Source organism: Clostridium sp. MT-14 (genome assembly GCF_042436595.1).
Classification (GTDB): domain Bacteria; phylum Bacillota; class Clostridia; order Clostridiales; family Clostridiaceae; genus Clostridium_B; species Clostridium_B aromativorans.
Window position 1 is genome coordinate 1 of sequence record NZ_JBHMIY010000020.1, and the last position, 57,671, is coordinate 57,671.

Below are 57,671 nucleotides of genomic sequence, written 5' to 3' on the forward strand. Positions count from 1 at the left end.
AAATTCAGGTCCTCCGCTGGCACATTTGGTAAAATACAGCCCTGTAAGGACAGAGGCGATCCATCAAACATGAGCGACGTAAAGCCCGTCCTCAATGCACCCACCACAACATCATAATCAACTCCATGATCCAAGTGGCAGACAACTGGTACGCTTGATCTTTTTGCCAATGATCCAACAATTGAAAAAATACCGTTCATACCAGCATATTTTATTGCTCCTTGACTCATCTGAATTATAACCGGTGCCTTTTCTGCCTCGGCTGCCATAACAATAGCTTGTGCCACTTCCATATTATTTGCATTAAATGCACCAACTGCGTAGTGATTTTTAAGTGCATGAATTAACAACGCTTTACTACTAACTAATGGCAATTTCATCAATCCTTTCCGTAATCAACGTTTTAAATAAAATAATCTCTTATAGTATTGAATTCTTCATAGGTAATACCAGCTTCTCCTATACACCTTGGGTTTTTTACATTTTTCTTCCCGTCATCATGATAATCCGAACCACCTGTAAAAAATTTTACCCTGTCTCCATAATGTTCTTTTATATAGTTTTCTATTTCCTTATTACTAAAGCTGCCCTTATAGCTGGTTTTGGAATAGGTATAACAAGCTTCAATTCCGTCAAGCCCATGTTCTATCAATTGATTTATGTAATTCTCTCTTGTAAGAGTTTTCCCATCAGGATATTTAACTACATCATCAATTAAAAATGGATGGGCTAATACAACCGTCCCCCCGCAATTTTTAATAAGATCAATTGCGTCAAAAGGATTTATTTTTTTTCTTCTCACATTTAATTTGGGATTATCACGTACCATTATTTTTGCATCTTTCCAGCTAGGTGCATATCCCGTTTTAGCAATGAACTCAAATATATGTTTTCTCTGCACATCCTCCGGTTTTCTGTATCTTACATTATCCTCTTCATCCGTATACCGCAATATGGAATTTTCATAATCCACATGAATTCCATTTTCAGTTAACACATCACATAATTTTCTATAAGCATCCACCTTGCTCTCTCTTTCCCTTCTAACCTCATCTTCTACCAATTTATTACTCCAATCAAGCTTATAGCCTAAAATATGCACATCATCCACATAAGTATCACAGGAAAATTCATATCCCAAAACCAATTCAATGCCCTTATCAAATGCATATTTTTTAATTGGTATTTCCTCATTTCCCACTTTAACTACAGATGGAGGCTGTATATCATGATCGGTTATTGCAATAACTTTCATACCAATTTTAGCTGCATTATCTATCAGTTCCCTGGGAGTGTCATTTCCATCAGATCTAACTGTATGACAATGTAAATCGCAATCATATCTTGACATATTCCAACCTTCCTTTTTACTAAATAATTGATTTTAACATAACCTCTAGACAGATTTACGGCATCTACTATCTATGTCGTTTATCTTTTTAACTTTGGGTATGGAGCGCCCACCCTGAAATTCAGATTCAAGCCAGACATCAACTAGTTTTTTAGCCAACTCCGGCCCAATCACCACAGCACCCATGGTCATTATCTGTGCATTATTGCTCTTCCTGGACCTTTCTGCTGAATAAATATCATGGCACTGGGCTGCCCTCACTCCAGGCACCTTATTTGCTGCAATAGCCATTCCTATACCTGTACCACATATCAAAATTCCCCTTTCAAATTCATTATTTGCTATTCTCTTAGCAACGGCCAGCGCCACATCAGGATAGTCTACCGGCTTTTTATCATATACTCCTACATCAACTACTTCTATACCTTTTGACTCAATATGTGTCTTTACAATTTCTTTTAGATCATATCCAAGATTATCTGCTCCGATTATAATTTTCATGATATCAAACACCCCTTTTCATATAAATAAATTATCTATGATTTTCAATAAACGACCTGATACCAGATGCAATTCCATCTGTATCTAACATAAATTTCTTTTTAAGCATTTCATCGGTTCCAGCAGTTCCAAAGCTGTCTTTTACACCAAGCCTTAAAAGTGTTGTATCTCTGGTGTTTTCTGAGAGCAGCTCTGCAACAGCACTTCCCAGTCCACCTACAATATTGTGATCTTCCACTGTAACAACTGTCTTTATTTTTGATACAAAATTCAGAATGAGTTCATCATCCAATGGCCTTATAGACGCCATATCAATCAATGCAGCATTAATACCATTTTGCCGCAATAAATCCACGGCTTTTAAGGAATCGTATACTGCACCGCCGGATGAGATTACAACTGCATCTTTACCTTTTCGCAATACATTTCCTCTCCCAATTTGAAAGTCCTGAATTCTATCATAGACTAAGTTCTCTTTCTTTCTGCCCCTTAAACGTAAATACACCGGCCCCTTGTATTCAAACGCGGCCCTTGTTGCGGCAAATGCCTCATTATAGTCCGCAGGATCTATTATCACAACATTTGGAATTGATCTTATGGAAGCCACATCCTCCAATGCCATATGTGTATAGCCAAGCCATTCTGAAGAAAAACCTGTATCCGTGCCAACAATTTTGACATTCAAATTTTGTCCAGCAATATCCACTCTAATTTGCTCACAAGCTCTAAAGGTTAGAAAGTTTGCATAGGAAGTAACTACAGGAATTTTACCAGCCAATGCCAGCCCAGCAGCTATACCTATCATTGACTGTTCAGCTATACCCACATTAAAGCTTCTTTCCCTGTACAAATTTACGAAGCTTCCATATCGAGATTGTGAATCTGCAGCTACAGTTACTATTTTTCTATTACCTTCTCCTACACTCAGGAGTCCATCTATAAAAGCATCTCTTGTGGATTTTTTATTTTCAGTCATCATTCAAGTGCCTCCAATCCCAAATTATCTTTTAGGCTCTCATATTGTTCTCTTGTCAGAACTTTGTGATGCCATTCTATTTTATTCTCTGCAATTTCCAGTCCTTTTCCCTTAATTGTATGAGCTATTACAGCAGTAGGTCTTCCAGTCTCATAAGGTGCACTATTTAATGAAGTCAGTAATTCCCCTATATTGTGGCCATTTACATTTTTAGTAGACCATCCAAAAGCTCTCCACTTATCCTCTAATGGCTCTAGTTGACTTATATTTTCAGTAAAATCCCCCAGTTGCAAACTATTTCTGTCCACTATAACAACCAAATTATCCAGTTTATGTTTTGCAGCAATCATTGCAGCTTCCCAGTTAGTTCCCTCTTCAAGCTCTCCATCACCTGTTAAAACAAATACCCTGCACTTTCTATCATCCATTTTTGCCGCCAATGCCATACCGATGGCCAATGGAATGCCATGACCTAATGATCCCGTATTGGCTTCAACCCCCGGTAATTTTATCTCAGGATGCCCAGGCAACATGGTATCGCATTTGCTGGCAAAATCTCTTAATAGATCACGTTTATAATATCCTACCTGAGATAATATTGAATATAATGCTAAACAGCCATGCCCTTTGCTTAAAATAAAACTATCTCTATCAGGCCACTGAGGATTATCAGGTCTGTAGTTCATAATACCTTTGTATAAAGTCGCTATAATATCCGCACTAGAAAGCGCTGGCGCTAGATGTCCAAAATTTGCTCTAGTGCTCATACAAATACAATCCTTTCTGATTTGTTCTGCTGTTTTCCTAATTTCATCTCTATTAATATCCACCAATTTAAATACACCCTCCAAACTTTCCTATATAACAGAAGCACCTTTACTTGAATTTTTTATTATAGAAACAAAAGATTCCAGATCATCTACTGCACTTGAAAATTGCTTATAAGTTGTAAAAGTAGGCTCTATATTTTTAAATTCATCTGGGGCAATTGTTTCTTCACCGTATCCTCTGCTAAAATAAGGTATTTTCAGCAGTTCCTCTATAATCTCTTCTGGTACCTGCTCCTCTACACCGCTTTTCAACGGTCTATCAATATACAGAAGCATTAAATTCTGTATCAAATTTGGGTTCATTGTAAATATCATGTTTTCACCAGCTAATTTTTCTATATGCCATATCTGTTTAACTCCGTCAATCTCAGGACCTACTCTCATAGAGCAAATCAACAATTTACTTGGATACTTATTCTCAGTTAAAATTCTGCAGGCCTTTTTAGCTATTGCAATACCAGCCCACCTCTTCATTTTTTCAGTAAGTTTAACCCCTCTTTCTGAAGCCTCATCCTCAAAAGTATGTGCATCCTCAAATCTCCCTATCATCAATGTTATTACTGAACGCCAATTTGAATAGTCAGTTCCAAATTTTTCGCCCAATTCCCTGCCTGATTTAACTGCCTTTGCAACTGCCATAATTTGCGGCAGCGTAAAGGACAAAGTTGCATTTGTAGGAATGCCAAGAAGTGTCAATATAAATATTGTCAAGACGCCCTCCTCAGTTGCTGGAACTTTTACCATAATGTTAGCCTGCAATTGTTTTAATCCAAGTCCCTCCTTGACCATTTTAAACGGATTAATATAATCTTGAGGATTTACTTGAGCTGACACAAAACCATATTTATGTGAAGATTGCTCATATAAATTCAAATAACGTGCGGCACCTCTTTTGCAAGCTTCCATATAAACTTTCCAGGTAATTTCATTCATATTAAGTTTAGGATTATAGTGTATGATGTTCCTAATAATCGGAGCCCATTTATCACCTAATAGATCAAATACCGCCTTTGTAAGGGAAGGATTTGTGGTAACGCCTTTGAATACCCATTTTTCAGAATCCGTATTACTATCCCACAGCTTCTTTAATTGTGATTTCACAATATCCCTTAAATTATCCGGAGTGGATTTTAAAAATTTCTCACACCATGTTTCATAGATAAGAGGATTTGAATCCCACCAAAGCTCCATATCTTGGCTCGTCAAATTCAATCGTTCCATAGCACTGCTCTTATAAATATTTTGGTTCATATACCATCGCTCCCATAAGATATTTTTACATCCTTAAGCTTACGCAAAATTTATGCCAAATAAAAAAAAGACCTATAAATGCCTTTAGGTCATAATTTTAAATTTCAAATATTATATTAATCAATGTAAATTTACATTAAGCAATGCATGGCTACATTAAAAATTCATTTTGCTGCGGACTCATATTTTTTTATTTTTCTTACAATCGTAGACTGATCTACATCCAACACTTTAGCTGCTTTATAGGTGCTTCCGTTCTCATCAATAGCCCTTTTTATAAGCTGGTACTCCACTAATGCAGAAGCTTTCCTAAGAGGCATAAGTTTCGAAATATGTATTTCATCTGATAGGTTACTATCTTCATTCGTAGTCGTCAGTTCCCCAGGCAGATCACTGCATCTAATCTGGTTATCTTCTGAAATTATTACAGTACGCTCAATTACATTTTCCAGCTCTCTCACATTTCCCGGCCATCTATATTTCATAAAAACTTCTATAACCTCATTTGTAAGCTGTTTTGAATAGCCATATTTTTTATTATATACATCCAAAAAATGATATGCAAGTACGGATATGTCTTCTACTCTATCTCTCAAAGGAGGTATCGTTATTGGAATTACATTTAGCCTGTAATATAAATCCTGCCTGAACTTCCCGTCTTCAACCAATTTTTTTAGATCTCTATTGGTAGCCGCTATTATTCTCACATCAACTTTTCTAGGTTTAATACCACCCACTCTGATAAATTCCTTCTCCTGCAGCACTCTCAGAAGCTTTACTTGTAGGATAAAAGGTATTTCACCAATTTCATCGAGAAACAGAGTTCCCTTGTCGGCAATCTCAAAAAGCCCCGGCTTTCCTTCAGAACGTGCCCCAGTAAAAGCACCCTTTTCATACCCAAATAACTCAGTTTCCAGTAAGTTCTCTGGAATCGCCCCGCAATTTAATTTAACAAAAGGTCTCCCATTTCTGTTACTGATATTATGAACATATTTGCATATTACTTCCTTGCCAACTCCGGTTTCTCCATATATAATAAGGGTGGAATCCACTACTGCGACTTTTTTTATCACTTCTATAACTTTTTCCATTTCCTTGCTTCTATATATAATGTTGTGATCTTGAGTCTGTTCAATTCTCAAAGCTGCCAGTTCCTGCTCATACCTCTGTAAAAGATCTTTAGTCTTATACAGATCACTTTTTAGCATCTCTTCATTCGTTATGTCCTTTGATATGCTGACAACACGTTTAACATTATTATCTTTATCAAAAACAGGTGTAGCTACTACAAGAAGCTTTTTTCCTGATTTCGTTCTTTGTGTTAAGGTTATAGGCTTTTTCTCCTCTATAGCCATTCTTGTAGCAGATGGCAAATATATACGTTTTTTCTCTAATTCCCTTACATTCTTTCCAATAAGTTCTTTAGGTTTTACACCATAGATTTTCTCACAAGAAGAGCTTATTCTGACCTTAATACCGGATCCGTCAGTAATACAAACCAGATCATCCGAGCAAGTCATAAAAGCATTCAAATCCGTTTTTACACGGGTATAGTCTTCTAAAAGTATTTTATATTTATTTTCTATAAAATTTAGCAATTCACGATTGGTAATAATCCCGACCACATTATATTTATCATCTTTAACAATAATTACATCTTTAACATTCTGATTTACCTCTATTAAATCTTTATAATATAAATAACCAATAGTGTCAAATGGTACCCTATGCTTTTCACCTAGATAACAAAATATCTTTTTTACTTCATCTCTATTATCGTTTACAATCACATAATCATATGTTTCTTTATTTTGACTTAAGTTTTTTAATTTACCTTCTAATTTTATCAATAAAATACTAGTATTCATTATTCTAGAGACATTTATTTTCATCCACCCAGTGCCCCCTTTTAATATAAAATGAAATCAACTCAACCGATCAAAACTCTCTAATTTCCATTTACGAATATAAAAAATATAACTAAAAACTAAAATTTTCAGTTACATAAAATAAATCATAATTTATTTTATACAATCTACGTAAATTACCTATATTCCCATATTTCTAATCTTCTTTATGAGAAATAAGATTTTTTATCTCCTCCATAAAAGTATTTATATCTTTAAATTGTCTATATACAGATGCAAATCTCACGTAGGATACTTCATCAACTTTCTTTAAACTCTCCATTATCATTTCCCCTATTTCAGAAGAGCTTATCTCTGTAAGCATTTTATTATTTATCCCTTTCTCCACTTCGTCTGCTATACCTTCAATTTGTTTCCTTGAAACAGGTCGTTTTTGACATGCTTTTATAAGCCCATTCAATATTTTATTTCTGTCAAAATACTCCCTGCTCATATCCTTCTTTATGACTAATAGAGGCACATTTTCAATCTTTTCATAGGTGGTATATCTTTTACCACAATTTGAACATTCTCTTCTTCTTCTTATGGCCATATCATCATCTGTAGATCTAGAGTCCACTACTTTACTTTCCCCATATCCACAATAAGGGCATTTCAATTTAATTCACGTCCTTTATATAACTATACTATAACAATAATTATACACTTTTTTTCTAAATATTCTACAATTTCTTTTTAATTATTATATCACGATGATATTTTACCTAAATAATGAAGAATTTTTAAACCTTATCTGACAATTTTCCCCCATCTATTAAAATCACATCCACCCCTATTTTTTTTATATCTTTCCATGGAACTTCTATATCTTCATTTTTGCTGAACAACGACATCTTAGAAGTCTGAGAAGGTAAAATAATTGACATTATCCTGTGCTCATCACAGTTTATTTTCAAATCCTTTATAAAACCCAGTTTTGTACCAGTATTTGCATCTATAATTTCCATATCTTTCAAATTAACTAAGGAAAATAGATCTCCTTCCATATCCATATATGTACACCCCTCCATCCATTTTTTGCAAAACCATTGCATTTTAAATCTCATATATAATTTCTCATGTGTCTCAATGCAGTTTTTTCCAATCTAGATACTTGAGCCTGGGATATTCCTATTTCATCTGCCACCTCCATTTGAGTTCTTCCATCAAAAAATCTTAAATTGAGAATCAATTTTTCCCTGTCATTAAGCTTTTTCATAGCTTCTTTTATAGCTATGTTTTCAAGCCAATTTTCATCTACATTTTTTGTATCACTTATTTGATCCATTACATAAATGGCATCCCCACCATCATGGTATATGGGTTCAAACAGTGAAACTGGATCTTGAATTGCATCCAGTGCAAATACCACTTCTTCTCTAGGTATTTGCAATTCTTTAGCTATTTGGGATATAGTTGGCTCCTTGTTGTTCTCTCTTATCAACCTATCTCTAACCTGAAGTGCCCTGTATGCAATATCCCTAAGTGATCTGCTCACCCTTATGGAATTGTTATCCCTCAAGTATCTTCGTATCTCACCTATAATCATAGGAACTGCATAGGTTGAGAATTTAACATTTTGACTTAAATCAAAGTTATCAATAGCCTTCATAAGTCCTATACATCCTACCTGAAATAAATCATCCACGTTTTCTCCCCTATTGTTAAATCTCTGTATTACACTTAACACCAATCTCAAATTGCCTTTTATAAATTTTTCTCTAGCCTTATCGTCCCCCTGCTGCATTTTTATCAAAAGTTCTTTCATTTCCTTTCCCTTTAGAACCGGCAATTTTGATGTATTCACGCCGCAAATTTCAACTTTATTAATCATCATGTAATCAGCCCCTTTAGAATATATAGCATTTTAAGTATTTACTAAGAGGCTCAATTTTATACTAAAGACAACCCTATAACATTTTATTTATTTCTTTTTTCAATCTCTTTATAATTCTCTTTTCAAGCCTAGAAATATAGGACTGGGATATTCCAAGCAAATCCGCCACTTCTCTTTGAGTTCTTTCTTTTTTACCATTTAATCCAAATCTTAAATTTACTATTTCTTTCTCCCGATCACTTAATTTTTTCATGGCAATAACTAAAAGCTGTTTATCCACTTCATCTTCTATAAAATTATAGACCACATCATTGTCAGTCCCTAAAATATCAGAGAGCAGCAGTTCATTTCCATCCCAATCTACATTTAAGGGTTCATAAAAAGAAATCTCTGCTTTTACCTTACTATTTCTTCTCAAGTACATGAGTATTTCATTTTCTATACACCGTGAAGCATAAGTAGCTAATTTTATTTTTTTTTCAGGATTAAAGGTATTTACTGCTTTTATAAGTCCTATGGCTCCAACAGACACTAAATCCTCCACATTAACCCCTGTATTTTCAAATTTCCTAGCTATGTAGACTACCAGTCTCAAATTTCTTTCTATAAGGGTGGACTTTACCTTTTCATTTCCAGATACCAACTTTGAAACCAATTCCTCTTCTTCTTTCTTACTCAGAGGCGGAGGTAATACATCATTGCCACCTATATAATATATATCTTTTATTATAAATTTGAATTTTATAAGTATTCTGTTCAATAACATTTTTAACTTAAGCATAATTATCCTCCACTATCAATTGTTTTTTAACTATTTATACAAGCGTGATCACTTTATATTACTCCCCTGGATAAAAGAGCATGATAATCACCAAGTTCACTTAATTTTTGCTGACAAATAGCAATTACAGCTTCTCTGTATTTAATTTCCCCTCCCAAATTTATTCTCACCGCATCTGCTTTAAATCCTTGGAGTTTTCCAATTTCACCATTTATGACCCTGTAAGGTATATAAAATTTAGAATCCTCTTCTAAGTTTATGTTCTTAAATACAGAACTTTCAACTATTATCACCGGTAAATTAGTTACGGGCTCTCTAAGCTCATTTCCAGTGTCAAGAAAAGCCCTGACAGTTTTACATTTATTTTTAAATACAATATCCACACTGTAAATCAATGTAGACAATCTATTCCTATCTTTGACATAGACTAATAATCTGTCAATAACCATATATAATATCATAAGCGAAGTAAAAAGCCATTGATATGAAAAATTAATTATAACAGGACCATCTACATAGGAATATTTGTTATATTGAATAAATATACATAACCCTGCCAACAGCATTGAATAGAGAATAAATACTGACACTATTTTTAAATTGGTAATAAACCCCTTATTTCCAAAGGAAATATAAATCAATGCAATTGAAACTATAATTTTAAAATAAAAGGCGGAGAAAAACTCCAAATTAGGATATATTAGTGTAATTGTATAGATGCTGCCTATAGATGCTGCTAAAAACATAAATTTAAATTTTATCTTTAATTTGAGAGTCCTACCCGTAATATACAACAGGAAAAAATCTACTATTAAATTTATTAAAATTAGCAAGTCTATGTATACGATCAAATAGACAATCACCTCCACCTTTGCTTCCTTTTATTTACTTTTATTATATACCTATGTATTTCAAAATTTTGTCATTTCTTAATCATTTCCAATATTTTTATCTTCTATAATATGTCATAAATTTTTCTTTTATTCCTCCAATGTTTTTTAATCTTAATTTTCATCTAAAAAAATCACAGCTGGCAATTAATTGCCAGCTGTGATTTTCTCATCTTTTCTGCCTTCTTAAAAAAGCAGGTATCTCCAAATTATCTTCATTGAACTTTTCATACTCTACAGAAGCAGCAGCTTCATTCTTACTGTCCCTTACACCTGTATCAGCTTTTAAAGAATTTTTATCTTTAACTTCGCCGCTCTTATCTGATTCAAATCCTGTTGCTATTACAGTAATTCTTATTTCATCCTTTATTTCTTCATCTATAACAGCCCCAAAAATTATGTTTGCATCAGGATCTGCAGCCTCTTGAACTATTTCAGCAGCCTCGTTTATCTCCAGTAGCCCAAGATCCTGGCCACCGGTTATATTTAGAAGTACTCCTGTAGCCCCCACTATTGAAGTTTCAAGGAGAGGACTCGATATGGCCTGTTTTGCAGCATCTTGAGCTCTGCTATCACCATTTCCCTTTCCTACACCCATATGGGCAAGACCTTTATCTATCATAATTGTCCTAACATCTGCAAAATCCAAATTTACAAGTCCAGGTATAGTGATCAAATCGGATATACCCTGTACACCTTGTCTTAAAACGTCATCTGCAAATTTAAAAGATTCCATCAAAGTGGTTTTTTTATCTACTATGGAAAGAAGTCTTTCATTTGGGATAGTAACCAGTGTATCCACTTTCTCCTTTAGGTTTTTTATTCCCATCTCTGCATGGAGCATTCTCTTTCTGCCTTCAAAGGGAAAAGGCTTAGTGACTACCCCTACCGTAAGTATTCCCATAGATTTAGCTAATTCTGCAATTATAGGCGCCGCTCCAGTGCCAGTTCCTCCACCCATGCCAGCTGTAATAAATACCATATCTGCTCCTTTTATAGCCTGGGATATTTCATCTTTATTTTCTTCCGCAGCCTTTTGCCCTATCTCTGGATTAGCTCCTGCTCCAAGTCCCTTAGTGAGTTTATCACCTATTTGTATTTTCTGTGATGCTTGTGAAAGCATCAACGCCTGTTTATCTGTATTTATAGCAATAAATTCAACATTTTTTAACCCTTCTTTTATCATTCTATTTACAGCATTGTTTCCTCCGCCGCCGCATCCTATTACTTTGATTTGAGCAAACTGCTGAACATCAACATCAAAATCTAACACAATACCTCTGCCTCCTTTTTTAAAAAAAATCTGTAAAAAAATCCTTTATCTTAGATATAAACCCATTGGTTCTATTTCCATTTTCCGTTTCTTCTTCATCTTCAATTATCTTTTTATAATCGGGTAAATTATCATTTTTAGATGAATCCACATCTACGGTATTTTTCAACTTCATAGAATTTGAAACGTCTTTTACTATTCCAACCGCCGTAGCATACAGTGGACTTGCTGCCCCTATGTATCTAGGTATCCCAATTCTTACAAGCTTTCCCAGAATATTTCTGCCAAATTCCTCTATGCCATTTATCAGCGCCATACCGCCACCTACTATAACTATTCCAGAAAGTTCATTGTAATATTCAGACGTACTTATTTCTTTATTTATTAATGAAAACAACTCCTCAACCCTAGCTTCTATAACTTGATTTAAAACATTACAGTCCACTTTTACTTTGTTATTATAATTGGCATTTACCTCTATTTTAAAATTATCCCTAAGAGAATCTGCTGCTACACTTCCATATTTTATTTTAAGTTTTTCTGCTTCTGAAACAGGGATTTTCAAGCAAACTGCAATATCATTGGTTATAATACTTCCACCTAAAGGTAAAGTACTTATACTTCTTAAATTTCCTCCTTTATAAATATAAATATTTATAGAATCTGAACCCGTATCTACAAGAGCTATACCCCTCTGAATTTCCTCTTCTTTCAAAACCACACTGGATATAGCTATAGGCTCAAATACCACTCCAAGTACCTTTATTCCAGCTTTGTTCACGCTTTTAAAAATATTATTTACTACAGTTGACTGGGCAAGTATTATTTGCGAATCCACTTCTAATCTTAATCCACACATGCCTATAGGATCTTTTATTTTATCATAACCATCAATTATATATTGTTGAGGTATTACCCCTATTATTTCTTTATCGTTGGGAATATTAATTATTTTAGATGCTTTTAACACTCTTTTCACATCATTTCTCTTTATTTCACGATCTTCCGAGGATACTGCAACTACTCCTTTATTCCAAACAAGCTCACTTATCCCCCCTGACAAGGATATATAAGCCCCAGTTACTTTTGTATCTACCATTCTTTCCAGTGAGCTTATACATTTCTTTATGGATTCCGATGTATTATCTATATCTACAACTATTCCTCTTTTTACACCACTACAATTTGAGGAAGTTATACCCATTATCTGTACTTCGGAATGTTTATCTATTTTTCCAGCAGCAGCACAGATATTGTAAGAGCCTATATCTATGCCCACTATATATTCGTTCATTAAAATATTTCCCTCCTTTGCATAAAGAGAACCATTAAAAATATATATTCAACAAAAAGTCTAATTTTCCTCTTATATTTTATCACATTTAAATAAAATCTCAAATGCAATTAAAGAATATTTATCTATTCTTTCTATAACATAAAATAAAAGGAAAAGACTTACAATCCTTTCCTTATCAAAATTTTTCCCTGTTTAATTAGCTTTTTCTAAATCTTTTATCTTTACACTCCGACTATGGACAGTGTGATTCCATTCCTTATTATTCTTGCCTATTATACCTAACAGTGAAATTGGGAACCAGGTAATTGCATATACCGGATAAAATATGTAGTATACAAATGTTTTAAAATTTAATTTTTTCTCCAAAATCAATATAAAAGGAGTGTAAATAAATTGTAACACCAAAAGTAATATCATCGCTACGGTCAACAAATTAAAATTAATAGAATATACAACTGTATTAAAACCAGATATCAAATCAAGTGCTTTCATAATCTGTTGAATTCCACCACTTATAGCTGAAAATCCTATGAGTACAGCTATTATAGGTTGAATACTGTAAAGAGCACAGTCCATCAACAAAAAGTTGCAGTTTCTTATTGATTTCTTTACAAGCTTAAAAAAATATCTACTTGATACATCCGTAAATCCCTGCATCCATCTTTTTCTTTGATTCCATGACTGCCAAAGTGTAAGAGGCTTTTCATCATACACTATAGCATCATGAGCCCATCCCACTTTATATCCATGTAATATTAATTTGCAGGTAAATTCTAAATCCTCCGTCAGGCATGTAGCTCCCCAGCCCAATTTCTTCAAAATATCAGTATCTACCACAAAACCCGTCCCGCCTAATTGGGCTGATAATCCCAAATTACTTCTGGCTAATTGAAACATCCTATTATTGGCCCAAAACGCTATGGAATAGCTTCCTGTAATCCACGTATCGCCAGGATTTTTACTGTCTAAATAGCCTTGAACAACTTTATATCCCTTACAGAGCTGTTTGTTCATTTCTTTCAAGAAGTTTTTGTGTACAATATTATCTGCATCAAATATAGCTATATCATCATATTTTTTTTCCATATTAAATATCTTATCAAACATCCATTCAAGTGCATAACCCTTGCCGCGCTTTCCTGTACTACTTCTCTCATACACAAAGGCACCTTTTTTTCTAGCTTTCAATGCAGTTTTATCCGTACAATTATCCGCAATCACAAAAATATCATACAATTTTTTAGGGTAATCCAACTCCTTTAAGCTTTCTATAATATCACCAATTACAATTTCTTCATTGTGGGCTGCTATAATCAGTGCAAAACTCCTTTTTGGTTTTATCTGTTCAGTGTCTCTTTTCCTCAGCAAGCCAAAAAACGATATGCACAAATAGTATATAGATACTATATAGACTGTGTAAGTTAAAATGCGAGAGGCATAATTAATTATTTCTTTAAAAATGCTCATCTTAATCCCCCTAATTTAAGGTTATTTTAGCACAACTAAAATTTAATTACTATAGTAATTTACAATAAACTCTAAAATAATATACAGTAAAAGAGATAGAATTTTCACTCTATCCCTTTTCATATCCTTCTATAAAGAAATTATTCTGGCAAGCATATTATTGTCAATAGCATAACCCATAGCAGAATCATAGGATATATATCCTTTTCTGTAGAGTTCTGCAAGTGACATATCCATAGTTCTCATTCCATATTTTACTCCCGTCTGCATTGAAGATTCTATCTGATTAGTTTTTCCTTCTCTTATCATGTTTTTAATAGCCGTGGTAGCAATCATGATTTCAATTGCCGCTATTCTATCTTTACCATCCAGCTTAGGTATAAGCTGTTGGCATATTATACCCTTCAGTACAGCTGCCAGCTGTATCTTTACCTGCTGCTGCTGATAAGGTGGAAATACATCCACAATTCTGTCTATAGTCTTAGCAGTGCCTATGGTATGTAAAGTTGAAAATACTAAATGTCCAGTTTCAGCTGCAGCGAGAGTAGTAGATATGGTTTCAAGATCTCTCATCTCCCCCACTAAAATCACATCTGGATCTTCCCTAAGCACTGATTTTAATGCATTGGCATAACTTAGGGAATCTTTACCTATTTCTCTTTGACTTATTATGGACTTGTTATGCTTATGTAAATATTCTATTGGATCTTCAAGAGTGATTATATGTGCAGCTCTATTGGAATTGATCTCATTTATCATAGCTGCCAATGTAGTGCTTTTTCCGGACCCTGTAGATCCCGTCACTAAAATTAACCCCTTCTTGCAATCTAAAAGTTTTTTTACCTCAGGTGGAAATTTAAGTTCATTCAAAGTAGGTATTTTTAAACCTATGACTCTTATTGCAATGGCACAACTACCTCTCTGCTTAAACAGATTTACTCTAAATCTTCCAAGACCCGATATGGAAAAAGATATATCAATCTCACCAGTCTTATTGTATCTCTCATAGTCTTCACCTAATATTTCCTTGGAAAACCTTTCAGTGTCCGCCGGCTGTAGTTTTTCCTTTCCCAATTTCTTAAGTTCGCCATTCACCCTTACTACAGGAGGTGCCCCAACTGTCAGATGCAAATCTGATGCATTTTTTTCAATAGTTTGTTTTAATAGTTCTTTTAGGACTACCATTTTAAGTTCCCCTTTCTAAAGCATTTATCCCGAGAACGTTACTACTTTTTTAAATAATATTTACCATTTAAATTAATTAAAAAATTATTATCAATTTAAAGCGAGAATAAATATTTTATGCAAATCCTTCCCTACCTATATTCGTCATCTATTATTTAACTTTTATATATATTTTTATTTTAATAAAAATTATTTACTGAATTTACAGGCTGAATCATATATTTAAAATTAAAATAATCTAAAAATGCCATAAATTCCATGTGCATACTATTACATATTTATTAAATTTCTTATAGTTCAAAATACAACGATAACATATACCATGGAATTTATTAAAAATTTACAAGTTCAATATAAAAATCATTTTGTCCAATAATTTAATTCCTTGTATAATTTTTTTAACGCTTTTTTTTCGATTCTAGATACATAAGATCTGGATATGCCAAGTATTTTTGCTATTTCTCTTTGAGTTCTGGGCTTCCCCTCTAAAAGCCCATATCTCATTTCCACAACACTCTTTTCTCTTTGAGACAAACATGTATTTATCTTAGAATATAATTTTTTCACCTGTATTTTCTGTTCTACAATTTCAATTATAGAATTTTCATCGCTGCTAAGCACATCCATCAAAGATATTTCATTTCCCTCTTTATCCACACCTATTGGATCTTGTAAATACACTTCATTTCTAATTTTCTTATTATTTCTTATAAGCATCAATATTTCGTTTTCTATACATTTTGCCGCATATGTTGCTAACCTAGTCCCCTTGGATGCATCAAAAGAATCTATCGCCTTGATCAATCCTACAGTTCCAATAGAGATTAAGTCATCTACTTCTTTTCCCGGATAAGAATACTTCTTTACAATATGTGCTACCAACCTCAAATTTCTCTCCACTAAAATGCTTTTAGCAAGTAGATCCCCTTCTTTTAACTTTCTTAAATAATATGCTTCTTCATCATCACTTAGAGGTTGTGGAAATGAATTATTATTTGTAACATAAGCCGTCATAAATACTACATTCCCAATAATATCTAATAAGTAATTTGTTATAAACACCAGCTGCTCCTCCTAATAGTGCTTATTAATATACTATGAGCAGCTTTTTCAAAAAGTGCATATATAAATAAAATTTAATTTAGATATTGCTGTATGTTTGAAACTATATCCCTAAATATTGGGGCAGCAGTATTCCCACCGCTTTCATTATTTTTATCTATATCCTTTACAAAAACAACCATAGAATAGTACTTGTCATTATACTTAAAAAATCCTACAAACCATCCATCTGAATGTTCCTCTGCTGTCTTATTTTTACCTGTCAGCTCTATTCGCTGGGTGCTTCCCGTTTTTCCTCCAACTTCCATGCCATCTACATATGCAGATTTTCCTGTACCATTTTTCACTACATTTATCATCTGTTCTTTCATTTCCTCAGCTGTTGATTTCTTTATAACGGAACTACTTGTGGTATTCAATTTTTCTATATTACTATTTTTATCATCCACATAGGCATCTAATATATACGGCTTTACATACACTCCATCATTTACCACTGTATTTGGTATGCTGATAGCTTCTATCGGAGTTATCCTAATATTTTGCCCTATAGATGCAAGGGATAAGCTTCCGTCGGCATAACTTGGATTTTTTACCTCAAACAGTCCTGATTTCTCACCATCTAAATTTAAAACTGTTTGAAATAATCCCTGACTTTTTGCATTGTCATAAAAATTATTAAATCCCACCTTTTCCCCTATCTGGGCAAACACATCATTGCAGGATACAGTCAGTGCTTCTCCTGGAGTCAGTGTGCCATGATTTGCCTCATCTTCTACCTCATACAGTCCTTTGCAGGTAAATTTGTCATTTACATTTATGATATTTTTATCAAGTCCTGCCTCTTCTACTATAACTTTAAATATGGAGCCGGGAAAAAATCCATGATTAGTGGCAGCACCTATATTTACATTTGGTTTACTGTCATCTTTCTGTACAAGTGCCTTTATTTTTCCCGTATCCGCCTCCATCAAAACCACACCTATCTGACTAAATTCTTTATTTTTTCCCTCATTTAATATTTCTTTTATCTTGTCCTGTATACTTTTATCTATAGTCAATCTCACATTTACATTGTTTTCAGGATAATTCACTTTTTTATTTATTATCTTTCCATCTACATCCCTTTCAAATACGACCTCAGGTTTATCATTGTCTTTTGTCTTCTCATATATCTGCATTTCTAAGGAATTTTTATTTTTAATTTGGTTATTCTCAGTTCTCTTAGGATTTAGAAGTAAATTTCCTATACTCCATATACCAGCTTTATTTAAAGGAGAATAAACATACGTATAGACTCCATTTATTCCAGTTATATTTTTTAACTTATTGTAGGTGTTTACATCCACCTCATAATATAATTTCTCACTTTTATTCAATACTCCAGCTTTAGATATATCGTAATCACTGTCATAATTTCTAAGAGTATAAATTAAAGTGAGCATCTTCTCTGAATCCACATTTTCATTATCTTTCAAAAATACTTCTGGCGATATAACCACATAATATTTTTTATCATAACTCATAAATTGTTTCCCATGGCAATCATATAACATATAATTTACATCGGTTAAATCCTCTTTATAGGAATATTGTGAATCTGCCATTACACTCAATTTACTACTTCCAAAATACTGAAGTTTTATTATTTTAAAATACAGCAGGGAAAACGCTAAAATAATTATGAAAAATAAAATATATTGTCTTTTTTGTATTATATGCCTGTTTATCTTTAACATAAAAAAACACCTCATCTAGACTAATTTCTATCCAAAATAAGGTATTTTATTCACCTGGATATAATTTTACCAGGTTGTAACTTATAGTTTAGCTTTTATAAGCATATCTCCCTTTTCCAATATTCTATCCACTACTGCAGTAAATATCATCTGGGCAACAGGAGCTGATTCTATTTTCTCCCCATTTTCATCTCTCATATCTTTTAGATATACTTTAAAACTGTCTCCTATAGGCCTTAATACTTCCACCATATCTCCACTGTATACTTTATTTCTCTGTTCTATAACCACGGTATTATTGTGCTTATCATAATCTTTAACTAAGCCAACTATATCATAATTTCTTATATAAGATGAATTTTCGAAAATTTGGCTGTCTTTATCTCCAAAATAGAATCCTGTAAAATATTTTCTATGACTGGCTTTCATCAAATCCTCCAGCCATTTCTCCTCAAATACATATGTATCAGGGTTTTCAAAATAGGAATCCATAGCCCTTCTATAGGCTTTAACTACAGTAGCTACATAATATGCACTTTTCATTCTTCCCTCTATCTTAAATGAATTTATGCCCGCTTCTACTAATTCTGGAATATGTTCTATCATACAGAGATCTTTAGAATTTAAAATATAGTTCCCTCTGTTATCTTCAAATACAGGAAAGTATTCTCCCGGCCTCTTCTCTTCCATAAGATAGTATTTATATCTGCAAGGCTGGGCACACTGCCCCCTATTGGAATCTCTTCCTGTCATATAATTTGAAAGCATGCATCTTCCCGAATAGGCCATACACATGGCTCCATGAACAAAAGCCTCTATTTCACAATCTTCTGGTAAATGCTGCCTTATCTCTTTTATTTCTTCAAGCGAAAGTTCCCTGGCAAGAACTATTCTCTTTATACCCTGTCTATACCAAAATATAGCAGACATCCAATTCACATTATTACTCTGAGTACTTAGATGCAGCTCCAGATTCGGCACGATTTTCCTGGCAGCCATTATTATCCCTGGATCTGACACAATTATCCCGTCTACATCCAATTTATACAATTTCTTTAGGTAACCTTCCAATCCCTCTAGATCAGCATTATGTGGAAATACATTGACAGTTATAAATGCCTTCTTTCCCCTTTCATGAACATATTTCATACCTTCTATAAGTTCTTCATCCGTAAAATTGTCTGCAAATGCTCTAAGATTAAGCTTATTTCCTCCTAAATAGACTGCATCCGCCCCAAAATCCACGGCAGTTTTCAGCTTTTCCAAATTGCCCGCAGGTGCCAATAACTCCGGCTTTTTATTCATCTCAATTCCTCCTCATAGTAACAGCAATACCATCTCCCATAGGTATAATTGAAGTTATAAATTTATTGTCATCAGATACAATTTTTAAGTATTCTCTCATTCTCTTGACTATGGTTATTTTTCTTCTCTTTACTAATTCATCAGAAGCCACCATTCCCCTGAACAATACATTATCTGCCACTATTACGCCTTCTTCGTCTAAAAGTTTTAAACAGTAGGGTAAAAAATGATTGTAATGTGCCTTTCCGGCATCAATGAATATAAGATCAAATTTTTCTCTAATATTCTTAAGTATTTCCATACAATCTCCCTCAATAACATCTATATATTGTTCAAAATTATATCTTTTTATATTTTTTCTAGCAATTTCAACCATATTTTTGTCCCTTTCAATAGTGGTTATATGATTTTTTTTATGGGAACTGAGACTCATTAAAATGGCAGAATATCCAACAGCAGTTCCAAGTTCAAGAACCCTAGATGGTCTTTTCATATTTATCATAAGCTCTAAAAATCTTGCCATCTCTCTATGCACTATCGGTATGGAATTTTCAGATGCATACTCCTCTATTTCCTTTAATATTCCACTATGACTTCCTATTAAGGACGTTATATATTCTTTTATATATTCATGTTCAACTTCACTCATATCTTCCTCCAAAAGGTCGGTCATTCACCCTGAGTAGTTTTTTTGACCTCCAAAAACTTTTCATTACTATCTGTAAAAAAATGAGTTCCATTATTTTCAGAAACAAAATAAAGATAATTTGTCTTTTCAGGATTTATAGCCGCTATTATACAGCCCTTTCCTGGATTGGATATAGGCCCCTCAGGAAGTCCATTTACTTTATAAGTGTTATACGGGGAGTCTACTTGTAAATCTTTATAATACACCTTATCCTTGTGCACATTCAGTGCATACAATACTGTAGCACAGGACTGAAGCTTCATATTCCTTTTTAATCTATTGTAAAATACAGAAGCTGCCTTTCCCCTCTCCTCGGGTTTTTTCACTTCTCTTTCAACTATAGAAGCCATGGTTATGATTTTATCCATTTCTTGAATGTTTAAATGTTTTCCTGTACCCTCCTGTACTTTATTCATGACATCAGAAAATCTATTTAGCATCACTTCAATTATATAATCTCCGCTGCTTCCTTTGAGAAAATCATAGGTATCCGGAAATAAATACCCTTCCAGGGCATACCTTCTTTTTGAATCTTTCTTCACAAAATCAGGCAGTTTATACTCCCTGCAGCTTTTTATAAAATTCGAGCTGCTTATTATCCCCTTTTTCTCCAGTAAATTTCCTATCTGCTTTATATCATATCCTTCAGGTATTATAACTTTTACAGGTCTGTCATCCCTAATTCCCCTTTCCACATAGAGTACAAAATTACTCAAGCTTATACCTTTAGAAAAGGAATACTTTCCAGGTTTTAACAGACCATTTTCAAAATGCCTTTTTGTATACCATTTTATCAAAAGTGGATTTTTTACTAATTTACTGCTGCTCAGATTATCTATAACCTGCTCTAACCTTTCCCCTTGTTTTATCTGAAAATTTATCTTTTTTCCGTTTGTTTTAAATGGGTATCTTGTATTTTGAATGAAATAATACAAGACACCGGCAATTAATAAAACTAAAGCCACACTACAAAGTAAAAAAATACTTTTTTTTAAGTGTCTTTTCACTGTAAACAATCCTTCCTATTTTCTTCTCATGGCCTTTTTCCTGAGATCCGTATTCAATATTTTCTTTCTCATTCTTATACTCTTGGGAGTAATTTCTACCAATTCATCCGGTGCTATAAATTCCAGCGACTTTTCCAGAGTCATTTCCGTCACGGGCACTAATTTCAGCGCTTCATCAGCTCCTGAGGATCTGGTATTTGACAGATGCTTTTTCTTGCATACATTTACCTCTATATCCTCCGGTCTTGAACACTCACCAGCTATCATACCCTCATATACTTCTACTCCAGGTCCTATAAATAGTGTTCCTCTCTCTTGAGCATTAAAAAGTCCATAAGTTATAGATACTCCAGGTTCAAATACTACCAGGGAGCCTCTTGTCCTGCCGGGTATCTCACCCTTGTACTCTTCATATCCGTCCAATACATGGTTCATTATACCGTTGCCCTTAGTATCAGTCATAAATTCACTCCTAAACCCAATCAATCCTCTGGCGGGTATCCTAAATTCCAATCTGGTATATCCATTTACAGCTGAAGTCATATTTACCATTTCAGCTTTTCTCGGACCCAGTTTTTCCATAACCACTCCCATAAATTCTTCAGGTACGTCTATAGTGAGGTATTCAATAGGTTCTAATCTTTTTCCATCTTTTTCTTTAAATATCACTGTTGGTTTGGAAACTTGAAATTCATAACCCTCCCTTCTCATGGTTTCTATCAAAACTGAGAGGTGAAGTTCTCCTCTTCCACTTACCTTAAAACAGTCTGGTGAATCAGTTTCTTCCACCCTAAGGGCTACATTAGTCTCCAATTCTCTCATAAGTCTGTCTCTTAAATGCCTTGATGTCACAAAATCTCCTTCTCTACCAGCAAATGGAGAATCATTTACCATGAAATTCATAGTCAGCGTAGGTTCATCTATATCTACAAAAGGAAGTGCTTCCGGATTTAAAGCATCAGCTATAGTCTCACCTATATTTATGTCGGGAATTCCTGAAACTGCAACTATATCTCCCAGTTTGGCCTCTTCTACTTCTTCCTTTTTTAATCCATCATATACATATAGATTTGACACCTTCACATTTTCTATTTTATTTCCCTTTCTTATGAGAGCAACTTGTTCATTTTTCTTTATGCTACCTCTCGTTATCTTTCCAACACCTATTCTTCCTACATATTCATTGTGATCTATAGTCGTTACTAGAAGTTGAAGGGGCATATCCAGATATCCCTGAGGTGCTGGAACATTTTTTATTATAGTATCGAAAAGAGGTTCCATGTTAGTGGATTTATCCTCCATCTCCTTTTTAGCAAATCCCGCCTTTGCCGAACAATAGACCACACTGAAATCCAATTGTTCGTCACTGGCCCCCAACTCTATAAACAGATCAAATACTTCGTCTAAAACCTCAGATGGTCTTGCATCTGGTTTATCTATTTTGTTTATTACAACTATTGGTTTTAGTTTTAATTCCAATGCCTTTTTTAAAACAAATTTTGTCTGCGGCATTGGGCCTTCAGCAGCATCTACCACCAATAGAACACTATCTACCATCTCAAGTACACGTTCTACCTCACCGCCAAAATCTGCATGGCCTGGTGTATCTACAATATTGATCTTAATCCCCTTATGAGTTACGGAAGTATTTTTTGAAAGTATGGTAATTCCTCTCTCTCTTTCAATAGCATTTGAATCCATAACCCTCTCTTCCACTTTTTCATTTGCCCTAAATATATTGCTCTGTTTTAATAATGCGTCTACTAATGTAGTTTTGCCATGATCTACATGTGCAATTATTGCCACATTTCTTATATCATTTCTTGTAAATAAATTCATTATTACTCCTCCAATTTATTTTTAACCTATGGAATATATTCAAATATCAAAATTCATTATGAATTGGATAAGCACTCAAAAAAATTGGATACCTTTTTTGTATCCAATTTAGAGCTGCCATATTTATTCTAATATCATAGTATTAAAAAGTCAACTTTATAATGCTTAAGTTAACGGTTTTCAGGCACATTAACTTTATTTTTATCTTTTCCAAAAGAAAAATCTACCCCTATGGCATCATTTAATATCTTTAATATGTCCTGCCACATTACACTGAATTTTTGTTCTGCCTGTATATATTCATTTACAGGAGGATTAGCAGAAATCACAGAGCCCATATTTTTAAACTTTTCCATAATCTCCTCTGAGATCTTTCCATTTTGAACTTGCTGCGAATAGGCCTCCACTTGTATTTTTCTAAAATCACTCAATATTCTTGTATAATCTTCATTGTTTTTTATTCTTTGACTCAATCTTTGAAGATCAACCACTTCATCACATGTTTTAAGCTCTTCTGCAAATTCTCTTGTTCTATCATATATATTCATTATCAAATACTCTCCTAATTTTTAATACAATATTATATTTCCATAATTATTGGCAATATCATAGGTTTTCTCTTCGTCTTCTCGTAGAGAAATGATCTAAGTACTTCTTTTACATTGGATTTTATGCTTGACCATTCTGTAATATGTTTTTCCTCGCAATCTTTTAAAGCACCACGAACAAGTTCCCTTGCCTCTTCCATTAGATCTTCTGATTCCCGAACATACACAAAACCTCTGGATATTATATCAGGTCCTGCAATGACGGTACCCGTTTCTTTTTCAATAGTAATAACCACTGTAAGTATTCCGTCCTGAGAAAGATGTCTTCTATCCCTTAAGACTATATTCCCCACATCTCCAACTCCCAAGCCATCTACAAATACCTGTCCCGATACCACTGTTCCATTTTTTCTTATGGAATCTCTGGAAACTTCTATAACATCCCCATTGTCTGCTATGATTATGTTATTGGGGTTAAGTCCAAGATTCATCGCTAAATCTGCATGCTGTTTTAGATGTCTGTATTCTCCATGTACAGGTATAAAAAATTTGGGTTTTACAAGAGTATGCATAAGTTTCAATTCTTCTTGGCAGGCATGCCCTGATACATGAACATCCGCCAGAGCTTCATATATTACTTCTGCTCCCTTTTTAAACAATTGATTTATCACCTTTGACACCAATTTTTCATTTCCAGGTATGGGATTTGCTGAAATTATTATTGTGTCCCCTGGAATAATACTTATTTTTTTATGCTCAGAAGCTGCCATTCTAGAAAGTGCTGACATAGGTTCACCCTGACTTCCAGTAGTTATTATAACTATCTTGTTTCCGGGATATTTATTTATATTGTCTACATTTATAAGAGTATTTTTCCTAATATTTATATATCCCAAATTCATAGCTACTTCCATTATATTTTCCATACTTCTACCTGAAACAGCCACTTTCCTGTCATATTTTTCAGCAGCAGTAATTACCTGTTGTATCCTGTGAATATTAGATGCAAAAGTGGCAACTATTATTCTACTTTTTGCCACAGCAAAAAATTTTTGAAAGGTCTGTCCTACCGTCCTCTCCGACATAGTATATCCAGGTCTTTCCACGTTAGTGCTGTCTGCCAGCATAACAGTTACTCCCTTTTTCCCAAGTTCTGCAAATCTAGCCAGATCAATTACGCTGCCATCAATAGGTGTATAATCCACCTTAAAATCACCAGTATGAAGTATTATACCCACCGGGGTATATACTGCAATAGCCATGGAATCAGCTATACTGTGACTGGTTCTTATAAATTCCACGGACATTCTATTTAACTTAATTACGTCGCCTGCTTTTATGCACTTTAAATCCACTGATCCACTTAAACCGTGTTCCTTTAATTTTGAATCAACAATCCCCAACGTCAATTTGCTCCCATATACAGGTACATTGATCTCTTTCAATACATACGGCAGTGCCCCTATGTGGTCTTCATGTCCATGAGTTAAAAATATGCCTTTTACCTTATCTATGTTTTTTTTAAGATAAGTTGTATCGGGTATGACTATATCTATTCCTAACATTTCTTCACTTGGAAACTCCATCCCGCAGTCAATCACTATTATCTCATCTTTGTATTCTATTACTGTAATATTTTTTCCTATTTCACTTAGTCCGCCTAATGGAATAATTTTTACTTTATCTCTTTCTTTTCGCAATAAAATCTTCCCTCCTTATTTAATTTATTTTAATATTTTTACAACTTGGTAATAAATATCTTATGAACAAGTTATGTTAAAACAATATGAATATCAAATTAAAAACGTACCCTATCCGCATCCTATGTCAAATAACTCTTTCATAAAATATAAAAATTACAAATTGCAATTTTACTTGTATTTGCCGGACTTTTTACAGTCACTGCATATTCCATAAAATTTTAAACTGTGATTTAAAATTTTAAAATCATATTTCTTTTCTATTTCCCTCTCAAGGGGTTCCAAAAGATCATCCGTCACCTCAATTATTTTTGAACATTTATTACATATCAAATGATGATGCTGGTGATTTTCTTCCTTGTGTATTATTTCATATCTATTACATCCATCATCCAAGTCCAATTTACATATAACTCCTATCTCATCTAAAAGTTGTACAGTTCTATAAACTGTAGCTAAACCAATTTCAGGACACTCACTTCTAACTTGATCATATATTTCTTCCGTTGTAAGATGCTGTCCTTCATTTCTTATTATAATATCAACTATAGCCCTCCTTTGAGGTGTAAGCTTATACCCTTTTTCCTTCAGGCTATTTTTTAATCTCTCTATTTCTGAAGAGGAAAGCTTTGACATAACTATACCCCATTTCAACTTAAATTTTAAAACACCCACAAAAACTTTTCTATTTTAAGTCTAATATAACAGAAAAATATTGTCAATTGAAAATCAATTAACATTAAAACAAAGTTTCATATACTTCTGAAACCTGGTTAAATTCATCTTCATCTTCCACCGTTGCAAAAATTCCCTCGCCATTTTCATCTTCTATTATCTTAAGCACTATGGCTTCCTCTGATTCTCTACACTCTTCAGGCATTACAATTACATACTCTCTATCTTCTATATCCAATTTGGTAATCACTTCAAATTGAACTTTTTTGCCATCTTCATCCTCCAGTATTAAGTTTCTGATATTTTCTCCCATTCAATTTTTTCCCCTTTATTCAAAGAATTAGATTTATCAAAATAAATCATTTCGAAATACTGTCCAAATACCCCTGCAAAATATATACAGCAGCCATTTTATCTACTATCTTTTTTCTCTTTGCCCTGGAGAGATCTCCCTCTAACATGGCTCTATTTGCTGCCACGGTAGTTAATCTTTCATCCCACATTTTTACGGGTAATTTTATAAGCTTCTCTATTCTTTTGCAAAAATCCATCACTTTCTCACTCTGGGGACCAAGTGTTCCATTCATATTTTTAGGAAGTCCGGAGACAATTAATTCTACACCATATTTTTCACAAACAGATCTCAGCTCATCAATATCCTTTTCCATTCCCCTTCTCTTTATAGTAGTAACTCCCTGTGCTGTAAATCCCAATGGATCACTGAGTGCAACACCTATAGTTCTATCCCCTATATCCAGTCCCAGTATTCTCAAATTTTCACTCTCCTCAATATTATGCTCACATTTAAAATAAAAATGCCCTAAAAGGACATTTTTATTTTATATCTAAATAGACTTTCAAAACTTCCTCAAGTATCTCATCTCTCTCAAGTTTCCTCACCAATGACCTTGCTCCATTATAATTTGTTATATAAGTTGGATCCCCTGAAATCAAGTATCCTACCAGCTGATTTACCGGATTGTATCCCTTTTTAATTAGCGAATCATAAACTTCAGTTAATATCTCTTTTGTCAGTGCTTTCTTACTCTCAGAAATGTCAAACTGAATAGTATTGTCCTTGCCCATATATATCACCCCGCTAACATTCTAATAGATCTATTATAAAACATATTTCATAAAATGTATACTATCTAACTTTTTTTTCCATAATTATACTGCATTTTCCTATAGCTTCTTCTAATTTTTCAGGTGATTTTCCTCCGGCTTGTGCCATATCCGGTCTTCCTCCTCCACTTCCTCCAGTGACAGCCGCAACCTCCTTTATTATCTTTCCACAATGAATACCACTTTTCACTGCCTCTTCAGTTGCCATAGCTATGAGTTGAACTTTTCCCTTTACACTACTTCCCAATACCACTAAACAGTTGTCATACTTATTTCTAAACTTATCTCCCAATTCCCTAAGTGCACTGGCATCAACTTCTTTTAGCACCCCTGTAAAAAGCTTCGTTTTTCCAATTATTTTCATTCCATCCAGAATATCAGTTTCCGCGTTACCTGCCAATTTTGACTTCAATTGCTGAATTTCCCTCTCAGCTGCCTTCAGTTCATTGAATTGCAGATCCAATTTATGAATTATTTCCTTCTCAGAACATTTCAATTTACCCGATATTTCCTTTAACATATAATCTCTCAAATTCAGATATTTTATTGCACTTTCGCCGGTAACAGCCTCTATTCTCCTAATACCGGCAGCTATTCCAGTTTCAGATATTATCTTAAACAATCCTATTTCACCAGAATTATTTACATGAGTTCCACCACAGAGTTCACTGCTGAAATTTCCCACAGAAACTACCCTTACTTTATCCTTATATTTACTGTCAAAAAGTGCTATTGCCCCGCTTTTTTTAGCTTCTTCCAAAGGCATCTCAGCAGTTTTCACCTGATGAACTGCCATTATATTCTTATTGACCATATCTTCAATTTTCCTCAATGTATCACTGCTCAGAGGCTCAAAATAATTGAAATCAAACCTCAATCTGTGTTCATCCACATAGGAACCAGATTGGTGTACCTGTTCTCCCAAAACCCTCTTCAGGGTTTCATCTAATATATGAGTTGCAGTGTGGTTTTTTCTTATGCTATTTCTTCTATTCTCATTCACACTCAAAACAACATCGTCATTCAAACTCAAGCCGCCTGAATTCACCCTTATAAAATGGAGTATTTTACCTGCCACATTATTTTTACAGTCTAACACTTCACCTTTAAAATCATCATTGTATATGATTCCACTATCTCCTACCTGTCCACCCATTTCAGCATAAAAAGGTGTATTTTCAACTACTATAACTCCCTCTTCTCCTTCGCTTAAATGAGATACAAACTCTTCATCCTTCATCATGACTTTGACTTTAGATTTTGACTTCAGTTTATCATAACCTTCAAATACAGTATTAACCTCCATGGGAATTTTATTCAATATGGTATCTTCTGCACCCATATAATTTGTTTCCATCCTGGCGGCTCTTGCCATGTTTCGTTGATTTTCCATGTTTTCATTAAAGCCTTCCAAATCTGCAGTCATGTTGTTTTCTTCCAATATCTCTTCAGTAAGCTCTACAGGGAAACCATAGGTATCATATAATTTAAATACCTTATCCCCATCTAATACTGAGCTGTCATTCTCTTTCAATTGGGATATAAATTCATTTAAAATCTGAATACCACTGTCTATTGTCACGGCAAACCTTTCCTCTTCAATCTTTATTATCTTTCTTATATAATCCTCCCTTTCTCTCAATTCGGGATAGCCTTCATAAGAATTATCTATCACAGATTTAGAAAGTTTATATAGAAAAGAACCTTTAATTCCAAGAGATCTGCCATGTTTTGCTGCCCTTCTCAAAAGTCTTCTGAGTACATATCCGCGCCCTTCATTAGAAGGAAGTATTCCATCGCTCACCATAAATACAATGCTTCTTATGTGATCTGTTATCACTCTGATAGATATATCACTATTTTTATCTTTACCATAGGAATTACAGGACATATCACTTACTTCTTTTAATATAGCTTTTATAGTATCTACCTCAAATATACTTTCTTTATCCTGCATTATAACTGCCATTCTTTCAAGCCCCATACCCGTATCTATATTAGGCTTTGGAAGTCTATTATAATTCCCCTGTTCATCCCTGTCAAATTGAGTAAACACTAAATTCCAAAATTCCAGTACCCGATCATTATCCCCTGCTTTCACAAATTCTTCTACTGTATCTATCTTTCCCTCTCCTCTATCATAGTGAATTTCAGAACAGGGTCCGCAGGGACCTACACCGTGTTCCCAAAAATTATCTTCCTTGCCAAGTCTAAAAATCCTTGAACTATCTATATCGGTATCCTTTACCCATATATCATAGGCCTCATCATCATCTAAGTATATTGTAACATATAATCTATCCTTTGGCAGCTTCAAAACTTCAGTAGTAAATTCCCAGGCCCATGGAATTATCTCTTTTTTAAAATAGTCCCCAAAAGAAAAATTTCCCAGCATTTCAAAAAAAGTGCCGTGGCGTGAAGTCTTACCTACATTCTCAATATCCCCCGTTCTTATACACTTTTGACAGGTAGTAACTCTTTTCCGAGGCGGTATTTTAAGCCCTGTAAAATATGGTTTAAGCGGCGCCATACCAGCGTTAATCAAAAGTAAACTCTTATCATTTTTAGGAACTAATGAAAAACTGTGCATTCTCAAATGTCCTTTTCCTTCGAAAAATTTCAAGTACAATTCCCTAATTTGATTCAGCCCTAATTTTTCCATATATATCTCTCCCTTTCAACTTCAATATCATATTTAATCCACGTTTAAAATAATAAGAATCCCTCATTCCCCTAAGGGACGAAAGATTCTCTTCGCGGTACCACCCTAATTATATAGATATTCAAAATACAATCTATATCTCTTAAACAACATAATACAAGTTCCTAGACAGCTTCAATATATCCTACAGGAAGTTTTCACCTTCCACTTCCTCTCTTTAATATAAGAAAATACCTACTCCTTCTATTCATCACTTCATCATTCGATTATGATACAAATTATAAGTTAAATGCACACTTATGTCAATATTTATCGATTAAATCAAAATAAATAGTAGTTTAAATCTTCATACATTATTTTAACTATAACCCCTATGGGCACTGCCAGTACCATTCCGATAAATCCCGCTGCTTTTCCTCCGACTATTAAAAGAAGTATTATTACTAGAGGATGCATACTTACACTGTCCCCTGTAACTTTTGGAGACAGCATATTGCCTTCTATCTGCTGCAATACATATAACCATACTGCAGTCCACAGTGCTGCCCTGGGAGATTCTATAAGAGCTATAACTACAGCTGGCAGCGCTCCAAATATAGGCCCAAAATATGGAATTATATTAAAAAATGCATTTAATATGGACAATATAATGGGAAAATCCACCTTTAAACTCACTAAAATAAAAAATGTGGCTATACCCACAAGCCCGCTTAAAATGAGCTGGCTCATTATATATCTACCCAATATTTTATCTGCATGACAGCACATCTTTTCAATTACATTTCTGCTGTCCATTGGAAATATAGACAGAATCTTTCCATTTATATACTCCCCGTCTGCTAAGAAATAATAAGCTATTATAGGTATGACTATTACAGATAATAAATTTTGTCCTATATAAATTATAAAATCAAACATTTTATTGAATATATTTACAATTCCACTGTCTATTTTACTATTTAAACTGTTTATCAGTGAATAAATAGTTTTGTTATCGTGAATCGGTTTTAATTTCACATAAAAATTATCTACCATATTTTGAATTCTTTCTGCAGCAGAGTTAAAATTCAAACTTTCTCTAAACAAAGAAGGTATGAGAATTGCAAAGACACCTACTATAAGCAGAATCAATAAGCTTATCAAAAAAAAAGCTCCCACTCTTCCGTTAATTCCCCTATTTAACATGGAATTATATATCGGCCTCAGCGTATATGCTATTAAAAAAGATATAAAGATTAAACATATAAGCTCTCTCAATAGAGAACTCATAATGATAAATACAATCAATGCCGCTGTTATAACCGCCACAGTGATATATCTAATACTGCTTTTTTTATAAATATTCATCCGCATCATCTTCCATAATTCTTCTTTAATTTACAATACCTAGCTTTTCTCTTTTTTTAATAATTTATGGGCTGAATTGAAAAATTCGAGATTTCGATTTTTACCTCTGTATAACAAATTTTTGTCCCCCAATATCAAATCATTTATAAGCAGAACTTTTTTGCCTTTTATAAAATTATTTATAAATCCAGTGGACAATATGAGAGCCCTTATGGAAAATTTCTCTCTGTCAAATAAAATATCTTCAACCATTCCAATCAGCTCACCTCTCTCATTCACCACATCCATATTCTTTATATCTTCAAATTGAAGGCATTTCCCTCTACTCACAGCAGTTACAACTATTACAGAAGTAAAATTTACCACATTTTCTATATTGACATTCAAAGTTTTTTTAAATATGTTATTAGGAGTTATTATAAATCCATCTATTTTTTTGCCGTTAAAATCCAATATTATATCACTTATAAATCCCAGCATTTTTCCAGAAAGGTCTATTACATCTTTAAATATAAAATCCATAGTTCTATACAAAATATCACCTTTAGTTTAAAAATAATATTCTTATTTTATCCAAAAAAATAAAAAAATATAACTTTTAGAAGTTATATTTTAATAGATTATCTATTTATTTCTTTTATTCTTCTGCTGTATCATTTGATTATAATCATCTACCATATCCTGCAAAGTAGTAAATTTCATAACCTGATCTATGCTCTCCTTAATTTTGCTCCATAAAAGTCTGGTAGCACAACAATCTATCCTGCTGCAAGAACTTTCACTATTTTCATCTATACAATCTGAAATTTCTACAGGACCCTCCAATACTCCCATTATATCAGCTATTGTTATATCTTTAGGTTCTCTATTTAAAATATATCCACCTTGTGCTCCCCTTATACTCTTGATCAAATTGGATTTTCTCAAACTGGAAAATAACTGTTCTAAATAATATTCCGATATGTTTTGTCTTTCTGATATACTCTTTATAGATGAAGGTTCCTCACTATAGTGAATAGCTAAATCCACCATAGCTTTTACACCATATCTTCCTTTTGTAGATAATTTCAAGTAACCACTTCCCATCTACTTTTTAAATACTTTACCTATTATATTTTTTATATTATCAAATCAGAGTAAAATTGTCAACTATAAACTTCAAGTATTTTTGTCTACTAAACTGACGGATTAAATTCATCCAAATAATTTCTACATGTAGTTGATGGCTGACTGTAGTTGACAAAGAGGATAATTTTTTCTAAAATAATCATATACCACATAGGGGCATATGGCATATTTAAATATCACAGTTCCAACATAAAATTCAGTGGACTCTCAGTACGGCCAAAAAAAAATCTTCATTAATCGTAAATTGATCAAAAGAAAGGTGGAACTTCATTATGTATGTTATTGATAAGTTTCGAGAGAAAGAAGAATTTCGTACATTATGTCTAACAATACTATCAGGAATAGTTTTAATTATAAGTTTTTTTAAATTGATTCCGCAATTACCCTTTGATGCAGCCTGGATCGCCATTATCATAAGTGGAATTCCCATAGTTTTTGGGGCCACCAAAGGACTGATTACAGAATTTGATGTTACCGCTGATCTTCTAGTGGCAATTGCACTAATAGCTGCACTTATAATAGGCCAATATTTTGCTGCCGGAGAAGTCGCTTTCATCATGCAGCTGGGCACAGTGTTAGAGGATGTTACAGCAGATAGATCTCATAAAAGCCTGCAGTCACTTATAAAACTCACACCTCAAAAAGCATGTCTGCACAGTTTAAACGGTGATAGAGAAATATTGGTATCAGAAGTTAAAAAGGGTGATATTCTCTTAGTTCGTCCCGGTGAGTCTATTCCCGTTGACGGCAGAATACTCAGTGGAAACACTTCAATTGACCAATCAATCATGACCGGTGAATCCGTTCCCGTTGACAAAACAGCTGGAGATGAAGTATATCAGGGTACCATAAACCAACAGGGTGCTATAGAAATTAAAGCCATCAATGTAGGTGATGACTCCTCCCTTAAAAAGATGATCCATCTAGTAAAACAAGCTGAAGAAAACAAGGCACCCATCGTCCGTATTGCAGATAAATGGGCCCGTATTCTCGTTCCAATTGCCCTAGGCTGCTCTATATTGATCTTGATTATTACAAAGGATATTCACAGAGCAGTTACAGCATTGGTTGTCTTTTGCCCCTGCTCACTGATACTTGCCACTCCTACTGCCATAATGGCTGCAATTGGAAATGCCACAAAAAAGGGAATACTTATTAAATCAGGTTCTGCAGTAGAAACTGCCGCAAAACTCGATACCATAGTTATGGATAAAACAGGAACACTTACTTATGGCAAACTTCAAGTAGAGGATATTGTAATATTTGACCAAAATATAAGTAAGACAGATTTTATAAAACTGATTGCCAGTACAGAAAAATTTTCTGAACATCCATTGGGAAAAGCCGTTGTTGCATACAGCCAAAGTCATAACATTACTCCAGAGGATCCTGAATCCTTTGCAATGGAGGCTGGGAAAGGTATTTCTGCAACAATTTGTGGGCACAAACTCTCAATCGGTATGAAAATTATTGGACAAGAGCTTATAAATAGTTCTCCAAGAGCCTTGGAGTTTATTGAACAGACTCAAAAATATGGAAAGACCGTTTTACCCGTTGCTTTAGATGGAAAAATTGCAGGAATTATAACCATTGCAGATACTCTTCGAAAAGAGGCTAAAAGCACAATTTCAGATTTAAAAAAAGCTGGTATATCACATATGATCATGCTAACAGGAGACAATCAAACCGTTGCCAATTCTATTGGACAATCCATAAACATGACAGACATATTTGCTTCCCAGCTTCCTGGAGACAAATCCGCTACAATAAAAAAATTAATAGAAGAGGGGTATTCTGTAGGCATGCTGGGAGATGGAGTAAATGACGCCCCAGCTTTAGCCACAGCTTCTGTAGGTATTGTCATGGGTGCCATAGGCTCAGATGTGGCCATTGAAGCCGCAGATATCGCTTTGATGAGCGACGATATAAGCAAGCTTCCCTTTTTAATAAGGCTCTGTCGTAAAACCAGGAGCCGCATTATTTTTAACATCATCATCTCCATGTGCATCAACTTTTTCGCCATTATCCTCGCGGGCTTTGGCATTTTAAATCCTGTGACAGCAGCACTTGTTCATAACTGCGGTTCAGTATTTGTAGTTGTAAACTCCGCCCTGCTGCTCACATATAAAGAGGAGATCAGTTGATTATCTTCAAAATTAAAATTTGCATTTTTGCTATAATTTTTATAGTATAATTTAAAAGGAGTGGATCTCATGCCTGATTATCAACATCACGATATAAAGAAACTATGTCAGAGAATCAATAGAATTCAGGGGCAGTTAAATGGCATATGCAAGATGCTGGAAAATGACAAACCCTGTGACGAAATTATCATTCAGCTCAATTCTGCAAAAGCAGCTTTACAAAAAATCAGCCAAATTGTATTAGAAGATCATCTCGATCACTGTGTTCTTGACGCACTTCGCAGTAAAGACAGAGAACCTCAAATCGACAGCCTGAAACGTGCTTTAAATCAATATACAAAGATGATTTAAAAATTCAACGGAAAACTCAGTGCAGCCATAAGAAGTTACAGTTGAAAACTTCTTATGGCTGCACTGTTAAACTATTTTCAGGCTTATTGTGCTTCATAACAATTTACTATTTCTCCATAATAAATTGTATGATAATCCCCTGTATTACTGCCGCCGTAGCAATCTGAATCCACATCTTCAGATAAAAACTTTTTATCCATATCCCTTTTATATACAACCTTGCATTCATAATATATATTACATCCACCCATTACAGGGCTGCTCACGCTTTTACCCGGAACTGCTTTCAAATTGCACTCTTTAAATTTGTCTATATCTCTTCCTGATTTTGTCCCGCATATTGAAAATGCCTTTTTCATGCTGTCATCAAAACATACACTTACAGTAAAATTTCCACTTTTTTCTATGAATTCTCTTGTATACCTGGATTCTCTCACAAGGACAGTAAAAACAGGTTTCCTCCATATAATACCAATACTCCCCCATCCTATAGTCATGGTATTTATTCTATCATCGTACTTACTTGTTAGAAAAGCTCTTCCTTTTCCTATACTCTCAATAGTCTGCTCCATATTATGTGTAAATTCCATAATTAACCCTCCTATAAGTTTTTATCATATTCCTTCGACCTATTTTTAAAATATACAATTTTTAGATTGCAGAGTTCAGCAATTTCCACTGCATCTTTAAAATTTATTCCTATAGCAGAAGGATCATGGGCATCAGATCCTACAGTTATGTACTTTCCTCCCAGTTCTTCAAACCTTCTGTATATATCAATCATACTTTTTATTGAACTGTAATTGCCAAGTCTTCTGGTATTTAGCTCCAGACATATTCCTTTTTCTATAAGTCTTTTTAATATCTCATCTATTATATCCGAAAAGCTGTTGTAATACAACTCACTGTCCTCATATTTGGCATATCTGGCTATGTAATCAATGTGTCCCAAACTATCTATAAAGTCAAAATAATTCAGATTATCGAACATAACCTGGAGATACTTGAGATAAGCTTCCTTTTTGGTCTTTCCTTTATAATAATCAGGATAATATAAATCCATATTGTCAATTAGATGTATGGAGCCTATTACATAATCAAACGAATTGTCCTCTATAAGCTTTTTACTCTCTTTTACACAGTCCTCTTTCATTCCAAGCTCTATCCCCAGAAGCAAATCATCCTTTCTCCACTTGAAATATTCCTGGAAGTATCTATTTACGTCAAAGCAGAACAAACCCTTTTTAGGAAAATTGATATCCATATGCTCAGTTATTATAAGGGACACACAATTTTCCTCCGCATATTTCTCAGCAGATTCTATCTTCATGTCTGAATCCGTAGAAAAAGTAGTATGTACATGTGTATCAAACAATATACCATCTCCTATAAACTTTTAAATTATATATTTTAGAAACAATGTCACTGCTGGAATGGTGAACATCGACATTATGGTGCTCATGAATATAATTCTGGCTGCCAGTTCTGTATCTGCTCTGTATTTCTGTGCAAATACAGAAGCTACAACTGCCGCAGGCATGGCTTCAATTATAGCACATATCTGAATTATCAAATTATCTGTATGTAATATTTTCAACAGTAAAACTGTAAAAATAGGTACTAATATCAGCCTTAAAAAACATCCATAATACACTAAAACTCCTGAAAATATATCCTTCAATTTTACTTCCGCCAGCATAGCTCCAACTAAGATCATCGAAAGTGGAGTAGTCATAGCTCCCACCGCACTTGCCGCAGTATATAAAGTATATGGCATTTTTATAGAAAATAAAAACATCAAAAAACCAATTACTGTTGCAATTATTGCCGGATTTAAAACCACCTCTTTTGTTGTCTTTAAGTCACTTTTTTCAGTATATATCATAATTCCCACACTAAACATAAAAATATTGTATGGTATGTTGAATATAGCTGCATAAAATATACCTATTTTCCCGAATATGCCTTCCAGAACAGGATATCCCATGAACCCGCTGTTGGAAAATATAATTATAAATCTCAAGACCTTTTTAGCATTATCCTTGTTTTTAAAGGTCAACAATTTGCTAAAAAGTATAAGGCCTATCTGAAGGATTGCAGCATATATAAATATATCTTCTGCATTTTTTACCATTTTTTCCGAATAACTATAATTAAAAGAAGTCAGCACCATAGCCGGCAGAGTTACCTTCAGTAAAAAATCCGATAGACTTCCCACCGTCTCTTTAGTTATTATATCTTTTTTTCTCGCAAACACCCCCACCATCATCATAAGTGATAATATTATTACTTCATTTACTACCTTAACGTCCAATAATGCTCCCCCTAATTTTTATTCCCTTAAAAGTGAAAATTCATATTAAATCAATCTCATTCTAAATCAATATACATGCACCTATCCGCATGTTTACAGATTAAATCAGATATCTTCTCTACATTTTGGGGGACATTTCCACTCAATATGCTAAGTGCCATTTCTCTATTTTCCTCCAAAAACTGAAATAAATTTAAAATTATATAATCTCTTATCCGGAAATACAGATAATCCTCTTCCATAGATGCAATTCTTTCATTTAAATCTTCTATGGAACTGTATCTTTCTATAAAATCAAGCTCATCCCTATTTAATTTATCTTCATTTTCAAAAATTATCTTATTCCCCATTATTTCCGTTTTAGATTCTCTTTCAATATTTTCTATAGTCCTGCCAATTTCATCTGTATCAGGTATTTTTTCATCCCTTGCCCATTTTTCTATAACTTTCAGCTGTTTTTCCCAAAGCCTTTTTATGGATACAATGTCAGCTTTCAAAGCCAATGCATAATTTTCACTTTCTTTTGCAGCTTTCCTCCTGGCTTCCAACGTGCTGTACACACTTTTATGCCAGTAATTTTTTGCTTGAAATATAGGCCTGGCAGATACCTCCACCAGTTCAGACAAAAGTTCAGATTTATCCATCTCATATCCCACCTTCAATCTTAAAGTACAAAGTGCAGATATCAAATATCAAATAATGATAATTTCCTGTATGACCTAGAATCCACCAAAATTGATATTTGGGTTCTGAACTTTGATATTTAAATATTACCTTAATATTATAATCCATTATACAAAAAATTTGAACGCAGTTCCTATTAAATATCCTTATAATTTTACATCATAAAGTGGAATTCAAAAAAAGTTATAGATAAAAGCTTTAACTTATTAAGCTAGATAAATTTGTTACTGCCTAAAATATACATAATAGAATAATAGAAACGAGACAAGCATGTGTGAGATGAAATAGATATTTTCTACGCCTTATTTCATTTTCTTCAGTTTTTCGACCATTTCCTGTATTTCTTCTTCTTTTAAATTTTCTCCCACTTCATCCGGTGATAGAACAAGGGCAATCACACTGGAATGGGTGATAAAACAAACCTGTGCATAGGCATAATCTCCTATAGAGTCATACAACCTTCCAGAGCTAACTGTTCCCCTAAAAACGGTACCGGGACTGTTGGCCACATATCCAACCGTGCCAATATAGGGAAGTTCTGCACATATTGCCTCTTGGTCATATTCATTTTCAGGTTCTTTTACAATTTTGAGTATACGGCCAACTTCAAAAGGTTTTTTATCATAGTAATGATTCAGTCCTGTAATTGTGATAAAATAATTTCCCTCCATATAAACATCCCTCCTTAATCTAAAGTACAGATATCAAATTGATAATTTTAGATACGATTGAAAATTCATTAAAATTGATATTTGAATATGTTCTAAATAAGTTCATCTAAGCCTGGAATATAAAAAATCACCCTATACAATTATGTAATCACAATGTCATGTTTTTAGCAATAGTTTTATAAAATCTGAAATTTTTTTTGACAGTTCATCTCTTGAATAATAATCAAGCAGGCAAGTTCCTCCCAGTATATTTAAATACTTTACCATATCGAAACTAAACTTTGAACTATAATAATATAAAATATCTTTTCTAACAATAATAAAGGCCAGAGCATAAAAATCTCTGGCAGAAGAATACTAATGTATTCCTTCCATTATTTTTCTTTCAGGTTTTTTATTACATATTTTCTGTCTTCTCTTTTCAAGTTCTTCAGTTATATCTTTAAGATCTACCTTTTGATTTGACATCAAAACTAAAAGATGATATACGAGATCACATATTTCATAGACCTCTTCCTGCTTATCATTATTCTTGCTGGCAATTATCACTTCAGAAGCTTCTTCCCCCACTTTTTTAAGTATCTTGTCAATTCCCTCTCTAAATAGATAACTCGTATAGGAACCCTCTATGGGATTTTCTTTTCTGTCTTCTATAACACCGCATAATTCCTCTAATATTTTTTGCAATTCCATTAAAATACACACTCCTTTTTCTCAATATAATTTTCTATAAAAACAGCTTCTTTTTCCCGTATGACAAGCTGCTCCTATTTGTTTAACTTCTATTAATATAGTGTCATAATCACAATCCAGTTTTACACTTTTTACATACTGATAATGTCCTGAAGTTTCGCCCTTATTCCAAAGCTTATTTCTGGATCTGCTCCAAAACCAGGTCTTGCCTGTTTCAATGGTCTTATTTAAGGACTCCCTACTCATATACGCCAGCATAAGCACTTCTCCATTTTCAAAATCCTGAACAATCGCTGGTACAAGCCCTCCTGCTTTTTTAAAATCTATGTTATTTAGAATCTCTGCATTCATTTATTATCACCCTTTTAACTTCAGAATCTAACGGGAATGTTCATTGTCTTAAGATACTGTTTTACCTCCCTTACGGTAAGTTCTCCATAGTGAAACAGTGAAGCCGCCAGAGCCGCATCTGCACCTGTATCATTAAAGACATCGTAAAAATCCTTTAGAGATCCGCATCCCCCGGAGGCTATTACAGGAATATTCACAGTTTTGCATACAGTTTTGGTAAGTTCTATATCATATCCCTTCTTAGTACCATCTGCATCCATGCTTGTCAAAAGTATTTCTCCGGCTCCCAAATGCTCTGCCTTTCTAATCCATTCTACAGCATCCATTCCAGTATTTCTTCTGCCGCCTTCTACAAATACATCCCATCCCTCTCCACTATCTCTCTTCTTTGCATCCACTGCCACCACCACACATTGGGAACCAAATTTATCTGCTGCTTCATATATCAATTTTGGATCTTTTACGGCAGAAGAGTTTATGGAAATTTTATCTGCTCCTGCCCTAAGTATATTTTTAAAATCATCTATTCCGGATATTCCCCCTCCTACTGTAAGGGGAATAAATACTTTTTCAGCTGTCCTCTCCACCAGATCTATTATAGTCTTTCTTTTTTCATAAGTAGCCGTAATATCCAAAAACACTATTTCATCTGCTCCCTGTCTGTTATAGTGTTCAGCTATTTCCACAGGATCTCCTACATCCTGTAAATCTACAAAATTTATTCCCTTGACAACTTTGCCCATGTTCACATCCAGACAGGGTACTATTCTTTTGGTAAGCAAATCCTACACTCCCTTCCCAATAATTTCTCTGATCTTTTCTATAAAAATATCCATATCTTCATCTGAACCTATGCTTACCCTCATATAATTATCTATTCTATCTTTGTCAAAATATCTTACAAGAACACCTTTTTCTCTTAATTTCATAAAAAGTTCTCTGGCGGCATATAGCGGATGGGTTATAAATATGAAATTGGACTTTGAAGGTACGACCTTAAATCCCAGCTTCCTCAGTTTTTTTACCGTTGACTCTCTGGTATTTATTATTTTCTCAACACATTTCTTAAAATAATCTTCATCCTCCAGGGCAGCTATTGCCGCTGCATTGGAAACTCTGTTTACAGTATAAGAATTAAAGGAATTTTTTATTCTATTGAGTCCATCTATAAGTTCTTCCTGACCCAATGCAAATCCCACCCGAAGTCCAGCCAGCGAACGGGACTTGGATAAAGTCCGTACTACCAGCAGGTTGGGATAATCCTTTATAAGACCAATCACGGAATTTCCTCCAAAATCCACATAGGCTTCATCTATTATAACTACTTTATCCCCATTGTTTTTCAAAATCTCCTTGATTCTTTCAGTTTCAAGGCACTTTCCCGTGGGAGCATTTGGATTTGGAATCACTATTCCTCCATTTGGTTTCAAAAATTCTTCCACTGGAATCGAAAAATCTTCATTCAATGCCGCCAATCTGCACTTTATGCCGTATAAATTGGCATACACCGGATAAAAACTATAGCTTATATCCGGGAATACTATAGCTTCATCTTTGTCAAAGAATGTTAAAAACGACATGGCCAAAACTTCGTCAGATCCGTTACCAACAAAAACCTGGGATTTATTCAAGCCGTAATAACTTGAAATAGTTTCTCTCAATTTATCACAGCTGGGATCTGGATACAATTTAATGTCTCCATCCGCTGCATTTCTTATGGCATTCAATACCTTCGGTGATGGCGCATAGGGACTTTCATTGGTATTTAATTTTACATATTTTTTATCCTTAGGCTGTTCACCGCATACATATGGTTCTACATTTCTTGTAATTTTACTCCAGTATTTACTCATGACTTATCACCTTCTACTAATTTTATTTGCACAGCTTTATAGCTTTTTTCAAATCTATATTCCCGGCATATATGGCTTTACCTGTAATAGCTCCATATATGCCCATCTTATTTATACTCTGCAAATCCTCTATATTTTTAATTCCACCAGAAGCTATTATTTTGCAGCTAACGGCATCTTGAATCCTGGAAAGCTGTTCCAAATTAGGCCCTCCCAGTGTTCCGTCCTTACTTATATCCGTAAATATGATTGTTTCAACTCCTATATCTTCCATCTGCTTTGCAAAATCTGTATACTTTACAGTGCTTATATTCATCCAGCCGTTTATTGCAACTTTCCCATCCTTTGCATCTATGCCTACAGCTATCTTTTTTCCATATTTTTTTACTGCCTCTTTCACAAAGCCGGGATCATTCAGGGCAGCAGTCCCTAGTATTATTCTTGATATTCCTAGCTGTACAAGCTTTTCTACAGTATTTAGATTTCTTATTCCTCCCCCAAGCTCCACTGGAACTTGAGATGCTTTCACCACTTTTGATATAGTTTCTGCATTTTTTATTTTTCCATCAAGAGCCCCATCCAAATCTACCATGTGGATATATTCTGACCCGGCTTTTTTAAAACTCAACGCTACTTTTACCGGATCTTCTCCCACTATTTCTGATCTTTCAAATTTCCCCTGATATAATCTGACACATTTACCATTCCTCAAATCTATTGCCGGAAGTATCAACATATAAAATGCCTCCTCAAATCTCTAACTTAAACTGTCATCTTTATAAAGTTTTTCAATATTCTGATGCCAACATCACCGCTTTTTTCCGGATGAAATTGAGTCCCATAAACATTGTTTTTATTTACCACGGCTGGTATATCTACCTGGCCATAAATACTATAAGCACTCAAGTTTTCCTTTGATTTCAATTTTCCGTAATAAGAATGTACAAAATACACATAGCTGTTTTCAGGAACACCTTTCAAAATTTTGCACTGCTTTTCAGTAATTAAATTATTCCAACCCATATGAGGTATTTTTATATCTCCATATAATTTCACTATTTTACCTGATATCAATCCAAGCCCATCACATTCTTCTATTTCCTCTCCACTATCAAATAGGAGCTGCATGCCAAGGCATATACCTATAAAGGGTTTTCCGCTTTTTGCCTGTTTTTTTAAAACTTTATCCAAATTCCTCTTTTTTAAATTTTTCATGGCTTCAGGAAAAGCACCTACTCCCGGAAGTATGACTCCACTGCTGTCCTCTATGTCTCTTCCTTCTGAAGTTATCTTACTATCTGCTCCTATATATCTAAGTGCTTTTTGAACACTTTTTAAATTTCCCATACCATAATCTACAATACAGATCAATTTTAAACACCACCTTTACACAATTCACAATTTTGAACTCTTATATTTAAATGAAATCACAGACTGCCTTTTGTAGACATTATCCCTTTTATGCTGTCATCTATAGATGCCGCTTCCCTAAAAGCATGTGCAAAGGCTTTAAATATTCCCTCTATCATATGATGGGTGTTTTTTCCATAGAACACTTTCACATGAAGTGTCATCTCTGCGTTAAAGGCCAGTGCTCTAAAGAATTCTTCTACAAGCTCCGTATCCATCTGACCTACTTTTTCAGTATTGAAATCGGCATCAAATACCAAATAAGGTCTTCCACTTAAATCTACAGATGCCATGGATAGGCTTTCATCCATGGGTACAAAAAATGTACCATACCTTTTTATATTTCTTTTATTCCCCAGAGCTTCCTTTATACATTTTCCCATAACAATTCCCGTATCTTCCAGCGTATGATGAAAATCCACATCCAGATCTCCCTTTGCCAATATATCCAGATCTGTCATTCCATGCTTTGCCACCATAGAGAGCATATGATTAAAAAAGCCTACACCTGTATCTATCTGACACCTTCCATTCCCATCTAGATCTATTTTTACCTGTATGTCCGTTTCATAGGTCTTTCTAGAAAACTCTCCTATTCTCATAAAAACACACTCCTCATCATCATTTCATCCTGACATTTATAGAATTGGCATGAGCTGTAAGTCCCTCTGCCTCTGCAAGCTTTACAATTTTATCCCCTACCTCTAAAAGCGACTTCTGAGAGTAATAGGTGAAACTGAATTTTTTTATAAAATCATCTACAGAAAGAGGTGAAAAGAATCTAGCTGTTCCGCTTGTAGGAAGCACATGATTTGGACCTGCCATGTAGTCTCCCAGAGGCTCTGGTGAAAATTTTCCCATGAATACCGAACCTGCATTTTTTATTTTTCCCAATACCGGGAATGGATCTTCTATACATAGTTCTAAATGTTCAGGTGCTATTCCATTAGCTAAATTCACGCCCTTTTCTATGCTGTCCACTATAAATATTGCCCCTCGATTTTTCAAAGACTGTATTATGATGTCTTTTCTTTTTAAATATTTAATTTGTTTTAAAAGTTCCCTTTTTACCTCAGCAGCCAATTTCTCAGAAGTTACAGCCAGTACCGCCGATGCAAGTACATCATGTTCTGCCTGGGACATTAAATCTGCTGCCAGATAGGAGGGATTTGCCGTTTCATCTGCAATTATCAGTATCTCGCTCGGACCTGCTATCATATCAATATCAACAAAGCCATATACACTTTTTTTAGCCATGGCTACATATATATTTCCCGGTCCCACTATCTTATCCACTTTACAAATTGTTTCAGTGCCGAAAGCCAATGCACCTACGGCCTGAGCTCCTCCCACTTTGTAAATTTTATCCACCCCGGCTAAATCTGCAGCAACCAAAATTTTAGGATTTATAGTTCCATCTTCTAAAGGAGGTGTAACCATAGTTATATCTTTAACCCCTGCCACTTTAGCAGGAAGGGCATTCATGAGTACAGATGATGGATAAGCAGCTGTACCCCCAGGCACATATATACCCACTTTCTCCAGGGGTCTAACTTGCTGACCTAACATTATCCCATTGTCTTTAGTAACCATCCATGAATTCCTCTTTTGCTTTTCATGAAAAAAAATTATATTCTGAGCTGCTGTTTTCAACGCTTCTATAAATTCATTATCTGTCATTTCATAGGCATTTTCTATTTCCCGATCTGTTACTAAAATATTGTCTCTGCCTACTTTTTTGCTGTCAAATTTGTTTGTATATTTTACAAGTGCTTCATCTCCATTTTTTCTCACATCTTCCAATATATCATTGACTGCTGCAATTGCACTTTGTTGATTTTTCTCCTCTTTATTTCTGAAATTGCTTAGATACATTCTGCCATCTTCTGTATTTGCAAATATTGTATTTATAATATCATCTTCCATGATATTCCTCCTAACTTAAAGCTTTTTCCCGTGCAGTAATTTGCATTTGAACCTTATCTATTATTGTCTGTATCTCACTTTTTTTCATCTTCATACTAGCTACATTAACCACCATTCTAGCACTTATGTTACATATGTCCTGATAAATAACGAGCCCATTTTCTTTTAATGTATTGCCTGTTTCAACTATGTCAACTATGGCATCTGCAAGTCCCAATATAGGAGCCAATTCCACAGAACCCTCTATTTTTATGATTTCAACATCTTGTCCTAATTTTCTAAAATAATCTCTAGCCACATTCGGATACTTAGTTGCAATTTTCTTCCTATTGTAACCGGAATAAAAATTGGAATTTCTGGGTCCAGCCAGAGAAAACTTACAGCACCCGAACCCTAAATCCAGCACTTCATAAAAATTTTTATTCTGTTCAAGCAGAGTATCTTTTCCAACTATCCCTATATCAACTACTCCATGCTCTACATATGTGAGCACATCCGGTGCCTTCACTAGAACAAAATCTATATTGTCCTTATAATTGTGAAATATGAGCTTTCTTCCCTTATTCATGATTTCACTGCAATCTATATGTGCCTTTTGAAATATGTTCACTGCTTCCTTTTCAATTCTTCCCTTGGTTAAAGCTATCCTTATTTTCTTGATATTCACCATTTAAATTTTTCCATCCCCTATTTTAATAAATTTCATATTATTTTTATCAGCATATTCCACTGCTTTATTTTCATTGTCAAAAAGACTCATCTCTGCAATTATTCCGCTCCTCCTAAGTTCCTGAGCCTTTTTATAAGCTTTTTTAAAATCTTTTTTATCATAATGTACCAGTACTTTCTCATATACTTTTCCATAGAATATTTCATTATACTTAAGGGCAGCAATTACTCCATCCACGTCTATGGCAAATCCTGTAGCAGGCTCATCGTCTCCAAATTGGCCTACCAAATTATCATACCTTCCCCCACTCAATATATTCCCTCCAAAACCATGAGTATAACCCCTGAATATTATTCCAGTATAGTAATCTATATGATGGACCATGCCTAAATCTACGGACAGATACTCCTGAAGCCCTATGCTTTTTACAATCTCATACACTTTCCCAATATCCCCAAGGCATTCTAAAGCATTTTTATTATCGGTAAGCTCATATGCCCTCTCAATTGTCTCTATACCACCAAAAAGCCTTGGCAGTTCACTTAGAATATTAAAAGAGTCCTCATTAAATTTATCCTCATTTGTATGTAATACCTCATTTAACGCTGTAAAATTCTTCATGTCTATACTTTTTCTCAGTTTTTCCCTCTCCACATCATCTATATTTAGCTGATCTACCAAAGCTTTAAACAGCTTAGCATGGCCAATTTCCACCTTGAAATTCTTAAGTCCGCAATTTAACAGACAAACTATTCCAGTTATTATGACCTCTGCATCTGCAGCAGTATTATCTGTTCCTATGATTTCAATTCCTGACTGGGTTATCTCGCTATTTTTACCCTTTAAACTTTCATTAGCCCTGTACACATTTGAATTGTAGCATAACCTAAGGGGATGAGCTACTTCCCTTAATTTTGTCCCCGCAATTCTAGCAATGGGTGTGGTCATATCAGCCCTCAATGCCAAGATTCTTCCTTGACTATCAATCAATTTATATATTTTTTCTTGAGGTAATATGGAATTGTTCCCATTAAAAGTATCATAGAATTCCAAAGTTGGAGATTTTACCTCCATAAATCCGCTGGACACATATGTTTTCCTCAATATATTTTCTATATCTATTTTTTTGCTGCATTCTTCGAATAAAATATCCTTTGTTCCATCAGGTATATATTTTTTCCAATTGGTCATAGAGTTCACTTCCTTATTTTATCATGCTAATGCTTTAATTCAGTGCAGTAATAAATTAATCATTATTTTTATTTTACCAGTTAGTTTGTAAAATAGCAATACAAATAAAAAACTTATAGCAAAAATTTATAAATAAATTTATTTTTATAAAACGTATTTATATTATACAGTTGAAATATTTTGTTTTTCTATTCTTGTTGAACGCAATATATATATGTATTATATTTATATTGTGTCAAGTCATCCTCTAGAGAAAGGAGTGTATTTTCATAAAAGGACTATTTAAGGGAACTAAAGGAAAGATATTATTAATTTTAATAATATGCTGTTTATATCTATTTATACCCCCTTTAAGGCATGGGATTGACAAATCCATCAGTGTACTAAAAAATGTAGACGTGGATTCAGTCAGAAGTTATGTTCTAAGCTTCGGCATTTTAGCACCAATAGTATCATTTTTTTTAATGGTACTTCAATCAATAATTGCCCCCCTACCCGCATTTATAATAACCTTCGCCAATGCAGGGATATTTGGATGGATAAAAGGTGCCATTTTATCCTGGTCAAGTGCTATGGCAGGAGCAGTTCTCTGCTTCTATATAGCTAGATTTCTAGGCAGGGATGCAGTTGAAAAGCTCACATCCAAAACCGCCATAGAAAAAGTGGATGAATTTTTTAAAAATTATGGTAAATATGCTATACTAATTGCAAGATTATTACCTTTTATATCTTTTGACATAGTCAGTTATGCAGCAGGTTTGACTTCCATGGGATTTTGGCCGTTTTTCATAGCAACTGGATTAGGACAACTCCCTGCTACTATCATTTACTCCTACATAGGCGGAATGTTGACAGGTACAGTTAAAACTCTAGTAATTGGGCTGCTGTTTCTATTTGCAGTAACTACTCTGGCATTTTTATTGAAAAAGATGTGGAATGATAAACATAAATACGCATAAAAAAACCACCTGCGGTGGTTTTTTTATATAGAATAAATTATTATCAATGATAGCCTTTATTATCTTCTATTTCCAAAAAAACAAAGCGAAAGCATTCCGGCTCCACAATGAGTAGCCATTCCGAGCCCCAAAGGATTTATAATAAATTTGTTATTGTGGAATTCCTTCTCCATTACCTTTTTCAACATATTTGCATCTTCCAGACAATCTCCATGAGAAATACCTATAACCTGGCCTTCAGTGCTCACTGCCCTTTCTCTAAATCTATCAACTAGATATTTAATTCCCTTTCTTCTTCCTCTAACATTAGCTACATTTTTAAGCGATCCATCACTACAGATATATATTATAGGCTTTACATCTAGAAGAGTTCCTATAACTGCCTTGGATGATGATATCCTTCCACCCTTCTTCAAGTGTTTTAAATCCTCTACCATAAACCAGTAATTCATCTTCAGTTTATTGTCATCCAGCCACTTTACAATTTCATCCTTGCTTTTACCTTCTTCTGCCATTCTACAAGCACCATATACCAAAAGTCCAAGTCCTATGGAAGAACCTTTACTGTCAACTAAAGTTATATCGGCATCCTTAAACTCACTGATTATAGATTCTCTTGCCAGTTTTGAACTGTTAAAGGTGCCGCTTATAGCTGAGGACATTCCAATATATACAATCGGTCTTTTTTCTTTTAGCAATTCTTTAAATTTCTCAGCAAACCTGTATTCATTTATTTGAGATGTATATGGCATTTCCCCATTTCTCAAGCCGCCGTAAAATTCCGCGTAACTCAAGGATTTTCCAAAATCATCTTCATAATCCTTACCTTTAAAATGACACGTTAAACCTAAAAATGGAATATTTTTTTCTGCTATAAAGCTTCCCGGTAAATCACATCCTGCATCAGTCATAATTATAGGCTTAGTCATCAGCATCTCCCCCAACGTAAAATAGGATTAATTTCAATCACTACAGTAAACATTATACAATACTTTGTCAAATACATAAATCAATATATTATGAATAATAAGTAACAGCATAATTTTTATACCAATACTTTACTGTTATTATAACAAAAATACCATTTATTTACCATACTTAATAGGGGGTTTTAAATAAATAGCGTATATTTCTAAATTTTAAAGTAATTAATTCCTGCATCAAACAGCTTCTGATCTTTATTTCCCGGAATATTTTTCATGATATTCTCTCCAATTCTTTCTGAATGGGCCATCTTGCCAAGTATTCTTCCATCAGGACTGGTTATACCTTCTACTGCATAATAGGAACCATTTGGGTTAAATCTTATATCATAGGATGGGTTCCCATTAAAATCTACATATTGGCTGGCAATTTGACCTCTATTCTTCATTTCTTCAATGGCAGCAGAACTTGCTACAAATCTTCCCTCTCCATGAGAAACTGCTATAGAATATATATCGCCTACAGACACGTTGTTAAACCAGGGAGAAAGATTTGAGACCACTTTGGTGTTTACTACTCTGGACACATGTCTTCCTATTTTATTATAAGTAAGAGTAGGATAATTCTCCTCTATGTCCCTTATCTCTCCAAATGGAAGCAGCCCTAATTTTATAAGTGCCTGGAATCCGTTGCATATTCCAAGTATCAATCCATCCCTTTTATTTAAAAACTCCATTACAGCCTCCTTTATCTTTGAATTTCTAAAGAATGCAGCAATAAATTTTCCGGATCCATCTGGTTCATCTCCAGCACTGAATCCTCCTGGAATCATAATTATCTGTGAAGAGTTTATACTTTTTACAATTTCATTTACAGATTCCTCTATTTGAGCACCAGTCAAATTTCTGATTATAACAGTGTCTACATCTGCCCCTGCTTTCTGAAAAGCTCTTGTGGAATCATATTCACAGTTAGTTCCCGGGAATACAGGAATAGTCACTTTTGGAGAAGCTATTTTTATTTTTGGATACAATTTATGTTTTCTACTAAAAAGATTTGACTTTATTTCTTCATTTTCCAATGCAACCTTGGTTGGAAAAATATTTTCAAGACTCTTTTCCCATGAAGCTTCCATTTCCGAAATGGATATTTTAATCTCACCTATATCTATACACTGTTCTCTTTGGGTAATTCCAATAACCTTATAGTCAATCTCTTTTAACTCCTCTTCTAAAATTTCATTTTTATCTAATTCCACTATCATGGAGCCGTAATCTGGTGAAAACAGATCTATGTTTTCCCAGTTATCCGCAAACTTCAATCCTATTCTGTTTCCAAAACTCATCTTACTTACAGCTTCACAGATGCCGCCTCTTTTTACAGTACTGGCTGATAATATTCTTCCTTCTGATATCAATTTACCTATTAAACTGTAATTCTTTCTTATCTTCTCAAAATCAGGGAGTTGAAAATCATCTCTAGGTGCAGGTATAAATACTACATAACTGCCATATCCCTTAAACTCAGGGGATATGAGTTTATCAGCTTCTCCCGTAGTAACTGCAAATGAGACCAACGTAGGTGGTACATTCATATCTTTGAAACTTCCAGACATGCTGTCCTTTCCACCTATAGCTGCAACTTCAAGCTCTCTCTGTGCATAGAGGGCACCAAGAAGTGCTGCAAGAGGCTTCCCCCATTTAAAAGGATCCTTTCCCAATTTTTCAAAGTACTCTTGAAAAGTCAATTTTATGTTATCCATCTGTCCACCTGAACATACAATTTTAGCTATCGATTCCAGTACTGCATACACTGCACCGTGAAATGGACTCCACTTTGCTATATCTGGATTATACCCAAAACTCATCAAAGTAGCAGTGTTTGTGCTGCCCTTTAATACAGGAAGCTTGGCAGCCATAGCTTCTATAGGAGTATCCTGATATTTACCTCCATAAGGCATAAATATACTTGAGGCTCCCACAGTGCTGTCAAATCTCTCTATCAATCCCTTTTGACTGCATACATTTAAATTCTGCAGCGTTTCAAACCAGCTTCTTAAAATACAGTCCCCGCTTTTTGCCTCGCTTTTCCTGCTTTCAAAATAACTATTAATATCCGGAGATTTAATATTAACATCTGTTTTTGCTCTTACACCGTTTGTATCCAAAAATTCTCTACTTAAATCTACAATGGGATTTCCTCTCCATAACATTTTCAATCTTCCGCTATCTGTCACATACGCTACTTTTGTGGCCTCTAAATTTTCCTCTCTGGCATATTTTATAAAGTCTTCTTCATGTTCCCTGTCCACAACTACCGCCATACGTTCCTGAGATTCTGATATGGCAAGTTCAGTTCCATCCAATCCCTCATACTTTTTTGGCACTAAGTCAAGGTTTATTTCAAGTCCCTCAGCCAGCTCTCCTATGGCCACCGAAACGCCTCCGGCTCCAAAATCATTGCATCTTTTAATCATCCTGCTGACTTTTCCTTTCCTAAACAACCTCTGTATTTTCCTTTCAGTAACAGGATTTCCCTTTTGAACCTCAGCACCTGAAGTCAATATGGAAGTTTCGGTATGCTTTTTAGAAGAACCAGTTGCTCCTCCACATCCATCCCTTCCTGTCCTTCCTCCCAGCAGTATCACCACATCGGATATTTCAGGTTTTTCTCTTTTCACATTTTCCAATGGAACAGCTCCTATGACAGCCCCTATTTCCATCCTCTTGGTTACATAATCTTCATCATATATTTCAGAAACCATCCCGGTTGCAAGGCCTATCTGATTTCCATAGGAACTATACCCCTGGGCAGCTCCTAAAGTTATTTTTTTCTGAGGTAGTTTTCCCTTTAGTGTATCTTCAACTTTAGTTCTCGGATCTCCACTCCCAGTAACTCTCATAGCCTGATATACATAAGCTCTTCCAGATAGAGGATCACGTATTGCACCGCCAAGACAAGTTGCAGCTCCACCGAAAGGCTCTATCTCAGTAGGATGATTATGCGTTTCATTTTTAAACATTACAAGCCATTTTTCATTTTTACCATCTACATCCGCATCCACAACTATGCTGCAGGAATTTATCTCATCAGATTCATCCAGATTCTTTAGTTTGCCGCTTTTTTTAAGTATCTTCATTCCAATGGTAGCTATATCCATAAGGCATCTAGGTTTTTCATCTTTATTATATATTTCATTCCTCAGCTTTAAGTAATATTCATAAGTCCTCTTTATGGGGATTGAATACTTTCCCTCCTCAACCATTACGTTCTTCAGTTCAGTATTAAAAGTAGTATGTCTACAGTGATCCGACCAATAAGTATCTATAACCTTTATCTCTGTTATTGTAGGATTTCTTTTTTCCTCTTCTTTGAAGTATTTCTGGCAAAAAATCAGATCTTCAACACTCATGGCAAGTCCCCGTAATTTTATAAACTCTTCTAAGCCATCATGACTCATTTCTATAAACCCGTGGATTATCTCCACACTATCTGGAATATGTAACTTTTTATCCAAGTTTTCAACCTTTTCAAGGGAAGCTTCTCTTGAATCAACTGGGTTTATGCAGTAGTTCTTTATTTTTTTAAACTCACCATCTGATATATGTCCATATATCACATATACCTTTGCAGATGTAACATGAATTTTTTCACTTTGAGTTAATATTTGAATACACTGAGATGCTGAGTCGGCTCTTTGATCATACTGTCCTGGAAGATATTCCACAGCAAAAACTCTTGTATTCTCATCTCTGGGCAGATCTTCCTCATATATTTTATCCACAGTTTTTTCGGAGAATATTATATATTTTGATTTTTCGTATTCATCGTCACTGATGTTCTCTATATCATAACGGTTTATTATTCTTATATTTTTCAATCCGTGAATATTAAGACTTTCGCTGACATCCCTAAGAAATCCTTGAGCTTCTATATCAAATCCCTTTTTTTTCTCTACAAATAGCCTTTTGACACCCATCGTACTCTCTCCTTGTTTCTTATTTTTTTTCGAACATTTATATTATTTTTTTTAAAATTATTCGTAGATATTATATCATAAATATACAGCTTTGTGAACAATATAATTGAATAAAACCGACATTGGTGACACCCCTATCTTAAAAAAAATTCAGGTGTCAGCAATATCAGTTTTCCTCATAAATTCTTCTAAAATATAGTAAGATGAATAACAATCCATGCCTAGACTCTCCAGAAGTGCACGATAATCACTTGATACACAGTATTTCTTTTACATTTTTCCCAAATACCTTAGAACTATCATAAAAGTATTTTCTCTCAGAAACTACCCCTCTGACTATATGTCCCGTACTGGTAATTATTTCAGTCTGTTCACCAAACTCACAATCCTTCAGGCTCACGCCTCTTAAAAATACTTTAATTGTCCTTTTATCCTGACAAAAATCCATATTTTCCACTTCGATTAATCTTCCTTTTTTTATCATTTAACTCAACCCCGTTATAGTTTTAATAAATTGTATGCGGAAAAAATATGAAATATAATTACTAAGACAAATAAAATGCTGTCCACAAATATGTGAACAGCAAAACTATCAAATAGCACTATTTATATAAAGGAAAGCTATGGCACAACTCAACTACCTTTTCTTTGATGCCGCTCAGATCTTTATCTCTGTTTTCTACAGCTGAATTTATAAAATAAGCTATCTTTTTCATCTCATTTTCTTTAAAACCTCTGGTAGTAACCGCAGGAGTACCCAGCCTAATTCCACTGGTAATATTTGCACCAAGCTTATCAAAAGGTACTGCATTTTTATTGACGGTTATATTTACAGTATCAAGAAGTTCTTCTAAATCTTTTCCTGTAATTTTTTTATCAGTAAGATCCACAAGTATAAGATGGTTATCCGTTCCCCCGCTTACAATTCTAAATCCATATCTTTCAAGCTCTTCTGCCAGAACTTTGGCATTTTTTACAACCTGAGCTATATACTCTTTATATTCATCTGTAAGAGCTTCTCCGAAACAAACAGCTTTTCCTGCAATAACATGCATCAGAGGTCCTCCCTGCATTCCAGGAAAAATTGTCTTGTCAAGAACAGCTCCATATTTATCCTTGCATATTATAGCTCCTCCTCTAGGTCCCCTCAGTGTTTTATGTGTAGTAGTCGTTACAAAATCAGCATAGGGAACGGGGGACATATGTTTTCCTGCTGCAACAAGTCCTGCAATATGTGCCATATCCACCATCATATACGCACCAACTTCATCACATATACTCCTTATTTTCTTAAAATCTATCTCTCTGGAATATGCACTTGCACCTGAAACTATCATTTTAGGTCTATGTTCAAGAGCCAAATCTCTCATCTTATCATAGTCAATTCTCTCTGTTTCTGGATTTAATCCATAGGGGATAAAATTATACAATTTTCCGGAAAAACTCACCTTGCTTCCATGAGTTAAGTGCCCTCCATGGCTTAAGCTCATACCAAGAACTGTATCTCCCGGTTTTAAAACAGACATGTACACTGCCATATTTGCCTGAGAACCTGAATGAGGCTGTACATTTACATGTTCCCCCCCCAAAAAGCTTTTTCATCCTGTCTCTTGCAAGATTTTCAACTTTATCTACTGCATAACATCCTCCATAGTACCTTTTGCCCGGATATCCTTCTGCATATTTATTGGTAAGAAAAGATCCCATGGCCTCCATTACAGACTTACTTGTGAAATTCTCTGAAGCAATAAGCTCTATGCCATTTTCCTGTCGTTCAGCCTCTTCCTCAATTATGCCAAAAACGGCCTTGTCACTATTTTTTAATTCACTAAAATCCACTTCTTATCAACTCCTTACAAATTATTTGTATCTCGTATATAATTATACTGTAAACCTTTAACATCTATCAATACACTACTTTATAACTTGAATTTGCACAAGCGACTTACTTTTTTTTCACTATTTCATGTCAAGAACCCATATGCTATAATAAAACAATGATATATTTTACCATAGGGAGATCAATTTATATGGATATTAACAGAATAGTAAATTTAGCTGCTTATGCAGGAAAAATAATGCTGGAAAGCGGTGCGGAAATTTACAGAGTAGAGGAAACAATAATTAGAATAAGTAAAAATTATAACATAGATGATATAGATGCCTTTGTGACATTGAATATAATCATAATTTCTGCTTCAGATAAGTATGGTCAAACCATATCATTGATAAAAAGAGTAAGACAGAGAACCCTGAATCTGGAGAAAATATCTCAGGTAAATAATATTTCAAGACACATAAAAGATGAGGCCTATACCTTAGATGAGATGGAAAATAAATTATCTAAAATACAGTATTCAAAACCCTACAGTACAAAGATAATTATATTGTTTTCAGGTATAGCTGCTGCTTTTTTTTCTCTTGTATTTGGCGGAAACCTGCATGACTTTTTAGTATCCTTTATCATAGGATGTATTTTAAGCATTCTCTCTAAATCTTTAGGCCTTCTTCAAGCAAATGAATTTTTCATAAACATAATATGTGGGGCCGTCACTGCTCTAATAGCTCTGAGCAGTGTTCAACTTGAAATAGGCTCTCATGTAGATACCATAATAATAAGTTCCATCATGCTTTTAGTACCTGGCCTTTCAATAACCAATGCCATAAGAGACACCATGGCCGGTGATCTCATATCCGGAATTTCAAGGGGAATTGAAGCTTTTTTAGTAGCCATTGCCATTGCAGTGGGTACAGGATCCATATTGAAACTGTGGCTTGTTCTAGGAGGACTTTAATTATGATAATAAATTCCATATATATTTTAATCGCCACTTTATGCTTTGGCATAATCGGCAATGTTCGTGGAAAAAATCTTGTATTTTCATCCATTGGAGGAGGTATAACCTGGTTTTTATATTCAATTTCCTCCCACTATATAGGTTCCTCCAGTATATTATGTTTCTTTATAGCCTCGGTATTCGCATCTATTTACTCTGAAATAATGGCCCGAATCTTAAAAACTCCCGCCACAACTTTTATCATAGGTGCAATTATACCTCTGGTTCCCGGTGGAAATATGTATAATGCCATGTTTCAATATGTACAGGGAAATATAAATCAATCTCTACTTATCGCCTTCAAAACACTGGCTATTGCTGGTTCAATAGCTGTAGGTATATTTTTTATATCTTCAGTATTTAAAGCATCTGCACTCTTTAACAGAAATTTCTTTAAACATAATAGGTTATAAAATAAATTTTTTTATAACCTCTCCTATGGCCCCATTGTTATTATCATTTTTTGTAATATAATCTGCAGATTCTTTCAGTATTTGACGGGCATTGCTCACTGCCACTCCAAGTCCTGCAGCTTTAATCATGCTCTTATCATTCTCGTCATTTCCCACAGCTATACATTCACTGATAGGTATCCTATAATAATCTGCCAAAGCCTTCAATCCATTCCCCTTGGAGTTTCCCCTGCTGATTATTTCAATATTGTCTATGCCGGATTTTGTTATACCTACCTTAGTACTGCCCTCTATTTTTTTTCTCAATCTCTCTAAATAACCTAAATCTGAATCTATGGCCACTAATTTATGGATATTCTCTTCAGTACTTTCTATAAATTTTCGCGAATCCGGTAAAATGCTTATCTCCATTCTAAATTTTCTATCTATTTTTCTGTTGAATTCATAAAATCTTTTCGTAGTGTATTTAAACTGCTCACAATAAAGTCTGTGATCATCGTAAAAATGATAATACGTATCTTTTTCTTCTCTCAAAATATCTATAGTTTTAAGAATTTCAACCTTATCCACAGGCTCGGATTTTATAACATTCCCATTTTCATCTAATATCATAGAACCATTACAACATATCACAGGTTGATTTTGAAATAATGTATGGTAATAAAATTTTAGCGATCCAGGCAATCTTCCCGTAGCCATGACAACTTTTATTCCCAATTCACTTGCCCTACGTATCATATCCACGTTATATTGGGATATGAATTTTTCATCATCTAAAAGCGTACCATCCATATCCATAGCAATAATTTTATAGTTCATATTTATAACACTCCAATTTTTTTATACTTGATTTTTCAAATTATATGTATATCTAAATAATTATCCTGCTGTAAGGTATAAACTTTAAATTGAGAACATAAATTTTATTTATAATACTCTATATAAAGGTGATTATAATGAAAAAATTTTTTATACTTTTAAGTGTTATTTTGATCAGTATTTTTACTCTTACATCATGTAATTATAAATTAAATAATACATTTCCCTCTCGCAAAAAACCAAATAATTTTTATTATACAAATTTACTTGCTCAAAATTTAACCACATCTTCACCTAAAAAATGTATTATAGAAGAAAGTAATTTTCATGACCAAGAGGAACTAGGAGAAAGAAACATTTCAGATATAAAAAGCATGTTAAAAATCCTTAAAAAGAATAATTTCATAGATAGGCCAAAAGATCTTCCCAACAAAACTTCCTACAAAATTATATTTACCTTCAATAAAGAAAAACTGCTTATAAACGTATATAATGAAAAATACCTGTCTATCTATCCCTGGGATGGAAACTACCCTATGGATTATATAGACATGAATAAAATTCCCATATCCTTAAATTTATATTATCTAGGCAAATACATTTTTAAGAATTACTAATTCCAATAGCTCATCCTTAAACTTTACATTATTGTATCACAGCTGCAGAAATAAACATATATTATAAATGTATAAATATAATGAAAGGTGAACATTATGTTCGTTTGTCCTTACTTTGCACATAGAACTCACTATAGAATGCCTCAAACCGCTCCTGTTTCCTATATAAGGTTCTTAAATGCCAGCCCTAATTCTCCTGCAGTAGATGTATATTTAAACGAGCGCCTATTGTTTAGAAATTTAACCTATAAATCTTTTTCCAACTATATAAATATACCTTACGGAACTTACAATATAAGAGTATTTCCAGCAGGAAGCGTGCAAAATCCAATTATAGATGAAACTCTACCTATACCAGCAGAAAAAATATTTACCATAGCCGCTGTAGACCGCTACCCAAACATAAGCCTATTGCCTATAGAAGATATACGTCGTCCAAGAATTCCCAACAGATCCCTTATAAGATTTATAAATTTAACTTCTGATTCTACAGA

At 34.1% G+C, this 57,671-nt stretch carries 58 protein-coding genes, 1 pseudogene and 1 other annotated feature (1 of these 60 running past the window's edge); of the genes and pseudogenes, 7 read left to right on the top strand and 52 right to left on the bottom strand.

Features of this window, described 5'->3' with window-relative positions; all coding sequences use genetic code 11:
• The 32 genes from ACFHWD_RS13340 to ACFHWD_RS13495 all read right to left on the bottom strand — a co-directional run.
• A partial coding sequence (locus ACFHWD_RS13340; RefSeq protein ID WP_378062282.1) for a class II fructose-bisphosphate aldolase occupies positions 1–374 on the bottom strand: 374 nt, incomplete at its 3' end.
• 29 nt (positions 375–403) lie between these two features.
• Positions 404–1,351, bottom strand: coding sequence for a PHP domain-containing protein (locus ACFHWD_RS13345; RefSeq protein WP_179977224.1), 948 nt, complete (start codon positions 1,349–1,351; stop codon positions 404–406).
• Between the two features lie 45 nt (positions 1,352–1,396).
• Positions 1,397–1,852: a ribose 5-phosphate isomerase B gene (rpiB, locus tag ACFHWD_RS13350; RefSeq protein WP_179977223.1), complete on the bottom strand. Its 456-nt coding sequence runs from the start codon at positions 1,850–1,852 to the stop codon at positions 1,397–1,399.
• Between the two features lie 31 nt (positions 1,853–1,883).
• On the bottom strand, positions 1,884–2,831 hold the full coding sequence (locus ACFHWD_RS13355; RefSeq protein ID WP_229981666.1) for a transketolase family protein: 948 nt from the start codon (positions 2,829–2,831) through the stop codon (positions 1,884–1,886).
• Positions 2,828–3,658 (bottom strand): transketolase, encoded by an 831-nt coding sequence (locus ACFHWD_RS13360; protein WP_236035267.1) that lies wholly within the window; start codon positions 3,656–3,658, stop codon positions 2,828–2,830. The genes ACFHWD_RS13355 and ACFHWD_RS13360 overlap by 4 nt, the downstream gene beginning before the upstream one ends.
• Before the next feature lie 27 nt (positions 3,659–3,685).
• The gene (locus ACFHWD_RS13365; RefSeq protein WP_378062285.1) at positions 3,686–4,909 is read right to left on the bottom strand and encodes a transaldolase family protein; all 1,224 of its coding nucleotides are present in this window, start codon (positions 4,907–4,909) and stop codon (positions 3,686–3,688) included.
• Between the two features lie 164 nt (positions 4,910–5,073).
• Positions 5,074–6,801 (bottom strand): sigma-54-dependent Fis family transcriptional regulator, encoded by a 1,728-nt coding sequence (locus ACFHWD_RS13370; RefSeq protein WP_150357853.1) that lies wholly within the window; start codon positions 6,799–6,801, stop codon positions 5,074–5,076.
• 172 nt (positions 6,802–6,973) lie between these two features.
• Positions 6,974–7,435, bottom strand: coding sequence for a transcriptional regulator NrdR (gene nrdR / locus ACFHWD_RS13375; RefSeq protein ID WP_150357854.1), 462 nt, complete (start codon positions 7,433–7,435; stop codon positions 6,974–6,976).
• A 124-nt stretch (positions 7,436–7,559) separates the two neighbouring features.
• Positions 7,560–7,823 (bottom strand): YlmC/YmxH family sporulation protein, encoded by a 264-nt coding sequence (locus tag ACFHWD_RS13380; protein ID WP_179978272.1) that lies wholly within the window; start codon positions 7,821–7,823, stop codon positions 7,560–7,562.
• 56 nt (positions 7,824–7,879) lie between these two features.
• The gene (sigG, locus tag ACFHWD_RS13385; protein ID WP_150357856.1) at positions 7,880–8,653 is read right to left on the bottom strand and encodes an RNA polymerase sporulation sigma factor SigG; all 774 of its coding nucleotides are present in this window, start codon (positions 8,651–8,653) and stop codon (positions 7,880–7,882) included.
• Between the two features lie 73 nt (positions 8,654–8,726).
• Entirely contained in the window at positions 8,727–9,434 is a 708-nt protein-coding gene (gene sigE / locus ACFHWD_RS13390) for an RNA polymerase sporulation sigma factor SigE (RefSeq protein ID WP_150357857.1), read from the bottom strand.
• 53 nt (positions 9,435–9,487) lie between these two features.
• Positions 9,488–10,285, bottom strand: coding sequence for a sigma-E processing peptidase SpoIIGA (spoIIGA, locus tag ACFHWD_RS13395; protein ID WP_179977220.1), 798 nt, complete (start codon positions 10,283–10,285; stop codon positions 9,488–9,490).
• Between the two features lie 208 nt (positions 10,286–10,493).
• Positions 10,494–11,597 carry a cell division protein FtsZ gene (ftsZ, locus tag ACFHWD_RS13400; protein ID WP_150357859.1) on the bottom strand — a complete coding sequence of 368 codons (1,104 nt, stop codon included), beginning with the start codon at positions 11,595–11,597 and terminating at the stop codon, positions 10,494–10,496.
• Between the two features lie 19 nt (positions 11,598–11,616).
• The gene (gene ftsA / locus ACFHWD_RS13405) at positions 11,617–12,891 is read right to left on the bottom strand and encodes a cell division protein FtsA (protein WP_378062289.1); all 1,275 of its coding nucleotides are present in this window, start codon (positions 12,889–12,891) and stop codon (positions 11,617–11,619) included.
• 195 nt (positions 12,892–13,086) lie between these two features.
• A complete protein-coding gene (locus tag ACFHWD_RS13410; RefSeq protein WP_378062291.1) occupies positions 13,087–14,361 on the bottom strand; it encodes a glycosyltransferase family 2 protein in 1,275 nt (424 codons plus the stop codon).
• 129 nt (positions 14,362–14,490) lie between these two features.
• Positions 14,491–15,546 (bottom strand): type IV pilus twitching motility protein PilT, encoded by a 1,056-nt coding sequence (locus ACFHWD_RS13415; protein WP_378062293.1) that lies wholly within the window; start codon positions 15,544–15,546, stop codon positions 14,491–14,493.
• A 360-nt stretch (positions 15,547–15,906) separates the two neighbouring features.
• Positions 15,907–16,608: an RNA polymerase sporulation sigma factor SigK gene (gene sigK, locus ACFHWD_RS13420; protein ID WP_150358234.1), complete on the bottom strand. Its 702-nt coding sequence runs from the start codon at positions 16,606–16,608 to the stop codon at positions 15,907–15,909.
• Positions 16,609–16,682: 74 nt separating this feature from the next.
• Positions 16,683–18,347: a peptidoglycan D,D-transpeptidase FtsI family protein gene (locus tag ACFHWD_RS13425; protein WP_378062296.1), complete on the bottom strand. Its 1,665-nt coding sequence runs from the start codon at positions 18,345–18,347 to the stop codon at positions 16,683–16,685.
• Between the two features lie 81 nt (positions 18,348–18,428).
• Entirely contained in the window at positions 18,429–19,652 is a 1,224-nt protein-coding gene (locus ACFHWD_RS13430; protein WP_378062298.1) for a U32 family peptidase, read from the bottom strand.
• Between the two features lies 1 nt (position 19,653).
• Entirely contained in the window at positions 19,654–20,301 is a 648-nt protein-coding gene (locus ACFHWD_RS13435) for an O-methyltransferase (protein ID WP_179977216.1), read from the bottom strand.
• Positions 20,302–20,321: 20 nt separating this feature from the next.
• Positions 20,322–21,347: an endolytic transglycosylase MltG gene (gene mltG, locus ACFHWD_RS13440; RefSeq protein WP_378062300.1), complete on the bottom strand. Its 1,026-nt coding sequence runs from the start codon at positions 21,345–21,347 to the stop codon at positions 20,322–20,324.
• Positions 21,348–21,362: 15 nt separating this feature from the next.
• Positions 21,363–23,186 carry a translational GTPase TypA gene (gene typA, locus ACFHWD_RS13445; protein ID WP_150358229.1) on the bottom strand — a complete coding sequence of 608 codons (1,824 nt, stop codon included), beginning with the start codon at positions 23,184–23,186 and terminating at the stop codon, positions 21,363–21,365.
• A 170-nt stretch (positions 23,187–23,356) separates the two neighbouring features.
• Positions 23,357–23,734, bottom strand: coding sequence for a YlbF family regulator (locus ACFHWD_RS13450; protein ID WP_378062302.1), 378 nt, complete (start codon positions 23,732–23,734; stop codon positions 23,357–23,359).
• A gap of 32 nt (positions 23,735–23,766) precedes the next feature.
• The gene (locus ACFHWD_RS13455) at positions 23,767–25,434 is read right to left on the bottom strand and encodes a ribonuclease J (RefSeq protein ID WP_378062304.1); all 1,668 of its coding nucleotides are present in this window, start codon (positions 25,432–25,434) and stop codon (positions 23,767–23,769) included.
• A 171-nt stretch (positions 25,435–25,605) separates the two neighbouring features.
• Positions 25,606–26,070 carry a Fur family transcriptional regulator gene (locus ACFHWD_RS13460; protein ID WP_150358226.1) on the bottom strand — a complete coding sequence of 155 codons (465 nt, stop codon included), beginning with the start codon at positions 26,068–26,070 and terminating at the stop codon, positions 25,606–25,608.
• A gap of 103 nt (positions 26,071–26,173) precedes the next feature.
• On the bottom strand, positions 26,174–26,422 hold the full coding sequence (locus ACFHWD_RS13465; RefSeq protein WP_378062307.1) for a DUF1292 domain-containing protein: 249 nt from the start codon (positions 26,420–26,422) through the stop codon (positions 26,174–26,176).
• 46 nt (positions 26,423–26,468) lie between these two features.
• A complete protein-coding gene (gene ruvX / locus ACFHWD_RS13470) occupies positions 26,469–26,882 on the bottom strand; it encodes a Holliday junction resolvase RuvX (protein ID WP_150358224.1) in 414 nt (137 codons plus the stop codon).
• Positions 26,883–26,943: 61 nt separating this feature from the next.
• Positions 26,944–27,195 carry an IreB family regulatory phosphoprotein gene (locus tag ACFHWD_RS13475; RefSeq protein ID WP_150358223.1) on the bottom strand — a complete coding sequence of 84 codons (252 nt, stop codon included), beginning with the start codon at positions 27,193–27,195 and terminating at the stop codon, positions 26,944–26,946.
• A gap of 61 nt (positions 27,196–27,256) precedes the next feature.
• Entirely contained in the window at positions 27,257–29,896 is a 2,640-nt protein-coding gene (gene alaS, locus ACFHWD_RS13480) for an alanine--tRNA ligase (RefSeq protein WP_378062310.1), read from the bottom strand.
• A 71-nt stretch (positions 29,897–29,967) separates the two neighbouring features.
• Positions 29,968–30,156: a binding site (T-box leader), on the bottom strand.
• A 61-nt stretch (positions 30,157–30,217) separates the two neighbouring features.
• Positions 30,218–31,243: an AI-2E family transporter gene (locus ACFHWD_RS13485; protein WP_378062312.1), complete on the bottom strand. Its 1,026-nt coding sequence runs from the start codon at positions 31,241–31,243 to the stop codon at positions 30,218–30,220.
• A gap of 39 nt (positions 31,244–31,282) precedes the next feature.
• Positions 31,283–31,777 (bottom strand): PRC-barrel domain-containing protein, encoded by a 495-nt coding sequence (locus tag ACFHWD_RS13490; RefSeq protein ID WP_150358220.1) that lies wholly within the window; start codon positions 31,775–31,777, stop codon positions 31,283–31,285.
• Between the two features lie 90 nt (positions 31,778–31,867).
• Positions 31,868–32,314, bottom strand: a complete 447-nt coding sequence (locus tag ACFHWD_RS13495) for an Rrf2 family transcriptional regulator (protein ID WP_150358302.1) — start codon at positions 32,312–32,314, stop codon at positions 31,868–31,870.
• 329 nt (positions 32,315–32,643) lie between these two features.
• On the opposite strand from ACFHWD_RS13495, the gene ACFHWD_RS13500 reads away from it, so the two are divergent.
• Both ACFHWD_RS13500 and ACFHWD_RS13505 read left to right on the top strand, forming a co-directional pair.
• A complete protein-coding gene (locus ACFHWD_RS13500; RefSeq protein WP_150358301.1) occupies positions 32,644–34,515 on the top strand; it encodes a cation-translocating P-type ATPase in 1,872 nt (623 codons plus the stop codon).
• Positions 34,516–34,584: 69 nt separating this feature from the next.
• Entirely contained in the window at positions 34,585–34,866 is a 282-nt protein-coding gene (locus tag ACFHWD_RS13505; protein WP_150358300.1) for a metal-sensitive transcriptional regulator, read from the top strand.
• Positions 34,867–34,949: 83 nt separating this feature from the next.
• Here the strand turns inward: ACFHWD_RS13505 and ACFHWD_RS13510 are convergent, their stop codons facing one another.
• The 15 genes from ACFHWD_RS13510 to ACFHWD_RS13580 form a co-directional block, all read right to left on the bottom strand.
• A complete protein-coding gene (locus tag ACFHWD_RS13510) occupies positions 34,950–35,456 on the bottom strand; it encodes a flavin reductase family protein (protein ID WP_150358299.1) in 507 nt (168 codons plus the stop codon).
• Between the two features lie 11 nt (positions 35,457–35,467).
• Positions 35,468–36,241 (bottom strand): histidinol phosphate phosphatase, encoded by a 774-nt coding sequence (locus ACFHWD_RS13515; RefSeq protein WP_179977215.1) that lies wholly within the window; start codon positions 36,239–36,241, stop codon positions 35,468–35,470.
• Between the two features lie 21 nt (positions 36,242–36,262).
• Positions 36,263–37,180 carry an AEC family transporter gene (locus ACFHWD_RS13520; protein WP_150358297.1) on the bottom strand — a complete coding sequence of 306 codons (918 nt, stop codon included), beginning with the start codon at positions 37,178–37,180 and terminating at the stop codon, positions 36,263–36,265.
• A gap of 56 nt (positions 37,181–37,236) precedes the next feature.
• Positions 37,237–37,824 carry a hypothetical protein gene (locus ACFHWD_RS13525; protein ID WP_150358296.1) on the bottom strand — a complete coding sequence of 196 codons (588 nt, stop codon included), beginning with the start codon at positions 37,822–37,824 and terminating at the stop codon, positions 37,237–37,239.
• Between the two features lie 342 nt (positions 37,825–38,166).
• On the bottom strand, positions 38,167–38,535 hold the full coding sequence (locus ACFHWD_RS13530) for an HIRAN domain-containing protein (protein WP_378062316.1): 369 nt from the start codon (positions 38,533–38,535) through the stop codon (positions 38,167–38,169).
• 357 nt (positions 38,536–38,892) lie between these two features.
• Positions 38,893–39,228 carry a phosphoribosyl-ATP diphosphatase gene (hisE, locus tag ACFHWD_RS13535; protein WP_150358294.1) on the bottom strand — a complete coding sequence of 112 codons (336 nt, stop codon included), beginning with the start codon at positions 39,226–39,228 and terminating at the stop codon, positions 38,893–38,895.
• Positions 39,229–39,249: 21 nt separating this feature from the next.
• A complete protein-coding gene (gene hisI / locus ACFHWD_RS13540) occupies positions 39,250–39,579 on the bottom strand; it encodes a phosphoribosyl-AMP cyclohydrolase (RefSeq protein ID WP_378062319.1) in 330 nt (109 codons plus the stop codon).
• A 20-nt stretch (positions 39,580–39,599) separates the two neighbouring features.
• Positions 39,600–40,361 (bottom strand): imidazole glycerol phosphate synthase subunit HisF, encoded by a 762-nt coding sequence (gene hisF / locus ACFHWD_RS13545; RefSeq protein WP_150358292.1) that lies wholly within the window; start codon positions 40,359–40,361, stop codon positions 39,600–39,602.
• Positions 40,362–40,364: 3 nt separating this feature from the next.
• Positions 40,365–41,432: a histidinol-phosphate transaminase gene (gene hisC / locus ACFHWD_RS13550; RefSeq protein ID WP_378062321.1), complete on the bottom strand. Its 1,068-nt coding sequence runs from the start codon at positions 41,430–41,432 to the stop codon at positions 40,365–40,367.
• Positions 41,433–41,454: 22 nt separating this feature from the next.
• Positions 41,455–42,168 (bottom strand): 1-(5-phosphoribosyl)-5-[(5-phosphoribosylamino)methylideneamino]imidazole-4-carboxamide isomerase, encoded by a 714-nt coding sequence (gene hisA, locus ACFHWD_RS13555; protein ID WP_150358290.1) that lies wholly within the window; start codon positions 42,166–42,168, stop codon positions 41,455–41,457.
• A 26-nt stretch (positions 42,169–42,194) separates the two neighbouring features.
• Positions 42,195–42,803, bottom strand: coding sequence for an imidazole glycerol phosphate synthase subunit HisH (hisH, locus tag ACFHWD_RS13560; protein ID WP_179977211.1), 609 nt, complete (start codon positions 42,801–42,803; stop codon positions 42,195–42,197).
• A 56-nt stretch (positions 42,804–42,859) separates the two neighbouring features.
• Positions 42,860–43,444, bottom strand: a complete 585-nt coding sequence (hisB, locus tag ACFHWD_RS13565) for an imidazoleglycerol-phosphate dehydratase HisB (RefSeq protein ID WP_378062324.1) — start codon at positions 43,442–43,444, stop codon at positions 42,860–42,862.
• A gap of 19 nt (positions 43,445–43,463) precedes the next feature.
• Positions 43,464–44,756, bottom strand: a complete 1,293-nt coding sequence (gene hisD / locus ACFHWD_RS13570; protein WP_378062341.1) for a histidinol dehydrogenase — start codon at positions 44,754–44,756, stop codon at positions 43,464–43,466.
• A gap of 22 nt (positions 44,757–44,778) precedes the next feature.
• Entirely contained in the window at positions 44,779–45,438 is a 660-nt protein-coding gene (hisG, locus tag ACFHWD_RS13575; RefSeq protein ID WP_179977208.1) for an ATP phosphoribosyltransferase, read from the bottom strand.
• On the bottom strand, positions 45,439–46,629 hold the full coding sequence (locus ACFHWD_RS13580) for an ATP phosphoribosyltransferase regulatory subunit (RefSeq protein ID WP_179977207.1): 1,191 nt from the start codon (positions 46,627–46,629) through the stop codon (positions 45,439–45,441). It abuts the gene before it with no gap.
• A 269-nt stretch (positions 46,630–46,898) separates the two neighbouring features.
• Between ACFHWD_RS13580 and ACFHWD_RS13585 the strand changes: the two genes are divergently transcribed.
• The gene (locus ACFHWD_RS13585; RefSeq protein WP_150357815.1) at positions 46,899–47,588 is read left to right on the top strand and encodes a TVP38/TMEM64 family protein; all 690 of its coding nucleotides are present in this window, start codon (positions 46,899–46,901) and stop codon (positions 47,586–47,588) included.
• Positions 47,589–47,647: 59 nt separating this feature from the next.
• Here ACFHWD_RS13585 and ACFHWD_RS13590 read toward each other — a convergent pair whose 3' ends face one another.
• The 4 genes and pseudogenes from ACFHWD_RS13590 to glyA all read right to left on the bottom strand — a co-directional run bounded on the left by ACFHWD_RS13590 (position 47,648) and on the right by glyA (position 54,330).
• Entirely contained in the window at positions 47,648–48,517 is an 870-nt protein-coding gene (locus tag ACFHWD_RS13590; RefSeq protein ID WP_150357817.1) for a DegV family protein, read from the bottom strand.
• 203 nt (positions 48,518–48,720) lie between these two features.
• Entirely contained in the window at positions 48,721–52,491 is a 3,771-nt protein-coding gene (locus ACFHWD_RS13595; protein ID WP_378062327.1) for a phosphoribosylformylglycinamidine synthase, read from the bottom strand.
• A gap of 247 nt (positions 52,492–52,738) precedes the next feature.
• Entirely contained in the window at positions 52,739–52,975 is a 237-nt protein-coding gene (locus tag ACFHWD_RS13600; RefSeq protein WP_150357821.1) for a hypothetical protein, read from the bottom strand.
• 118 nt (positions 52,976–53,093) lie between these two features.
• A pseudogene (glyA, locus tag ACFHWD_RS13605) lies at positions 53,094–54,330 on the bottom strand (serine hydroxymethyltransferase).
• A gap of 191 nt (positions 54,331–54,521) precedes the next feature.
• On the opposite strand from glyA, the gene ACFHWD_RS13610 reads away from it, so the two are divergent.
• Both ACFHWD_RS13610 and ACFHWD_RS13615 read left to right on the top strand, forming a co-directional pair.
• Complete coding sequence (locus tag ACFHWD_RS13610; protein WP_150357823.1) at positions 54,522–55,286, top strand: threonine/serine exporter family protein; 765 nt, start codon at positions 54,522–54,524, stop codon at positions 55,284–55,286.
• A 2-nt stretch (positions 55,287–55,288) separates the two neighbouring features.
• Positions 55,289–55,741 (top strand): threonine/serine exporter family protein, encoded by a 453-nt coding sequence (locus tag ACFHWD_RS13615; protein WP_150357824.1) that lies wholly within the window; start codon positions 55,289–55,291, stop codon positions 55,739–55,741.
• Here ACFHWD_RS13615 and ACFHWD_RS13620 read toward each other — a convergent pair.
• Positions 55,736–56,560, bottom strand: a complete 825-nt coding sequence (locus ACFHWD_RS13620; protein ID WP_150357825.1) for a Cof-type HAD-IIB family hydrolase — start codon at positions 56,558–56,560, stop codon at positions 55,736–55,738. The two genes, ACFHWD_RS13615 and ACFHWD_RS13620, sit on opposite strands and share 6 nt — an antisense overlap.
• Positions 56,561–56,697: 137 nt before the next feature.
• On the opposite strand from ACFHWD_RS13620, the gene ACFHWD_RS13625 reads away from it, so the two are divergent.
• Positions 56,698–57,177, top strand: a complete 480-nt coding sequence (locus ACFHWD_RS13625; RefSeq protein ID WP_150357826.1) for a DUF4883 family protein — start codon at positions 56,698–56,700, stop codon at positions 57,175–57,177.
• Between the two features lie 96 nt (positions 57,178–57,273).
• A protein-coding gene (locus ACFHWD_RS13630; protein ID WP_378062330.1) for a DUF4397 domain-containing protein crosses the window boundary here: on the top strand, positions 57,274–57,671 show its 5' portion. The gene runs 262 nt beyond the window's last position; the window shows 398 of its 660 coding nt (coding positions 1–398); its start codon is at positions 57,274–57,276; its stop codon lies beyond the right edge, outside the window.

Bases quoted from the DNA above. Each gene is read 5' to 3' on its own strand.
- ACFHWD_RS13345 (WP_179977224.1), bottom strand. From the start codon at position 1,351: ATGTCAAGATATGATTGCGATTTACATTGTCATACAGTTAGATCTGAT.
- rpiB (WP_179977223.1), bottom strand. From the start codon at position 1,852: ATGAAAATTATAATCGGAGCAGATAATCTTGGATATGATCTAAAAGAA.
- ACFHWD_RS13355 (WP_229981666.1), bottom strand. From the start codon at position 2,831: ATGATGACTGAAAATAAAAAATCCACAAGAGATGCTTTTATAGATGGA.
- ACFHWD_RS13365 (WP_378062285.1), bottom strand. From the start codon at position 4,909: ATGAACCAAAATATTTATAAGAGCAGTGCTATGGAACGATTGAATTTG.
- ACFHWD_RS13370 (WP_150357853.1), bottom strand. From the start codon at position 6,801: ATGAAAATAAATGTCTCTAGAATAATGAATACTAGTATTTTATTGATA.
- ACFHWD_RS13380 (WP_179978272.1), bottom strand. From the start codon at position 7,823: ATGGAAGGAGATCTATTTTCCTTAGTTAATTTGAAAGATATGGAAATT.
- sigG (WP_150357856.1), bottom strand. From the start codon at position 8,653: ATGATGATTAATAAAGTTGAAATTTGCGGCGTGAATACATCAAAATTG.
- sigE (WP_150357857.1), bottom strand. From the start codon at position 9,434: ATGCTTAAGTTAAAAATGTTATTGAACAGAATACTTATAAAATTCAAA.
- ftsA (WP_378062289.1), bottom strand. From the start codon at position 12,891: ATGAACGAATATATAGTGGGCATAGATATAGGCTCTTACAATATCTGT.
- ACFHWD_RS13410 (WP_378062291.1), bottom strand. From the start codon at position 14,361: ATGAGCATTTTTAAAGAAATAATTAATTATGCCTCTCGCATTTTAACT.
- ACFHWD_RS13415 (WP_378062293.1), bottom strand. From the start codon at position 15,546: ATGGTAGTCCTAAAAGAACTATTAAAACAAACTATTGAAAAAAATGCA.
- ACFHWD_RS13425 (WP_378062296.1), bottom strand. From the start codon at position 18,347: ATGTTAAAGATAAACAGGCATATAATACAAAAAAGACAATATATTTTA.
- ACFHWD_RS13430 (WP_378062298.1), bottom strand. From the start codon at position 19,652: ATGAATAAAAAGCCGGAGTTATTGGCACCTGCGGGCAATTTGGAAAAG.
- ACFHWD_RS13435 (WP_179977216.1), bottom strand. From the start codon at position 20,301: ATGAGTGAAGTTGAACATGAATATATAAAAGAATATATAACGTCCTTA.
- typA (WP_150358229.1), bottom strand. From the start codon at position 23,186: ATGAATTTATTTACAAGAAATGATATAAGAAATGTGGCAATAATTGCA.
- ACFHWD_RS13450 (WP_378062302.1), bottom strand. From the start codon at position 23,734: ATGAATATATATGATAGAACAAGAGAATTTGCAGAAGAGCTTAAAACA.
- ACFHWD_RS13460 (WP_150358226.1), bottom strand. From the start codon at position 26,070: ATGTCAAAGCTTTCCTCTTCAGAAATAGAGAGATTAAAAAATAGCCTG.
- ACFHWD_RS13465 (WP_378062307.1), bottom strand. From the start codon at position 26,422: ATGGGAGAAAATATCAGAAACTTAATACTGGAGGATGAAGATGGCAAA.
- ACFHWD_RS13475 (WP_150358223.1), bottom strand. From the start codon at position 27,195: ATGGGCAAGGACAATACTATTCAGTTTGACATTTCTGAGAGTAAGAAA.
- alaS (WP_378062310.1), bottom strand. From the start codon at position 29,896: ATGGAAAAATTAGGGCTGAATCAAATTAGGGAATTGTACTTGAAATTT.
- ACFHWD_RS13485 (WP_378062312.1), bottom strand. From the start codon at position 31,243: ATGAATATTTATAAAAAAAGCAGTATTAGATATATCACTGTGGCGGTT.
- ACFHWD_RS13500 (WP_150358301.1), top strand. From the start codon at position 32,644: ATGTATGTTATTGATAAGTTTCGAGAGAAAGAAGAATTTCGTACATTA.
- ACFHWD_RS13505 (WP_150358300.1), top strand. From the start codon at position 34,585: ATGCCTGATTATCAACATCACGATATAAAGAAACTATGTCAGAGAATC.
- ACFHWD_RS13510 (WP_150358299.1), bottom strand. From the start codon at position 35,456: ATGGAATTTACACATAATATGGAGCAGACTATTGAGAGTATAGGAAAA.
- ACFHWD_RS13525 (WP_150358296.1), bottom strand. From the start codon at position 37,824: ATGGATAAATCTGAACTTTTGTCTGAACTGGTGGAGGTATCTGCCAGG.
- ACFHWD_RS13530 (WP_378062316.1), bottom strand. From the start codon at position 38,535: ATGGAGGGAAATTATTTTATCACAATTACAGGACTGAATCATTACTAT.
- hisE (WP_150358294.1), bottom strand. From the start codon at position 39,228: ATGGAATTGCAAAAAATATTAGAGGAATTATGCGGTGTTATAGAAGAC.
- hisI (WP_378062319.1), bottom strand. From the start codon at position 39,579: ATGAATGCAGAGATTCTAAATAACATAGATTTTAAAAAAGCAGGAGGG.
- hisC (WP_378062321.1), bottom strand. From the start codon at position 41,432: ATGAGTAAATACTGGAGTAAAATTACAAGAAATGTAGAACCATATGTA.
- hisA (WP_150358290.1), bottom strand. From the start codon at position 42,168: ATGTTGATACTTCCGGCAATAGATTTGAGGAATGGTAAATGTGTCAGA.
- hisB (WP_378062324.1), bottom strand. From the start codon at position 43,444: ATGAGAATAGGAGAGTTTTCTAGAAAGACCTATGAAACGGACATACAG.
- hisG (WP_179977208.1), bottom strand. From the start codon at position 45,438: ATGGTGAATATCAAGAAAATAAGGATAGCTTTAACCAAGGGAAGAATT.
- ACFHWD_RS13580 (WP_179977207.1), bottom strand. From the start codon at position 46,629: ATGACCAATTGGAAAAAATATATACCTGATGGAACAAAGGATATTTTA.
- ACFHWD_RS13590 (WP_150357817.1), bottom strand. From the start codon at position 48,517: ATGACTAAGCCTATAATTATGACTGATGCAGGATGTGATTTACCGGGA.
- ACFHWD_RS13595 (WP_378062327.1), bottom strand. From the start codon at position 52,491: ATGGGTGTCAAAAGGCTATTTGTAGAGAAAAAAAAGGGATTTGATATA.
- ACFHWD_RS13600 (WP_150357821.1), bottom strand. From the start codon at position 52,975: ATGATAAAAAAAGGAAGATTAATCGAAGTGGAAAATATGGATTTTTGT.
- ACFHWD_RS13610 (WP_150357823.1), top strand. From the start codon at position 54,522: ATGGATATTAACAGAATAGTAAATTTAGCTGCTTATGCAGGAAAAATA.
- ACFHWD_RS13615 (WP_150357824.1), top strand. From the start codon at position 55,289: ATGATAATAAATTCCATATATATTTTAATCGCCACTTTATGCTTTGGC.
- ACFHWD_RS13620 (WP_150357825.1), bottom strand. From the start codon at position 56,560: ATGAACTATAAAATTATTGCTATGGATATGGATGGTACGCTTTTAGAT.
- ACFHWD_RS13625 (WP_150357826.1), top strand. From the start codon at position 56,698: ATGAAAAAATTTTTTATACTTTTAAGTGTTATTTTGATCAGTATTTTT.